This is a genomic window from Halopseudomonas sp. MFKK-1 (assembly GCF_027474385.1).
GTDB lineage: Bacteria > Pseudomonadota > Gammaproteobacteria > Pseudomonadales > Pseudomonadaceae > Halopseudomonas > Halopseudomonas aestusnigri.
On record NZ_CP114836.1, the window covers coordinates 1,319,636 to 1,374,409 of the forward strand.

A 54,774-nucleotide genomic window follows, 5' to 3' on the forward strand; every position below is an offset into this window, starting at 1 on the left:
GCGATCGCGCCGTTGTTGGCGAAGGCGCTGCTAGTCAGTTCCAGTTCATTGGAAAATGCGAATCCCATGGTGTTCTCCTCAGATTTTTAGCCGAAAACTACCGAAATACTACTATGCACCGGTCTGCCGACAAGCGCGTGTCAATTGATCAGGGCGCTCAATAGCCAGAGCCCGAGCAGGACCCAGATGATCCCCAGTACGATCTTGCGGCGGATAAAGGCCCGCACGCCGGTGTAGATCAAAAACAGGCCGAGAATCACCGCGGCGATGCTCAACAGGTTGCTGTTGACGCCCAGGGCACGGGAAAAGCCGTTGATGAAATCGGAGCTGGCATTGCTCAGCATGGTAAACAGCCAGATCAGGCTGTCGATAACGACGCGGACGACGCTGCCGATGGCGGAACCGAGCCATTCAAAGGGGCTGCTGGAGTTGAGCTGCATGCAAGGGGTCGCTGACAGGGAATGAGGGGTAGAAGCTATCAGCTTCAAGCTGCAAGCTTCAAGCAGAACGCGCCGCGTTGGGCTGGAGGCGAAAGGCTTGAGGCTGGAAGGTCGGGCGGCGGGACGGTGGCTGGGTAGTGTGACGGGCACAAAACGCTGACACACTACCTTCAGCCTTCAGCCTTCAGCCTTCAGCCTTCAGCTTGTAGCTCCGCGAGCGCGTTAAACGCGCTCGATCACCGCCGCCACACCCTGGCCCAGGCCGATACACAGGCTGACCAGTGCGTAACGCTTGCCGGTGCGCTCCAGCTGGCGCAGGGCGGTCAGGGTCAGGCGTGCGCCGGAGGCGCCGAGTGGGTGGCCGACTGCGATGGCCCCGCCGTTCGGGTTCAGGCGCGGGTCGTCGAAGGCGATACCCAGCTGCTTGGCGCAGCCGAGGACCTGGGAAGCGAAGGCCTCGTTGATCTCGATCACGTCCATGTCATCCAGTGTCAGGCCGGCGCGGCTCAGTGCCTTCTTGCAGGCTTCGACCGGACCCAGGCCCATGACGCGCGGCGCAACACCGGACACGGCGCCGGCCAGGATGCGGGCGCGCGGCTTGATGCCGTACTTCTGACCAATGGCTTCGCTGCCGATGATCAGCGCAGCGGCGCCGTCGTTGACGCCAGACGCGTTGCCTGCGGTAACCACGCCGCCCTCAAACAGCGGGCGCAGACCGGACAGGGCAGCCAGATCGCTGCTCGGGCGCGGATGTTCGTCCTGATCAATCACCTTGGCCGGCTTCTTGCGACCCTGGGAAACCTCTATCGGGTGGATCTCTTCGGCGAAGAAACCGTCGGCGCGAGCCTTCTCGTACAGCGCCTGGCTGCGAGCAGCGTAGGTGTCGGCTTCCTCACGGGTGATGCCCAGATCGGCAGCGACGTTGTCGGCGGTCTGCGGCATGGTGTCATCGCCGTACTGCTTCTCGACCTTGGGGTTCGGGAAGCGCGCGCCGATGGTGCTGTCGAAGGCGCGGAAGTCGCGGCTGTAGGCGCTTTCGCTCTTAGCGATAACGAAGGGCGCGCGGCTCATGCTTTCCACACCACCGGCTACGAACAGGTCGCCTTCACCGGTCTTGACCGCACGGGCGGCGTCGAGAATGGCCGCCAGACCGGAACCGCACAGGCGGTTGACGGTAACGCCGGCGACTTCCTGCGGCAGACCGGCCAGCAGGCCGGCATGACGGGCGACGTTGCGCGCGTCTTCACCGGCCTGGTTGGTGTTGCCCATGACCACGTCTTCGTAGTCCTGACCCTCGAAGGGGTTGCGGGTGACCACAGCGCGAATGACTTCGGCCAGCAGGTCATCGGGACGCACGCTGGCCAGGGCGCCGGCGTGGCGGCCGAAAGGTGAACGTAGGCCATCATAGATATAGGCAGTCATGCTCTTACTCCTGGAAATCGGGTGTGGTCAAAGGCAGTTCCAGCTGTACGCGACGACGCAGCCAGGGGCTGGGGCGGTAGCGCGGCTCGCCATAGTTGGTCTGCAGGTTGTTGAGGACGGCAAGAATGTTGGCTGCGCCGTAATGCTCACCGAAGGCCAGCGGGCCCTTGGGATAGCCCAGCGCCAGTTGAATGGCGCGGTCCAGCGTTTGCGGGGTGGTAATGCCCTTCTGCACGATTTCGCAGCCCAGATTGACCACGCTGGCGATCAGGCGCTGGATGACAAAGCCGGGAGAGTCGTTGATCACCTCGACGGGTACACCATCGGCGCTGAGGGCCTGGCGCGCCTGGGCGACAACATCGGCACTGGCGGCGGGCTGGCGCATCAGCGTGCGGCGTTTTTCCCAGTTGGCAAAGCTGTCGAGTGCCAGCGTGCGTTCAGCCGGCAGACCCAGTTGGGTCAGCGCGGTGCTGCAGTCATCGCCCAGCGGGGTGACCAGGCAGATGGCGTCGTCCGACGGCTTACTGCCGGTTTCGAGGGTGGCACCTGCCTTGATCAATACCTCTGCGACCTGATTGCGCAGCGCGTCATCATCAGTTTCCAGCCAGAACGGACGAGTGATCAGCACGGTCTCGGGCTGCGGCTCGTTCGGCTCGATCTTCTGGCCGTCTTCGTAACGGTAGAAGCCCTGACCGGTCTTGCGGCCCAGCAGGCCGGCGGCAACACGCTGGGCTGCAATAAAGGATGGGGTGTAGCGCGGGTCGTGATAGAACTGCTCGTAGACCGATTCCATCACCGCGTGGGAAACGTCCAGACCGGTCAGATCAAACAGCTCGAACGGCCCCATGCGAAAGCCCGGGCCGTCACGCAGGATGCGGTCAATCTGCTGCATGCTGGCAACGCCTTCGCTGAGCATGCGCAGGGCCTCGGTACCGAAGGCACGGCCGGCGTGGTTGACCAGGAAGCCGGGGGTGTCCGGGGTGATCGCCGGGAAGTGACCGGCCTGTTCGGCCAGCGCTACCAGAGACTGAATGTGACACTCGTCGGTGCGCTCGCCGCGCACGACCTCGACGATCTTCATCAGCGGCACCGGATTGAAGAAGTGGAAGCCGGCTACCCGCTCAGGATGCTTGGCCGTGCTGGCGATGCGGGTGACCGACAGCGAGGAGGTGTTGGTTGCCAGCACGCAGTCTGTGCTGACAATGGCTTCCAGGTCAGCGAACAGCTTCTGTTTGACTTCCAGCAGCTCGACAATGGCCTCGATTACCAGGTCGCAGTCGGCCAGATCGGTCAGCTTGGCGGCCGGCTGCATGCGCGCAACGGTGGCTTCCAGCTCGGCTTCGGTCATCTTGCCCTTGGCCTGGGCGCGCTGCAGCAGGTTGCGGTTGAAGGCCAGTGCATCGTCGATGGCCTCTGCACGGGTATCGAACAGCAGAACCTGCTGACCACTGCTGGCGAACAGCTGGGCGATACCACGCCCCATGGCTCCGGCGCCGATGACGCCAATCCGCTTGAACATGCTTTGCCTCCTGAAGTACGCTCTGTTTCGCATGGCGAAACGGTATTTCGTTTAAAGTGCTGCGAGATTAAATCCTGCGCTGTAGGAGTGCAAGTTTGGCGACAGTCTGGCGCCGCTTGCGCGTGGCATACTTGCGCTCTTCAAACTGGCCGTTATTGCGTGCCGGGCAGGTTCGCCCGTCGCGGTCTCCCGCTGGCCAGCCAGATCGAGTGTAGTGAATAAAAGGTGTCGCACCCGTGAATCAAGATGAACGTCAGGCCATTGCCCGTACCGTTACCGGCTTCTTTCAGGAGCTTGGTGCCCAGCTGGAAGAGTACTCGGAGGGGCGCGCTGTTGTCGGCCTGACCCTGACCGAAAAGCACATGAACAACGCCAGCTCGTTGCACGGTGGGGTGACCGCCAGCCTGCTTGATATCGCCATGGGGCTGTGCGGCACCTGGGCGGCATCGCCGCAGGAGCGTCGGGTTGCCATTACCCTGTCGCTCAATACCAACTTCACTTCAACCGCTCCGGTCGGCACCCATGTGCGTGCCGTTGCCACCTGCCGCAACGCGGGGCACAAGATTTTTATGGCCAGCTGTGACCTGCTGGACCAGAACGACAGGCTGATCGGCTTTGGCGAAGGTGTATTCAAGAAGGGCGCTTACCGCAAGGATCTGCCGTGAGTGCGGCGCTGCTGCCGCTTGGCGTTGCTCTTGAGCTGGCGGGGCTGCTCAGTCACCAGCACTGGTTGAGCTGGCTTGCGGCTGGCGCCTTTGCTGTCTATTTCCTGCGCTTTTTCACCCGCCTGAATCCCTATCCGCGCTGGCTTGGGATCGGCACGCTGGCAGTGCTGGTGGCGGCCATCGTGCTGGCAAGTCCAGGTGCCGAGCTCTGGCCAAAGCTGGCCAGTTCGGTGGCTTACTACACCAGCTTTCTGGGTGCGCTGGGGTTGATGCAGTTGCTGGCGCAGCGTCTGCCGCAGTTGCGCGAGCTGCACAAGGCGCTGCTGTCCGGCTCCAAGGTCGTGCTGTATCCGCGTTACGTGCTGGCTGCCGGCAGCATTGGCTCGATTCTCAATTTCGGCATGATGAATCTGCTCTGTGGCACCCTGAGTGAGCATCTCAAGCGCTATTCGCTGAGCGAAGAGCAGCGCCGTGCGGGTCTGCGCAGCGTCATGGTGACGACGTTGCGAGGGTTTGCTCTGGTGCCGCTGCTGGCGCCAACCAGCGTGACCATCGCCATCATCTCGCGGGAAATGCCCGAGCAGTCCTGGAGCACCATGGTGCCTTACGGGGCGGTTGCTGCGCTGATGATGATCGTGGTCGGCTGGCGCCGGGAAACCCGCGGATTGCTGGCGCTGCGCGACAATATTGGCGACAGCAGCAAGGCTGATGGCATGCCCCAGTTGTTGGTTGGCAGTCTTCTGGGGCTTGGTGCCATCGGCCTGCTGGCTTCCGTGACAACACTCAGCGCGTCGCAGGCGGCGATGGTGCTGGTGCCGGCTGGTGTCATCAGCTACCTGCTGTGGCGCGAACGCAAGCCTGCGCAGGTGCTGCAGGAAGTGACCGACAATATGGTCAGCATGCACAACGAGATGTTCATCTTTGGCTGCGCCGCGTTGCTGGGCGGAGTGCTGGGCGCGGTAGCACCGCTTGAGCAGATTGCGGCGTGGCTTGCGCAGGAGCCCAAGTACAATGTGCTGCTGGCGATCGGCAGCCTGTTCAGTACCATCATTTTGGCAGTGCTGGGGCTAGCGCCCATTGTGTCGCTGTCGCTGACGGCGGGCCTGCTGGCGCAGCTGTCACTGCTGGGCGTGCCGATCATGACGCCGGCTGTGGGGCTGATGTGTGGTTTCTCTCTGGCGATGATCTTCTCGCCCTTCGGTCCCTCGACCCTGATTCTGTCGCGCTACAGTGGCGAGTCACCCTACCGGGTCGCCTTTGGCTGGAATGGGCGCTTTGTCGCCAGTGTTCTGCCGTTGCTGTTGTTGCTGATTTTCGTTACCTACTGGTTGCAGAGCTGACATGCCTGAATTACCTGAAGTTGAAACAACCCGTCGAGGGATTGCACCTCACCTGGAAGGGCGCAGGGTGACGCGTCTTGTCGTGCGTGACCGCCGTCTGCGCTGGCCGATTCCGGAGGATCTGGCGATCCAGATCGAGGGGGAGTTGTTCGAGCGTATAGATCGTCGCGCCAAGTACCTGCTGATGCGCATTGGTGGCGGCACCCTGATCGGCCATTTGGGCATGTCCGGCAGCCTGCGAATGGTGCCGGCGGGTACGCCGGCGGGCAAGCATGATCATGTCGATATCGAGCTGGATTCGGGCATGGTGCTGCGCTACACCGATCCGCGCCGTTTCGGCGCACTGCTCTGGGCCCGAGCGGACGAGCCGCATGCACTGCTCGGCAAGCTGGGTCCCGAGCCGCTGTCCGACGCCTTTGACGGTGAGCGCCTGTATCAGTTGTCACGGGGCAAGAGCATGGCCATCAAGCCGTTTATCATGGATAACGCGGTGGTGGTCGGGGTCGGCAATATCTATGCGACTGAGGCGCTGTTTGCGGCGGGCATTGATCCGCGGCGCGAAGCCGGGCGTGTCAGCCGTCAGCGCTACCAGCGCCTGGCTGAGGAAATAAAGCGCATTCTCGCCAAAGCCATCGAGCAGGGTGGAACGACCCTGCGTGACTTCGTAGGTGGTGATGGCCAGCCGGGCTATTTCAAGCAGGAGCTGTTTGCCTATGGCCGCCGCGGCGAGCTGTGCAAGCAGTGCGGCACGACGCTGTCGGAATGTCGCCTTGGCCAGCGCAGTACGGTGTTTTGCCGACAGTGCCAGCGATAGCGCTGTCCGGCGTGGCGGCCTGGTTCGCAAATTTTGTCTGGCACGTTCCGTAATGCCGGGATTGTGCCTACAATGAGGGCGATGCCGTGAGTCCGCAGGAGTTCGGACCGGCCACCAGATCAATGCCTTTCGGGCCACAACCAGGGATTAATTATGCGCCTGTTACGTCATTCCACCGCACTTGTTGCCGGTCTGCTTATGAGCGCCAGCGTCATGGCGGCCGATTCCTACAACGATTACCAGCAGGACAAGCCTGGCTACTTCGCCATGATGGGTGACCTGATCATTGCCCGTCCGCTGCTGCTGGGCGTGACGGTCGTCGGGGCCGGCGCCTTTCTGGTCAGCTTGCCGTTCAGTGCCATGGGTGGAAATGTTTCGGAAGCCGGTCATGAACTGGTTATCCGCCCGGCGGAAGAAACCTTTGTCCGCTGCCTGGGCTGCACCCGTGCCGGCTACGGTCGCCAGCAGCAGGAAGAGATTCGCTGAAATTGATTGACGCGCCAGGAGTATCGACGTTGGCGCTGATTTCCCCCCTGTCGGGGGCTGCTGATGGCTAATGCGCTCAATGCCGGTCGGCTGCTCCGCTCGCGATTGGCGACGCTGCGCCCGCTTGGCATGGCTTTTGGGCTGGTGCTGGTTGTCCTGCTGTTTCTCAAGCAGCAGTCGATGGCCCAGCTCTTCGCCGGCGTGGCGCTGTTTCTGCTCGGCATGCGCTATCTGGAAGATGGCTTCAGGGCCTTTACCGGCGGCGCTCTGGAGCGCTGGCTGGCTGCCAGTACCGATCGTCTCTGGAAAAGCCTCGCTTTTGGTACCGTCAGTACCGCGCTGGTGCAGTCCAGTTCGCTTATAACCCTGCTTTGCATTGCCTTTCTCAGCGCCGGGCTGATCAGCCTGACGGCGGGGATTGGTATTGTTTTCGGTGCCAATCTGGGGACCACTACGGGTGCGTGGCTGATTGCCCTGGTAGGTTTGAAAGTCGATCTGGCCCAGGTTGGCATGCCGCTGCTGGTACTCGGCGTGCTGTTCGAGCGCAACAGCTCGGCGCGCTGGCGCGGTACCGGTCAGGTGTTGCTGGGTGTTGGTCTGCTGTTTCTCGGCATCGACATGATGAAGCTTGGTTTTGCCGGCATGCAGGAGATCTTTGATCTGTCTGCCTACCGGGTAGGCGGCTGGCAGGGCGTGTTGCTCTATGCCTTGCTGGGTACCCTGGCGACCGTGCTGATGCAGTCCAGTCACGCGACCCTGATGATCACTCTGGCGGCACTGGGCAGCGGCCAGCTGGATTACGGTAATGCCCTGGCGATGGCCGTTGGTGCGAATCTGGGGACTACGGTAACCGCGCTGATTGCCGCTGTTGGCGCCAATAACGCCGGACGTCAGCTGGCGGCGGCGCATATCCTGTTCAATCTGCTGACCGCCGCTGTAGCGCTGTCCATCCTGCCGCTGCTGGCCCAGCTGGTGGACACGCTGTCGGCCTGGCTGGGCATCATGGAGACGGCCTTTACCCTCAAGCTGGCGCTATTCCATACCCTGTTCAATCTGCTCGGGCTGGCGCTGATGCTGCCCTGGGTGCCGCTGCTGGTGCGCGTGCTTGCCCGGCTGCTGCCGCCGCCAACTGAACCGGTCAACGACGAGCTTGCGGAGCGTCCGCGTTCGCGCGCACTGTATCTGGACGGCGCCGCCCGGCTGCATGCGGACTCCGCAGTCAGGGTGTTGCAGCAGGAACTCGGGCACCTTGCTGCGACCAGCCGGCAGGTCATTGCGTCGGCGCTCTATCTGCCGAGCGAGTTTCGCCAGGACATGACCCGCGAACCCGCGCTGGGTGAGGTGCTTTCGGTGCCGCCACTGGCCGAGCGAGAGGACGCCGATGCGCTCTATCATCAGCACATCAAGGGTATTTACGCTGATATTGTCGACTTTATCGGGCATCTGGATTGCGAGCTGCTGCCCGAGCAGCAACAGGCGTTGATGGATGTGAATCTGGCAGCACGGGATCTGGTTGATGCGGTGAAGGCGGCCAAGCACCTGCAAACCAATCTGCGCAAGCATGTTGAGAGTCCGCGGCCGGCTCTGCGTGAGGGCTACCGGTTGCTGCGGGAGCAGGGGCGATTACTGCTTGGCAGTCAGGCACGGCAAGAGTCGGACTCGCTGTCGGGGGCTGCCGACCAGCAGCAGTCGGCGGACTACCTGGATCAGGAGCAGTTGTTCCGCAGTCAGTTTGAGCAGCGTCTCCAGCAGCAGTTGCGCTCTGGCGAGCTGGACGGCTGGCAGGCGACCAGTCTGATCAACGACCTGCATTACCTGCTGGAGATCAGCAGCAATCTGCGCGCCGCGCACGACATGATCTACACCCGTACGGCATTGACCGCCGCTGCCTGAGCTGCAGCGCCGGACGTTCGGCGGCCGTTTTCAGTGGCTACATTCCAGGCATGGCAGGCATAAAAAAACGCCTGATGCACTGCATCAGGCGTTTTTTGTTACTACCGAGTAACGCGAGCCTTAGTTCTTGGCTGCGCGCTTCTCTTTTTCCTTCGCGATCACGGCTTCGGCAACGTTGGCCGGGCACGGTGAGTAGTGCGAGAACTCCATGGAGAACTGGCCGCGACCGGAGGTCATGGTACGCAGGGTGCTGATGTAGCCGAACATTTCTGCCAGCGGTACATCAGCCTTGATGCGGACGCCAGTTACACCGGCTTCCTGGCCTGCGATCATGCCGCGACGACGGTTCAGGTCGCCGATAACGTCACCAACGTGGTCTTCAGGAGTGAACACGTCAACCTTCATGATCGGCTCCAGCAGCTGCGGGCCGGCCTTCGGCATGGACTGACGGAACGCACCCTTGGCCGCGATTTCGAACGCGATGGCCGAGGAGTCAACGGCGTGGTAGCCACCGTCGGTCAGTTCAAAGGAAACGTCCAGAACCGGGAAGCCAGCCAGCGGGCCAGTGCCCATCAGAGAGGCGAAGCCCTTCTCGATGGCCGGGAAGTATTCCTTCGGAACGTTACCGCCAACAACGCTGGACTTGAAGGTGAAGCCGGAGTTCGGCTCGCCGGGACGGATGACGTAGTCGATCTTACCGTACTGACCGGAACCACCAGACTGCTTCTTGTGGGTGTAGCTGTCGGCGATTTCGCGAGTGATGGTTTCGCGGTAGGCAACCTGCGGCTGACCAACAACCAGTTCAACGCCGTAGGTACGCTTGAGGATGTCGACCTTGATGTCCAGGTGCAGCTCGCCCATGCCCTTGAGGATGGTTTCGCCGGAATCCGGATCGGTTTCAACGCGGAAGGTCGGATCTTCTGCAACCATCTTGCCGATCGCGATACCCATTTTCTCGGTGGAGCCCTTGTCTTTCGGCTCAACGGAGATGGAAATTACCGGCTCGGGGAAGACCATCGCTTCCAGGGTGCACTCGTTGTTCGGGTCGCACAGGGTGTGACCGGTCTGAACGTTCTTCATGCCGACGATGGCGATGATGTCACCGGCCTGGGCGCTGGTCAGTTCGTTACGCTCGTTAGCCTGCATTTCTACCATGCGGCCGACGCGCTCGGTCTTGCCGGTGAAGGAGTTCAGGATGGTGTCACCCTTGGCCAGCTTACCGGAGTAGATGCGGCAGAAGGTCAGGGCGCCGAAACGGTCGTCCATGATCTTGAACGCCAGTGCGCGGAAGGGCTCGTCCGGAGACACGATGGCGAACTTGCCGGTCGGGTTGCCTTCTTCGTCGGTCAGCGGCTGAGGGTTGACCTCAGTCGGGGACGGCAGGTAATCAACAACGGCGTCGAGAACCAGCTGCATGCCCTTGTTCTTGAACGCGGAGCCGCAGTAGGTCGGGAAGAACGCCAGATCGCGGGTACCCAGGCGGATGCAGCGCTTGATGTCGTCGATGGCCGGCTCTTCGCCTTCCATGTAGGCCATCATCAGGTCGTCGTCCATTTCCACGGCAGTTTCGATCAGTTGCTCGCGGTACATTTCGACGTCGTCGACCATGTCGGCCGGGACTTCCTGGATGCTGTAGTTTTCCGGAATGCCGGTGTCGTCCCAGACGTAAGCCTGGCGGGTCAGCAGGTCAACCACGCCAGTGAAGGTGTCTTCGCGGCCGATCGGCAGGGTCATGATCAGCGGCTTGGCGCCCAGTACGTTCTTGACCTGCTCGGTTACGCGCAGGAAGTCGGCACCGATACGGTCCAGCTTGTTGACGAAGATCAGACGGGAAACTTTGGAGTCGTTCGCGTAGCGCCAGTTGGTTTCGGACTGGGGCTCAACGCCGCCGGAACCACAGAATACGCCGATACCGCCGTCGAGAACCTTCAGCGAGCGATACACTTCTACGGTGAAGTCAACGTGGCCGGGGGTGTCGATGACGTTGAAGCGGTGGCCTTTCCAGAAGCAGCTGACAGCAGCGGACTGAATGGTAATCCCGCGCTCGGCTTCCTGTTCCATGAAGTCGGTGGTGGACTCGCCCTCGTGTACTTCACCCAGCTTGTGGATACGGCCGGTGAGTTTGAGGATACGTTCGGTAGTGGTGGTCTTACCGGCATCAACGTGGGCGAAGATACCAATATTGCGGTAAAGGGATAGATCAGTCATGGCACTCTCTGATAGCCGGGTTTGAAAATAGGGCGACACTATACAGGATTCTTGGGCGATACGCTCTGCTTTTGCGATGAAAAGCACAGCGAGCCCCGGCAGCGCTCTGCAACGCACCGTGGAAGGTCTCGCCAGAGCCGGTCGGACGCGCAAGGGAGCTGCGCAGGTGTGACAGGTAACCTCTGACGGGGTGGAGCAGTGAGACCCGCGTGCAGCTTAGCAGTATCAACGCTGGCCGTAATGTCTTTTCGTCGTCCGCTAATCAGCCTCTCAGGGGGCAACAGGCTGCGCAGGGGTAGCCGGTCGGACTTCGGCGCTGCCAATACCGCGCGGATCGCTGGCGGCGCTGACGCTGTTGTCAGCCTTGTTCCATGACACCGCATGCATGTTGCCGTAGTCCCGACCAACCGGCTCGATGCGGTGGCCCATGGCTTCGAGCGCCTTGCGCTGCTGCGCATTGAAGGCGCTGTATTCGACCTGAATGTGGTCAGGCAGATATTGATGGTGGAAGCGCGGACGGCTGACCCAGCGCTCGACCGGCTCGCCGTGCATCGCTTCCAGTGCGCCGAGCAGCACCATGGTAATGATGCGGCTGCCGCCCGGGGTGCCGAGTAATGCCAGTTGGCGGTCGTTCTCCAGCATGGTCGGGGTCATGCTCGACAGCGGGCGCTTGCCCGGAGCGATGGCGTTGGCTTCGCTGCCGGCCAGCCCGTAGGCGTTGCTGCCGCTGGGGTCGGCGGCAAAATCGTCCATCTCGTTGTTAAGCAGCACGCCGGTGCCGGGCGGGGTAAAGGCCGCGCCAAACGGCAGGTTGATGCTCAGGGTGGCCGATACCGCATTGCCATCGGCGTCCATCAGCGAGAAATGGGTAGTGTTGGTGCCTTCATGGAAGTCACGCAGCGGGCCCAGGGCGCTACTCGGTGTGGCGCGCTCGGGGTCGATATCCCGGGCCATGGCCACGGCGTAGGCCTTGGAGGTCAGTTCGGCAACCGGGACCGGGACGAAGTCGTTGTCGCCGAGCAGCATGGCGCGGTCGCGGTAGGTGCGGCGCATCAACTCGACCAACTGGTGGGTCTGCTGGATCGAGCCATTGGCGCTGGCCGGCAGGGCGGGCAATGCCTGCAGAATGCCCGCCAGGGCAATGCCGCCGGCCGACGGCAGCGGCGCGCTGATGACCTGATAGCCGCCGCTGACAAAGCGGATCGGACTGCGCTCAATGACACGGTAGTTATCCAGATCCTGCTGCTGCCAGACGCCGCCGGCGGCCTGCACGCCGCTCAGCAGTCGTTCGGCAACCGGGCCGCGGTAGAAGCCGTCGCGGCCGTTGCTGGCAATCGCCCGCAGGGTCGCTGCCAGTTCCGGCTGGGTGATCAGGGTGCCGACCTCGGGCGCCTGGTTGTTGCGCAGAAACAGTCGTGCGGTCTCGGTGTCGCGCTGCATGGCTTCCAGTCGATACCCGACCAGGGTGCGGTAATGCTCGCTGCTGGTGAAACCCTGTTCGGCGGCGTCGATGGCCGGGGCAAGCGACTGGGCCAGCGGCAACCGACCATAGTGGCTGGCCAGGTGCACCAGCGCGGCCGGGATGCCCGGAATGCCGGCGGCGAGCGGGCCGTTGATGGCCGGGTCGCGCTGAACTTCGCCTTTGGCGTCGCGGTAAAGGTCGCGACCCGCCTTGCCCGGTGCGGTCTCGCGGGCGTCGATGAAGCGGTAGGGCTGGTCGGGGTTGCCGGGTTGGCGCAGCAGGAAGAAGCCGCCGCCACCGATACCGGAGCTGTAGGGCTCGACCACCGCCAGCGTGGCGGCGACGGCGACGGCCGCATCAAAGGCGTTGCCGCCGTCGGCCATGATTTGCAGGCCCGCCTCGGTGGCGATCGGGTGGGCGCTGGCAACGGCGTTGTGGCCGGGGCCGTCGGCGGCCAGCAGCGGCGCAGCGAGCGCCAGCAGGGCGGTCAGGCCGAGCAGGCGGGGGAGTTGTCGCACGCTGAGACCGAGCATGGTCAGGCCTTGCCGGTGAGGATCCGGTATTTTTCCATCAGTTCCTCCTGGCTCTCGACGTTGTCCGGGTCGAGCGGGATGCAGTCGACCGGGCAGACCTGCTGGCACTGGGGCTCGTCGAAGTGGCCGACGCACTCGGTGCACAGGTTGGGGTCAATGACGTAAATTTCTTCGCCCTGGGAGATGGCGCCGTTGGGGCATTCGGGCTCGCAGACGTCACAGTTGATGCAGTCATCGGTGATGATCAGGGACATGGGCCTACTCTCCGCAGCTTCAGGCGTGATAGCGCTGAATCAGCGCCTCATTGACAACCGGATGAACGAACTTGGTGACGTCGCCACCCAGCGCGGCGATCTCGCGCACCAGGGTAGAGGAAATATAGGAGTATTTTTCCGACGGCGTGAGGAACAGGCTTTCAACGTCCGGCGCCAGGACCCGGTTCATGTTGGCCAGCTGAAATTCGTATTCGAAGTCGGATACCGCGCGCAGGCCGCGCAGCAAGACATTGGCGTCGACCTCTTTGACGAAGTGCGCGAGCAGTGAGGAAAAGCCCACCACTTCGACGTTGGGCAAATGGCCCAGTACGGTTTGTGCCAGTTCAACCCGCTGCTCGAGCGGGAATGCCGGGTTCTTCTTCGGGCTGGCGGCGACGGCGACGACGACCCGATCAAACAGCCGTGATGCCCGCTCGACCAGATCGGTATGACCTTTGGTGATGGGATCGAAGGTGCCGGGGTAGAGTACGGTGTTCATGCGTGATCGGGTCCTGCGGCTGGGTTGATGAGAGGTTGTCGAGAGGCAGATGGTAGCTCAACAACCAGCGAAAACCCAGATGCAGAGCGGCGGCACCCATCAGGCACCGCCGCTTTGCCGGTTAGCCCAGGTCGCTTGCCAGCTGGCTGGCCAGGCGGGCTGCAAGGCCGTAGACCGACAGCTGCGGGTTGGCGCCGATACTGGTCGGGAACAGTGAACCGTCGATGATCGACAGGTTTTCCAGCTGATGATGGCGGCCCTGGCTGTTGACCACCGCCCGCGTCGGGTCCTCGCCCATGGCGCAGCCACCCATGACGTGGGCGCTGGCTAGGCGCACGTCGTGCAGGCGGTAGCTCAGGCCGGCAACTTGCTCCTGATAGTCCGCCCAACTGGTGCTCAGCCGGCCGTGGGCGTGGCTCGGCATCACCGCCCTGGCGCCCGCGGCAAACTGGATTTCGCCCATGCTGAGGAAGGCGCGGCGAACGCCATCCCAGAGGTAGTCGGTAACGGGGTAGTCGAGCAGCGGATCGCCATTGTCGCGCAGTGCCACGCTGCCGCCCTGGCTCTGCTCGTGGAAACCGTCACGCAGCAGTGCCAGCAGGATATTGCTCTGCGGCAATGAGGCCATGTGGTGCAGATGCTGCAAGCCGAAACCGCCCATCAGGGTCGAGGTCATGCTGGGCTGCATGGGAGGCACTTCGAGCTTGTAGCCGACCGGGCCGGTGGTGCCCTGATCCCACTGGAAATGATCCGAGTAGATTGACTGTGGCGCGCCGTAATAGCCGTGGATATCGCGGTCGTACTGGGCCAGCGTCAGGTTGACCGGGTGCAGGAAGGTGCGTTTGCCGACCCGCTGGTGCGGGTCCGGCGCTTTCGAGCGCAGCAGCAGCGCCGGGTTGTTGATGCCGCCACCGGACAGCACGATATGACGGCCACGCAGGCGCAGGCGTTGCCCGCTCGGTTGGCTCAGGGTGGCGTCCATCGCCCGGCACTCCACTTCGCTGACACGATCACCCTCGAAGACCAGGCGCTCGGCACGGGCGCTGTGTACCAGCACCGCGCCCTTCTCCAGCGCTGCGGGCAGGGTCGTGACCAGCATCGACTGCTTGGCATTGGTTGGGCAGCCGGTGCCACAGTAGCCAAGGTTCCAGCAACCGCGCACGTTGCGCGGAATCACTTTCCAGTGGTAGCCGAGTTTCTCGCAACCCAGGCGAATCACATCGTTGTTGGCATTCGGTGGCACTGCCCAGGGGGCAATGCCGAGGCGTTCTTCCATGCGGGCAAACCAGGGCGCCATGCTGGCGCTGTCGAGGCCCTTGACGTCGTGCGCCTCAGCCCAGTGGGCCAACGTCTGGTCCGGAGTGCGGAAGCTGCTGGTCCAGTTCACCGTGGTGGTGCCACCGACGGTGCGGCCCTGCAGGATGCCAATACCGGCATCGGCGGTCGCCCGGGCGGCACCTTCCTGATACAGCTCGGCGTAGGCCTTGCCTTCGTCATTTTTGAAGTCGCTGGAGGTTTTCAGCGAGCCTTCTTCCACCAACAGCACACGCAGGCCGGCGTTGGCCAGAATTTCCGCGCTGGTGCCGCCGCCGGCGCCGGTGCCGATGATCACGACGTCGGCTTCAAGGGTGGTTTCCTGGGCGAGGGCGCTGGCGTCGATGACCTGCCAGCCGCGCTCAATTCCCTGCAAAAACAGATCGGGTACGGGCATGGTAATTCCCTGCAGTCGAAATCAGATAATGGGCGGGCCGGGGTAGCCAACGGCAGCCCAGGACTGGGGTGTGGCGTACCAGGCCATGTGCAGCAGTTGCAGCAGGCTTTTGTGCCCCTTGCGCAGCAGCTCGAAGCGGCTGTCACGCCAGCGCAGCAGGAAGGCCTCGAGCTGGTCCGGGCTGGCCGTGGCCAGGTCGCCCCAGATGCCGGTCAGCGGGCCGCGGGTCAGCGGCATCGAGAGCATGCCCAGCAGGTTCAGCACCTCGCTCTGAACAAACGGCGAGCTGTACTGCAGGGAACGGTCCAGCTGGGCGATGGCAAGGTCGATGGCATTGCTGTTTTCGCTAAAGGCGGGGTGCGGGCCGACTGCGGCGGGAAACAGCGCTGCCAGCAGGGGCAGGTCGGATTCGCGCAGCACCGCCATTTTGCCGGCAGGGCCGGAGGAGCTGCAGCCGCTCAGGGTGGCGGTCAGGCCTGCGGTGCCAAGCATCAGGCTGGCACCGAGACCGAGCTTGAGCAGGCTGCGCCGGTCGAGATTGGGAGAGGTCGTGTCTGACATGTTCTGTCTTCTTGTTGTTGCCGGCAGGGCGGGCCTGCCGGATTTCATCGGCGCCGTGTCAGCGCAGGAACAGTTTGTACACCAGTTTCAGCAGTGCGCCACCGTAGGGAGGATAGATGGGTTTGGCGCCGTTGTAGCGCTGCTTGATGTACACGCCCTTGGCCTTGCTCATGGTGAGAAAACCCTCGTGGCCATGGTAGTGGCCCATGCCGGAAGCGCCAATGCCGCCGAACGGCATGTCATCCTGGGCAACGTGCAGCAGCGCATCGTTGATGCACATGCCGCCGGCGTGGGTCTGCTCCATCAGCCGTCGCTGCTCGGCCTTGTCGTAGCCGAAGTAGTAGAGCGCCAGCGGGCGCGGGCGCTCGGCGATATAGTCGAGCGCGGCGTCCAGGCTGTCGTACGGCAGGATCGGCAGCAGCGGCCCGAAAATCTCGTCCTGCATGACCTTCATGTCGTCGCTGACGTCGAGCAGCAGGGTGGGGGCGATGATGCGGGTGTCGCCGAGGTCTTCGTTGGCCGGGTTGACCGGCAGGATACGTGCACCTTTCTCGGCCGCATCGCTCAGGTAGCCCTGCAGGCGCTGATACTGGCGCGGGTTGATGATCTGGGTGAAGTCGGCGTTATCGCGCAGGCTCGGGTACATCTGCGCAAACTGCCTGAACAGCGCCTGGGTAAACTCCTCCACCCGGTTGCGCGGGCAAAGAACATAGTCCGGCGCGACGCAGGTCTGACCGGCATTGACGCCCTTGCCAAAGGCGATGCGCTCGGCCGCGTCGTTCAGCGGTACGTCGGCGGAGATGATCGCCGGCGATTTGCCGCCCAGTTCCAGGGTGACCGGTGTCAGGTTATCGGCGGCCGCGCGCATCACGTGGCGCCCGATGCTGGTGGCACCGGTGAACAGCAGATGATCGAACGGCAGTTTCGAGAAGGCAACGCCAACATCGGCTTCGCCCGTGACGACGGCGACCTGCTCTTCGGGGAATATCTCGCTGAGCAATTGCTCCAGCACCTCTGCAGTGCGGGGGCTGGATTCGCTCATCTTGATCATCGCCCGGTTGCCGGCCGACAGGGCAGTGACCAGCGGGCCGATGGCGAGAAACAGCGGATAGTTCCACGGCACAATGATGCCGACCACGCCAACCGGCTGGTATACCACCTCGGCCTTGGCCGGCTGAAATGCCAGGCCGACCTTGCGCCGGGAGGGCTTCATCCAGCGCTTCACATGCTTGCAGGCGTAGTGGATGCCTTCCAGCGAAGGCATGATCTCGGCCAGGCGGGTTTCGTCTGCCGAGCGGCGACCGAAGTCTTCGCTGATGGCGGTGATGAGTGTTTGCTGATGTTTCAGGATGGCCTGTTTGAGTGCTTTCAGGTGCCGGATACGGTCGTCGGCCGAGGGCATGGGCGCCTTGCGGAAGGCCGCGCGCTGTGACTCGAATAATGCCTGCATGCGGCTGATGGACTGCTGTTGCTCTTGCAGATAAGCAATATCGGCTACCATGGGGCCTCCCGTGGGCTGACCTGTGGTTTTCACCACTGTTGTTGTTTTTCGGCTGCCGGTTGAGCTGTAGTTCCCGCCAGCCAGGGGTATGGGATGTAAGTTTTAGAGTAATTGCTCTAAAGTGTCAAATATTCAGCAAGCGAAGCCGATCTATTGCCATGAAAACCCGCGACCGTATTCTTGAAGCCAGTCTGCAGCTGTTCAACGAGCAGGGCGAGCGCGCTGTCACCACCAACCACATCGCCGCTCATCTGGGGATGTCGCCGGGCAATCTCTATTACCACTTCCGCAACAAGCAGCAGATCATCGCCGAGCTGTTTGATCACTACGAGCGCGAGCTGGAAGACAGTCTGGCGCTGCCAACCGACCGCGGGCTCGATCTGGATGACAAGGCACGCTACGTCGAGAGTCTGAGTGAGTCGCTGTGGCGCTACCGTTTCCTGCAGCGCGACCTTGAGCACCTGCTGGCCAGCGATGCGCAGGTGGCCGAGCGTTACCGCCTGTTTTCGCGGCGGGCACTGCGGGCGGTTGAGGGGATCTTTCAGGGCACCATCGACGCCGGCATTCTCGATGCCCGTTACGCCAATGCCGAAGTGCTGGCGCTCAACAGCTGGTTGCTGATGAACAGCTGGACCAACTTTCTCTGCACCACCGTCCTGACGGACCCGCAGGCCCAGCTGACCCCGCAGATGCAGCGCCGTGCGGTCTATCAGGTGCTGGCGCAGGAACTTGGGTTGTTGAGTGACGCGGCGCGGCCGCGGGTTGAGGCGATGCTGCGCGAGTATTACGCCGAGCTGCCTGAGGCCTGAAGCTGCAGCGCCAGCCAGTCGGGAATGCGCCGCTCAAGGTAGTAGCGTGGGCGCCACGGCAAGCCTTCGATAAAGCCGACGTGACCGCCGCCCTGGTGCAGTTCAAATTCGGTGCGTGGCCCCAGCTCGCTCAGCTGCGGCAGGCTGCGGGGGTAGACAAAGGGATCGTTGGCGGCCTGAATCAGCAGGCAAGGCACCTGGATCGAGCCGAGAAAATAGCGGCTGCTGCAGCGCCGGTAGTAGTCCTCGGCACTGGCAAAGCCATGCAGCGGTGCGGTCACCCGGCCGTCGAAATCCCAGAAGGTATCCATCCCCTCCAGTGAGCCCAGCGCATCCAGCCGCGCGTGCTCGCTGTGCCAGCCGTGATGGCTGAACAGCCGTTTCTTGTTGCTGACGTAGGCCAGCATGTCGCGCATGAAGCGGCTCTGGTAGACGCGGGAAAAGCCGACACTGATGCGGTCGGCGCATTCATCCAGACGAAACGGCACCGACACCGCGACCGCGGCCTGCAGCGGGCATTCATGCGCGCACTCACCCAGATACTTCAGCAGCACGTTGCCCCCGAGGGAAAACCCGGCGGCAGCGAGCGTGCGGCCGGGGTAGCGCAACAACACATGATTGACGACCTCGGCCAGGTCGTCGCTGGCGCCTGAGTGGTAGGCGCGGGCGCTGTGGTTGGGCTCACCCGAGCAGCCGCGCCAGTTGACCGCGACGCTGCGCCAGCCGAGTTTGGCCAGCTGCTGTTGCTGGCCGAGGATATACAGCGAGCTGGAGCTGCCGGTCAGCCCGTGCAGCAGAATCACGCAGGGTTGCCCGGCGTGATCCGGGCCGAACCAGTCCAGATCGAGAAAATCGCCGTCGGCCAGCGTCAGCCGTTCGCGCTCACGCTCGAGCCTCGGCGGGCGTCGCAGCAACGGGCCAAACAGGGTCTGCAGATGACCGCCGGGCAGCCAGCGCGACGGTCGGAAGCTGCTCAAGCCTGCCGATGCCACAGGCTGTACCAGACCTGACCGGCGCGCTTTTCGCGGTGCAGCTGCCAGTTGCCCGGCAGCGCCAGCTGACTTGGTGGCTGTTCGCTTTCGATGTAGATCTGCGCGTCGTCGGCCAGCCACTGGTTAGCTTCCAGTGCCGCGCAGGCCGGCTCCAGCAGTCCCTGACGGAACGGCGGGTCGAGAAACACCAGATCAAAGCGCCGTGGTGGCGTGCCGGCCAGCAGTGACAGGCCGTCCTGCTGGATTACCTCGGCACGGTCGCAGTTCAGTGTTTGCAGATGGCCGCGCAGGGTGTGTACCACGTCGCGGCTGAGGTCGCCGGCCAGTGCGCTGGCGGCGCCGCGCGACAGCGCCTCCAGGGTCAGCGCGCCGCTGCCGGTGAACGGATCAAGGCAATGGGCGCCGGGTACGTCGCTGCTCAGCCAGTTGAACAGGGTTTCGCGTACCCGGTCCGGGGTCGGACGCAGGCCCGGCTGTTCGGTAAAGGTGAAGCGGCGGCTGCGCCACTCGCCAGCGATGATGCGCAGCTGGCTGACTCTGGCCTTGGCCTGGTTGGACTTCATGCACTGGGCTCCTGCTCTGCCGCCGCGCTCGGCTGGTCGGCATTGTCTTCGGGTTCTGCGGGTGGTTGCGGCGGCCCTACGGTGATCACGACGCGCTCGCTGGCGGGCAGATGCCGGGCGAAGGCCTCACGGATGTCCGTTGCGGTCAGCGCCTGAACACGGTCGAGGAACAGCTGCATGTGGTTGAGTGGCAGGTCGTAGAAGCCGATGGCTGCCAGTTGCGCGACGATCGCCGAATTGCTCGCGGTGCTGAGCGGGAACTCGCCGAGCAGCTGCTGCTTGGCGCGGTTCACTTCGGCATCGGTCGGACCTTCGCTGGTAAAGCGGTCGAGGGTCTGGTTGACCACCTCCAGCGCCTGTTCGGCCTGATCGCTGCGGGTCTGCAGCGAGATCACGAACGGGCCGGGGGCCTGCATCGCGCTGAAGTTACTGCCGACGCTGTAGGACAGCCCACGTTTTTCGCGCACTTCCTCGACCAGTCGCGAGCCAAAGCCGCTGCCACCGAGGATCTGGTTGCCGAGGTACAGCGCGGCGTAGTCCGGATCGGTTCTGCTCATGCCCTGCTGGGCCACCAGCACATGGGTCTGGCTGCTGGCAAAGTCGATGTGCTGGCTGCTGGCTGCGATTTTTTCCGCTGGTGGCGTTGGCTCGGCAGCAGGTCCTTGCGGCATGGCATCGGCCAGGTGCTGAGCCAGTTGCTCGGCCCGGGCGCGGTCGATATCGCCGACCAATGCGATCACCGCATTGCCAGCGCTGTAGTAGGTCTGCTGGAAGCGCTGCAGATCGTCCCGACTGATGGCCTTTAGGCTGTCTTCGGTTCCATCTGGCGGGATGCCGTAGGGGTGATCCGGGTACAGCGTGCTCCACAGCGCCTCGCTGGCCTGGCTGCCGGGGCGCTGGCGAGCGTAGCGCAGGCCGGCCAGCAGTTGCTCGCGGATGCGCTCCAGCGATGCCTCGGGGAAACTGGGTTTGGACAGGGTCTGCGCAAACAGGGTCAGTGCCGGATCCAGCTTGTCGGCAGCGGTCAGGGTGCGCAGGCTGATCAGGCCCATGTCGCGGTGCGAGCTGTTGCCGAACTGCGCACCGAGGCGCTCGAAGCCGGCAGCAATATCACCGGCATCCAGGCTGCCGGTACCCTCGTTGAGCATGGCGTTGGTGAACATGGCCAGCCCGGGCAGCTCACCGTCGCGGCTGGCGCCAGCGGCGTAGAGCAGTTGAATGTCGAGCATCGGCAGCTCGCCGGCGTGCATGAAGTACACCGGCGTGCCCTGACGGGTTTGCCAGTGCTGCAGGTCCAGCCCGCGGCGGGCGGGCGGGGTGTCCAGATCGAGCTCTTCCAGCGAACTCAGCGCCGGCAGTGGCGAGCCGAAGACCTCGGTGGCGGTATCGGCCGGGCCGTCGTCAGGTGCCTGGGCAACGGCGGGGGTATCAGGTGCAGGCTGGCTGTCAGGCGCACGCTCCATCAGCAGAAACAGCATGCCACCAAGGGCTGCCAGGGCGATCAGCCAGCGCAGCACGGAGAAGGGTTTGCTCTGGCTCATGGCTGCTGCTCCTCACGGGCGTTCGGCAGGTTGTAGCTGCGGGTCAGACGTTCGCGCACCAGATAACGGCGGGCGACCTCGCTGACCTGCTCGGGGGTAACCGCTTGCAACGCTTCGATATCGTTGTCGACCAGCTGCCACGGCAGGCCGACGGTGACCAGTTCGCCGATACGGTTGGCCTGCTGCATGATGTTGTCCTGGGCGTAGACCAGTCCGGCCACCACCTGGGCCTGCACACGGGCCAGCTCCTCGGCGCTCGGCGGGGCTTGCTTGATTGCGTCAATCTCTTTCCAGATGGCGGCTTCCAGCGTGGGCAGGTCGATGTCGCGCGCCTCGTTGGGAATGCCGCTGAAAACGAACAGGCTGTCGCCGCGGGTAAAGGCGTCGTAGCCGGTGCCAACCGAGGTGGCGATGGCGTCGCCGCGCTCCAGGTGGCTTGGCAGGCGGGCGCTGTAGCCGCCGTCCAGCACGGCGTCGAGCAGACGCAGAGCGTGGGCTTCCCATGGCTCGCTGACGGTATTGAGCGAGGGCACATTGAAACCGAGCAGCAGGCTCGGCAGCTGCAGATCCAGATGCTGGGTCAGGCTGCGCTCGCCAATGACCGGCAGCTCCAGCGGCTTGCGTACCACCGGCAGCGGGCCGGCCGGCACCGCGCCGAAGTAGCGCTCGACCAGCGGCTTGACGGTTTCCGGGTAGACGTCGCCAACAATCACCAATGTGGCGTTGCCCGGCACGTAGTGGCTCTTGTACCAGGCGCGCAGGTCTTCGATCTGCATGCGGTCGAGGTCGTGCATCCAGCCGATCACTGGCTGGGCATAGGGGCTGGCGGTGTAGGCCTGGGCGAGGAAGCGCTCGTAGGCGACGCCGTTCGGGTTGTCGTCTACCCGCATGCGACGTTCTTCCTTGATGACCTCGATCTCCTTCAGGAACTCGTCTTCCGGCAGGGTCAGCAGGTGCATGCGCTCGGCCTCCATCTCCAGTGCCACCGGCAGCTGATCGCGGCTGAGCATCTGGTAATAGGCGGTGTAGTCGCGGTTGGTCATGGCATTTTCGCTGGCACCAAGACTGCTCAGCAGGCGCGAGGCCTGGCCGGGTTCAAGGTGTTCGCTGCCCTTGAACATCATGTGTTCCAGCGCATGGGACAGGCCGGTCTGCCCCGGTGGCTCGTCGACCCCACCGACCTTGTACCAGACCTGCGAGACTACCACCGGCGCGCGGTGATCCTCGCGGATGATGACGTTCAGCCCATTGTCGAGGGTGTAGCTATGGGTCGGTTGCCGGCTGTCGGCCATGGCCGTCGGCGCGAGCAGTGGAAGCAGCAGCAGGAGAGTACGCAAGCGCAACATGCAGGTGTCCTGTTATACAGCGCGGTAATCGTGAGACCCTGCGCGCAGACCGGCGTACCGCCTGCCGCTGGGTCATACCGCCGTTGGCGGAAGTGGGGTAGGATAACCCAACCTTCAATATGGCGAAGCATTCGCCGTCGAACTCAGATAGTGACTCTTCATGTTTGGTTCCAAAGACAAACCGCAAAACCCCGATGCCAAGACCTCCGCCAAGCCCGAAAAGAAAGGGCTGTTCGGCTGGGCACGCCGCCGGGAAGAGCCGGCGCAGAGCGAGCCGCAGGCCGATGCACCGGCGCCGCTCACTGGCGACCTGAATACCGTTGAGGGCCGCGAAGCCGCGGCCCGTGAGGCAGCTGCCTCGCTGTTTTCCGAACTGGGCCAGAAGGCGCCGGTCGAGGAAACCCCGGAACCGGTTGCCGAGCCGGAGGCCAAGGGCTTCTTCGCGCGCATGCGTCAGGGCCTGTCCAAGACCAGCGTCAACCTCGGCGAGGGCATGGCGAACCTGTTCCTCGGCGAAAAGGAAATCGACGACGAACTGCTGGAAGACATGGAAACCCGGCTGCTGATGGCCGATGTTGGCATTGAAGCCACCACCATGATCATGGAAACCCTGCAGCAACGGGTCACCCGTCGTCAGGTGTCCAGCCGCAAGGCGCTTTACCGTGCCCTGCAGGATGAGCTGGAAGCACTGCTGGCGCATGTCGCCAAGCCGCTGGAAATCGACAGCAGCAAGAAGCCCTACGTGATTCTGGTGGTCGGTGTGAACGGCGTCGGCAAGACCACCACCATCGGCAAGCTGGCCAAGCGGCTGCAGAGCGAAGGCAAGCAGGTGATGCTGGCCGCCGGCGATACCTTCCGCGCTGCCGCGGTCGAGCAGCTGCAGGTCTGGGGTGAGCGCAACCAGATCGGCGTGATTGCCCAGCACACCGGTGCCGATTCCGCTTCGGTGATCTTTGACGGCCTGCAGGCCGCCAAGGCCCGTGGCGCCGACGTGCTGATCGCCGACACCGCCGGCCGTCTGCACAACAAGGACCACCTGATGGACGAGCTGGCCAAGGTCAAGCGCGTGATGGCCAAGCTGGACCCCGACGCGCCGCACGAAGTGATGCTGGTGCTCGACGCCGGCACCGGCCAGAACGCCATTTCCCAGACCAAACTGTTCGACCAGGCGGTTGGCCTGACCGGTCTGACCCTGACCAAGCTGGACGGCACCGCCAAGGGCGGGGTGATCTTTGCCCTGGCCAAGCAGTTTGGTTTGCCGATTCGTTTCATCGGTGTGGGCGAGCAGATCGACGACTTGCGCCCCTTCACCGCGCCGGATTTTGTTGCCGCGTTGTTTGGACAGAAGCCATAAATGATTCGCTTCGAGCAGGTCAGCAAGCGCTATCCCAACGGGCATCAGGGGCTGGATAACCTCAGCTTCCATATCCGGACCGGCGAGATGGTGTTTATTACCGGCCACTCCGGCGCGGGCAAGAGCACCCTGCTCAAGCTGATCATGTGCATGGAGCGCCCCAGCAGCGGCGCCGTGCACGTCGGTGGTCAGAACCTGCGTGATCTGGGCAGTGACGACATTCCCTACCTGCGCCGCCAGATCGGTGTGGTATTTCAGAACCACCAGTTGCTGTTCGATCGCACGGTGTTCGACAACGTCGCGCTGCCGCTGATCATCAACGGTACCCCGGCCGACGAAGTAGGGCGCCGGGTGCGCGCCGCGCTCGACAAGGTCGGCCTGCTGAGCAAGGAAAGCAGCTATCCGATCGCGCTGTCCGGCGGTGAGCAGCAGCGGGTCGGTATCGCCCGCGCGGTGGTCCACAAGCCGGCGCTGCTGCTGGCGGACGAGCCGACCGGTAACCTCGATCCGGAACTGTCGGCGGAAATCATGGCGCTGTTTGAAGACTTCAATCGGGTCGGCGTGACCGTGATCATCGCCAGCCACGACCTGCCACTGATTGCCCGCCTGCATCACCGCACCCTGACGCTGGATCAAGGCCGTCTGCTGGCCGATGGAGAGTCCTGATGAGCGCCAAGCAACCCCAGCCCGGCCGCCGCAAGACACCCAGCGGGGCGGCGCGCTCCCAGCGCGACTGGCGTCACCCGCTGCGCAGCTGGTTCGGCAGCCACCGTGACAGCGCCCGTCAGGCGCTGGTGCGGGTGCGGCATTACCCGTTCAGCAGCGCCATGACCGTGCTGGTGATGACCATCGCCCTGGCGCTGCCGATGGGGCTCTCGGTGCTGATTGGGCAGGTCAAGCAACTGGGGGTGAACTGGCAGGAAGCGGCGCAGATCTCCGTGTATCTGGCCGATGACGTCAGCGCCGAGAAACAGCAGAGCCTGACCGAGCAGATACGCCAGCTGGCCGGTGTGGCGCAGGCGCAGCTGCTCGACAAGGATCTGGCGCTGGCCGAGTTCCAGCAGCACGCGGGTATGGGCGATGCCCTGCTGCAGCTCGACTACAACCCGCTGCCGAGCGTGATTGTGGTCACGCCACTGAGTATCGACGGCGGTGCCGCGGCGCTGGAGCCACTGCGTGACCGCCTTGCCGCCATTGACGGCGTTGAACAGGTGCAGATTGATCTGCTCTGGGTCGAGCGGCTGGCGGCCATTCTGGCGATGTTTGAGCGCTTTGCCGGCGGCCTTGGCGTCTTGCTGATCATTGCTCTGTTGCTGGTTATGGCCAACACCATCCGGCTGGCTATCGAAAGCCGCCGGGACGAGATTCTGGTGATCAAGCTGGTGGGCGGCACCGATGCCTTCGTGCGTCGCCCGTTCCTCTATATTGGCGTGCTTTATGGCCTGCTCTCCGGGGTGCTGGCCTGGATACTGCTGGCGCTCGGTCTGGCTTGGCTGAATGTCACCGTCGAGCGCGTTGCCTCGCTTTATCAGAGTGAGTTCGCCCTGTTCGGCATGCCCTTTACCGATGGGCTGGCGCTGGTGTTTGGTTCCATGGTGCTCGGGCTGGCGGGCGCCTGGCTGGCGGTCGGGCAGCATGTAAGAGCGATTGAGCCGCAATAAGGCAGCCGCAAGCGGCAAGCGCAACCCGCGACGCGTCTAGTGGCGCGTTTACCCGTCGAGTGCGGCGCGGCAGTAAACGCCGGGATAAGCCGTTCACCGGCCGCCCGCCGGAAACATCCTGGTTGGGCTTGCCGCTTGCCGCCACGCTGAACTTTAGGTTACGTTCACAGTCCTATTTTGCGGTGATACACTCAGCCGTCTTTATTTGGGGAGTTCGAACATGAGCACTGCATTGCAGCCTGTTCATACCTTGGCTCCGGGAGCCAATCTCGAAGCCTACATTCAAAGCGTCAGCGCCATTCCGATTCTCAGTGCGGAAGAGGAGCGGGTGCTGGCTGATCGCCTGTACTACCACGAAGACCTGGAAGCTGCCCGTCAGCTGGTCATGTCTCACCTGCGTTTTGTCGTGCACATCGCCCGCAGCTATTCCGGTTACGGTCTGGCGCAGGCCGATCTGGTGCAGGAAGGCAACGTTGGCCTGATGAAGGCGGTCAAGCGTTTCAATCCGGAGATGGGCGTGCGCCTGGTATCCTTCGCGGTGCACTGGATTCGCGCGGAGATTCACGAGTTCATCCTGCGCAACTGGCGGATCGTCAAGGTCGCAACCACCAAGGCCCAGCGCAAGCTGTTCTTCAACCTGCGCAGCGCCAAGAAGAAGCTGGCCTGGCTGTCGCAGAATGAAGTCGAAGCAGTTGCTGCCGACCTGGGCGTTGCCGAGCGTGAAGTCCGCGAGATGGAAAGCCGTCTGTACGGTCAGGACCTTGGCTTTGATGGCGCGCAGGACGATGACGACGATGCGGCCTACGCACCGGTGCATTATCTGGAAGACAAGCGCTATGATCCGGCTGCCCAGCTGGAGTCGGCCGACTGGTCCGACAGTGCCAGCACCAGCCTGCTGACCGGTCTGGAGGCGCTGGACGAGCGCAGCCGCGACATTCTGTACCAGCGCTGGCTGGCCGAAGAGAAGGCCACGCTGCACGAGCTGGCAGCCAAGTATCAGGTCTCTGCCGAGCGTATTCGTCAGCTGGAAAAGAACGCCATGAACAAGCTGAAGAAGAACCTCGAAGCCGAGGTTGAAGTCTGACGCTTGCAGCACTGATCGCAAAGGGGCATCCGCAGGATGCCCTTTTTGTTGGTGTTGCAGGTACCCCGGTTTAGGTTTCTCGTGTTGTACCGAGCTGTAGGGCCACGGCATGCCGTGGCCGCTGACACCGCCAGCGGCGAGAAAAGCACATTTTCCCGTTTCCATAACAAGATCAAGGAGTACCGCATGACGCGCCGTCAGGGTGTGCGATTGGCCACACTGTTCACCGTGGTGATTCTCGCTTTCTATGCCTTCGGTTACTGGCAGTCGCGGCCGGCAGCGCCGGAGCCGATGGCGTGGTACGGGCAATATCAGGACACCCTGCTCAAGCCCCTGCAGGCCCAGCGCCTGACCCTGGCAGACGCCGGCGCCGCGCTGGGCCACGGCACTCTGTGGATGATCAGCGCTGAAGGCAAGCCGCTGCTGGTCAGCCGCTACACCATGGAGAGTGACGATCTGAGCTGGCGCGTGCAGGCGGTCATCGGTCTGACGCCGGAGCAGACCGAGAGTCTGGTGCAGGCACAGGCCTGGCAGCCGGAGTTGCCCGATCAGCCGATCAGTTCGGCGGTGGGTGATGCCCTGAAAGACCGTCAGGTCGTGCGCCTGAGCCTGATCCCCAACGAGCCGATGTCACTGGCGCAGGTGCAGGGCACCTTCGGCAATCCGGATCTGCGTCTACCGGTCAGCGAGGGCGAAGCCTGGGTTTATCCGAAGGAGGGGGCGGTGGTTGCCGTTGGTGAAGAGCAGGCGCATTCGATCATGTTTGGGTTGCGCGACGCGTTGCCGGCGGAGCAGTAAGCCGCCGGGCTCAGATATCCAGTCGATTGCGCCAATACCGCACTGTCAGCCAGTCCGGCAACGGCTTGCCTGCTTCCATTCGATCCAGATAGTGGCGCCCGCCCAACTGTCTGCTCTGGCGCTGAATCCAGTTGGCGCGGCGCAGGGCGTGGGGTGGCGGGCTGGCCGCGTCCCAGTTGAGCGGGCTGGGCAGCACCGCGGCCAGTTGCGCAGCCTGCTGGCTGGACAGATAGCTGGCGCCGATTCCAAAGTGGTGGCGTGACGCGGCCTCGACGCCGTAGACGCCCTTGTCCCACTCGGCGATGTTCAGGTACATCTCCAGAATCCGCTGCTTCGGCCAGAGCAGCTCGATACCGGCGGTAAACCAGACCTCCAGCCCCTTGCGCAGATAGCTGCGGCCCGACCAGAGGAACAGGTTCTTCGCTACCTGCTGGCTGATGGTGCTGGCGCCGCGCAGATTGCCGCCCTGCATGTTATGTTCGACGGCGGCGCGAATGGCCTTGAGGTCAAAGCCGTAGTGGTCGGCAAAGCGCTGGTCTTCCGCGGCGATCACCGCCATTTTCATGCTGTCGGGGATCTGCTCGTACGGCCGCCACTGGTACTGGCGGCGGTAGTCGGCGTCGTCACGCTGGCTGATCCAGCGCTCGACCATCAGCATCGAGCCTGGCGCAGGCGCCCAGCGCAGCACCAGCACGGGCAGCAGGCTGAGCAGGGCGACAATCAGGAGCCACTTGGCGGTCTTGCGCAATATGAGTTTGAACATGGGAATCCGGCCAGTGAGTTGGTCCGGAGTATAAACCGAGGGGGCAAAGCATGGCCAAATGGCTGCTGTTACTGGCGTCACTGAGTGGTTTCACCGGCGTAGCACTGGGCGCGTTTGCTGCCCACGGGCTGCGCGGCAAATTGTCCGAGAACATGCTGAATGTGTTTCAGACCGGCGTGAGCTACCAGCTGTGGCACACCATGGCGCTGATTGGCGTGGCGCTGCTGCTGCTTCGCAGCCCGGACAGCACTTTGCTCAAAGCCACCGGCGTGCTGTTTGCGCTGGGTATCGTGCTGTTTTCCGGCAGTCTCTATCTGCTGACGCTCAGCGGCATCGGCAAACTGGGCATGATCACGCCGCTCGGCGGCGTGCTCTGGCTGGTGGCCTGGCTGTGTCTGGGGCTTGCCGTCTGGCGCACGCTCTGATCCGCCGTGGTCAGCGGGTGGCAAAGGGCGTTATCATAGCGCCCTTGTCGCCGGTCAAGATTGACCGCGCCGAGCTGCCCTATCATCTCCATCCGTCGTTGCCGAGCCGCCCATGCAGATTCATTTGAACGGTGAGCCCTATCACCTCGACCAGCCGCTTACCCTGACTGAGCTGATCGCCCGCCTGGGACTGACCGGCAAGCGTCTGGCGGTTGAGCTGAACCTCGATATCGTGCCGCGCAGTCAGCACGCCGAAACCCGTCTGGCCGAAGGGGATCGGGTGGAGATCGTGCATGCCATCGGTGGCGGCTAACCCAATCTCTTCGCTGGAGAACCTGATGACTGATATGACCCAGGACGCGCTGGAAATCGCCGGCGTTCGTTACCGTTCCCGTCTGCTGGTCGGCACCGGCAAGTACAAGGACCTGGACGAGACCGGCCGCGCCATCGAAGCCTCGGGCGCCGAGATCGTGACCGTTGCCATCCGCCGCACCAACATCGGCCAAAACCCGGATGAGCCCAACCTGCTGGACGTGGTATCGCCGGATCGCTACACCATCCTGCCGAACACCGCTGGCTGCTATACCGCTGAAGAGGCGGTGCGCACCTGCCGGCTGGCCCGTGAGCTGCTTGATGGCCACAAGCTGGTCAAGCTGGAAGTGCTGGCCGACCAGAAAACCCTGTTCCCGAACGTGGTGGAAACCCTCAAGGCGGCCGAAGTGCTGATCAAGGACGGCTTCGACGTCATGGTCTACACCAGCGATGACCCGATCATCGCCCGCGAGCTTGCGGCCATGGGCTGCGTTGCGGTCATGCCGCTGGCCGGTCTGATCGGCTCCGGCATGGGCATTTGCAACCCGTGGAACCTGCGCATCATTCTGGAAGAAGCCTCCGTACCGGTGTTGGTGGATGCAGGGGTTGGTACCGCCTCCGACGCGACCATCGCGATGGAGCTGGGCTGTGCCGGTGTGCTGATGAACAGTGCCATTGCCCACGCCGATCACCCGGTGCTGATGGCCCAGGCCATGCACCACGCCGTTGTGGCCGGTCGCGCTGCCTATCTGGCTGGCCGCATGCCGCGCAAGTTGTACGCCTCGGCCTCATCGCCGCTGGACGGCACCCTGCGCTGAGCAGGCTATCCTTTTGTCAGGCGCCCTGCGGGGCGCCGTCTCATCCGAATCATTACCGAGTTGCCCATGTCTGATACTCCCGAACTGCCCGAAAGCGCAGACACCCCGAACCCCGAGAGCCCACCGCGCCGCGCCATTCGCAGTTTCGTCATGCGTGCCGGCCGCATGACCGAGGGTCAGCAGAAGGGGATTGATCAGGGCTGGCCGCGTTTCGGCCTGAGCCTGGATCAGGGCATGCTCGATCTGGACGCCCTGTTTGGTCGCAGTGCGCCGCGTACGCTGGAGATCGGCTTCGGCATGGGCCACTCGCTGCTGGAGATGGCAGCGGCTGCGCCCGAGCAGGATTTTATCGGCATTGAAGTACACCGCCCGGGTGTGGGGGCGCTGCTCAATGGTCTGCTGACCAGCGGCCTGAGCAACGTGCGGGTATTTGACTGTGATGCGATCGAAGTGCTCAACCGCTGCATTCCGGACGGCAGCCTGGATCGGCTGCTGCTGTTCTTCCCGGACCCCTGGCACAAGAAGAAGCACAACAAGCGCCGCATTGTGCAGCCGGCCTTTGCCGAGCAGGTGCGCCGCAAGCTGAAAGTTGGTGGCGTGTTCCACATGGCCACCGACTGGGAGCACTACGCCGAGCACATGCTTGAGGTGATGAGCGCCGCGCCGGGGTATCGCAACCAGGCAGGTGACGCCGGTTACGTGCCGCGCCCGCAAGAGCGCCCGGTGACCAAGTTCGAGCGCCGTGGCGAGCGCCTGGGGCACGGCGTCTGGGATCTCAAGTTCGAGCGGGTCGAGTGAGCCGCTCAGGCTGATTGCCGCAGGTACCGCTGCTCAAACTCCAGTCTATCCACCGGTTTGCCATGCAGATAACCCTGGGCGATGTCGCAGCCCTCTGCGGCAAGCCAGTTGTGCTGCTCCTCCGTCTCCACGCCTTCGGCAATGATCTCCAGGTGCAGGGCCTTGGCCAGGGCGATGATGGCCCGCAAAATGGAGTTGCCTGGCCCTTCGGCCGGCTGAATGCGGCGGACAAAACTCTGGTCGATCTTGACGATGTCGAGCGGCAGTTGTTGCAGATAACTCAGGGAAGAGTGACCGGTACCGAAGTCATCCAGTGCAATGCTGACGCCGGCTGCCCGTAATTGCAGAATTTCGGCCATCGCCTCGCTGGACCCTTCAAGGTCGACCGACTCGGTCACCTCGACTTCCATCAATTGCGCGGGTATGTCGTATTTGCCGAGCAATGCAAGAATCTCCTTTGCCAGGCCGGTGACGCGCAGGCTGAGCACGGACAGGTTGATCGAGAGTTTCAGGCTGAAGCCCGCCCGGACCCAGGCGGCCTGCTGGATCGCGGCCTGTTCCATTACAAAACGGTCGAGCAGCCCTGACAGACCGGCCTGTTCGGCCAGCGGAACAAATTCCGCCGGACTGATGTCGCCAAGCTGCGGGTGCCGCCAGCGCAGCAACACTTCTGCCCCGGTCAGGTGTCGGTCAACCAGTGAAAACTGGGGCTGAAACACCAGTCGCAGGTCGCGTTTGCTTTCCAGTGCCAGCCGCAGTGCCTGGGTCAGGCCGGTCTGGCGCTCCAGTTCGGTGCGCATGTTGTCGTCAAAGCAGGTGACCTGGTTGCGTCCGCGGTACTTGGATCGATACATGGCGATTTCGGCGTTTTGCAGCAGCAGGCGGGACTCGGCCCCGTTCTGTGGTGACCAGACCACGCCAATGCTGGCGGTCAGCAGCAACACGTAGTGTTCGATCTGTAGCGGCGCCGCTGCCGTGCTGAGCAGCTGTCTGGCGTGCTGAATAATCTCGTTTGCCGACGCCGAGGGCATCATGACGACAAATTGGTCGCCCGCCACACGCACCAGCATATCCTGCGGGGTCAGTGAGTCAGACAGACGCCGTGCGATGGCCACCAGCACTGCGTCGCCGATTTTGTGTCCCAGCGTATCGTTGATGTGGCGGAAGTTGTCGAGATCCAGTGAAATCAGGGCAAAGGAGCCGCCTTGCTGTTTAATCTTCCTGCAGCTTGCGTTCAATGGTTTCGGTCAGTTGCAGTCGATTTCCCAGGCCGGTCAGGTCGTCGGTCAGTGCCCTCCTGCGCCAGCGCTCGGCACGTACGACGCTCTGGTTGATGCCGAGCTCCATCCAGCCTGCCAGCAGCGCGCCAATCATGTTCAGTATCAGCAAGGGCAAGACGGCGTCCCTCAGCGCCAGGGCGCGCTGGGGTTCCGGGAATAGCATGATAGTCCCCAGTGACAGCTGCAGCAGGGCACCGAACACCAGAAAGCGCCAAGACGGCCCCCAGCTCAGGCGCGCCTCGAACTGCCGCCAGGCCAGACCGATCAGCGGCGCCATGAGCAGCGTCAGACAGCCGATATAGGCGCCTGCACCGCCAATCAGCAGACGTGCTGGCAGGGTGATCATCAGGGCCGCCAGCGCTCCGCGCCAGCCTGCCAGCAGGGCGGCAAAGCCCATCAGTAGCACCCGCGCATCGAGCAGCACACCGTTGCCCACATCGACCGCCGAGAGCATGACAAACAGGCTGCCCAGCCCCATCAAGGCGCCCAGCGCCCATTATTCGTCGCGCGGGCTGCGCAGGCGCTTCCACAGGTAGTGATGGTAGAACAGCACAATCGCTGCAAAGGTGAGCAGGCCAAATAAAACGACCAGGAAAAAATCCAGCATGGGGCATCCTGCATTCAGTAATCACCATCAGTATCGGACACTCTGCACGATCCTGCCTGTGCTCCTGCCCCTTTGCTGGCGAAGAGTGCCGGTTTGGCCAGAGCAGACAGGTGTAATCGGCTTGTTGGCGGGGCCTGGACGTGGGTAAAGTGTGCGCCTTCCAGCGTTGGCAAGGCTCTGCCGACGGCCGAATCAACGGAAGTTTCCAGCTGGACGAATGACTATGGGATTACTGCTTACCCTGCGCCCGCCGTTTCTGTTGCTGGCACTGGTTACCGTCGCCCTGGCCGCGGCGCTGACCCCGCCGGCGTTGCTGCGAGAGAGTGACTGGCTGCTGGTGTTGCTGGGCGCGCTGGCGGCACATGGCGCAGTCAATGTGCTGAACGAGTACGCCGACTTTCGCAGCGGCCTGGATCTGCACACCGAGCGCACGCCCTTCAGTGGCGGCAGTGGCTACCTGCCGGCGCACCCGCACGCTGCGCCGGCCGCCCTTGCGCTGGGGCTGACGCTGTTGCTGCTGACCGGGCTGATCGGCCTGTGGCTGAGTTGGCGGACCGGCCCCGGCCTGTTGCCGCTCGGCATCGCCGGCGTGCTGCTGGTGGCCGGTTATACCCCGTGGATTACCCGCAATCGCTGGCTCAGTCTGCTGGCGCCGGGTACCGGCTTCGGTCTGCTGATGCTGCTCGGCAGCCAGCGCGTACTGGCCGGTGAATACACGGCCGCCGGGCTGGCGGCCGGCGTGGTGTTGTGGGCGCTGATCAATAACCTGTTACTGCTCAACCAGCTTCCCGATTGCGACGCCGACCGCCGCGTCGGCCGCGACAATCTGGCGCTGCGCTATGGGCCGGCGCTGGCCCGCCGGGTCTACGCGGCCAATTGGTTGCTGGCTTTGCTGGTGCTGTTGCTGGCCGTGCTGGCGGGCTGGTTGCCGGTTGCCAGTCTGCTGGCCTTGCCGGCTTTCGCGCTGGGTTTGCATAGCCTGTGGCTCTGTCGTCCGGATGGCGACCTGTTGCTGGCTCTGCGCAGCAATGTGCTGCAAAGCCTGCTGGTACCGGCGCTGATGGCGCTGGGTATCTGCCTGGCGCGCTGAGTTGACGGCGGCTCTCTGCCGCTTTCTTACCGTCGCACCCACACCTCAACCCGCCCATTACGACGCGCGCCACTTTCTCCGCCGGCTGAACCGACCGGCATGTAGTGTCCGTAACCGACATACCCCTGTACCCGAGTGCCCATTTCCCGCAGCGCCTTGGCGGCAGACAGCGCGCGCAGCTCGGAGATCATCTGCGCCCGCAGTTCGTGACTCTGCTGATCGGCAAAACCGATCAGCATCAGGTCGCGACCGGACTTGCCGGTGTCCTCCAGATACTGCTGTACGCGTTGCAGGTCACGCCGGGCCTTGTTGTCCAGCTGGGTGCGTCCCTCGGCAAAGCGGAAGTTGACCGACAGGCGCTGGTAATTTTCGGTCAGGCGCCTGAAGGTATCGGGCACACTGGCATCCGGCGGCAGATCGACGGCAAAGGGGGTCTGCGAAAAGAAGCCGGATTCGGCCACAATCGCCTGTCCCGTCGGGCTCTGAACGTACTCGATAAACTGCCTTGCCAGTGGCTCGCCGGTGTTTCCTGCCGTGTACAGATACAGCCGGCGTGCCAGAGGATAATCTTCGGTAGCCACCGACAGCGCGCTCGGTTTCAGCGCCGGGGCGTTGCCGTCGGCAATCGCCAGCAGCTTGCTGTTGCCCGCCGAGGCGAAGCCGGCAAAGCCGATACCGGACGGGTCGTTGCTCACGTCGTTTGACAGCTGGTCGTTCGACTCGTAACGCTGCGCGCTCGGCGTCAGGTTGTAGCGTCCGGCCAGCACCAGCTCCTTGAAGGTATCCCAGGTGCCGGATTGCTCGTCTCGGGCATAGATCCGAATTGGTCGATCCGGGCCGCCAACCTCGGACCAGTTGCTGATTTCGCCAGCGAATATGCGCGCCAGCGTATCGATATTGAGCTGCTCGACCGGGTTGGAGGGGTGTACCAGAATCGCCAGGCCATCAATTGCAATTACATGCTCGCTGTCCGGGCTGGTCATGTCGGCCCGCGAGGTCATGGCCTCGCGCTCGCTGCCCTTGACTCGACGTGATGCGGCCCAGATATCGGCGTGATCCGCCGCCAGCGCGCCGAAGCCAGTGCTCGTGCCATGCGCCGCGACCAGCACTGTCATCGGTTTGCCGTTGTAGCTGGTGGCAAGCACCGTCTCGTTGGCTGTCCCGGTTGGCCTGGCTGTCACCGGGTTGCCGGTCAGTTGCTGCAGAAAGCCGGTCATCAGCATCGGCGCAAGCGTAGCGCCGATGGTATTGGAGCCGTGGATCTCCAGTGCATGGGCGCTGGCCAGGCCGGGTAGCAGGGTGAACGAAAGCCACAGGTGGCGCAGATAGCGGCGAATTGAAGGCATGAGGGTCCTCGTTTCAACGGGCAGCGTGTGAGTCGGCTGCCAGAGTGCGACAAGGAGATAACATCCAGGTTACAGCCGGATGACGGTTGGCTGTCGGATTGCCAGGGTGTAGAGCCGGTCACACTGCCGCGATGCCGCGTTACGGCTGAACGCTGCGCCGGCAGGCTAAAAAGTGGCAATCCGCCACTCTTTCCGTGCCCTTACCCCATCCATGGAACATAATAAGAAAGAACCCGATGACGACGTGCACTCGATGGATGTAACACCCGTATACGATCCCGGTACCCTGATCATGCTGACCAGCTTGCTGATGGCTGTGATGGGTATCGTTCTGCTATTGATGGGGCGCGCCAGCACTCCTGCTATTGCGGGGTATCGTCACTGGGCGGCCGGCTCGCTGCTGGCCATGTTCTCCGGGCTGCTGATCAGTTTGCGTGGCGAGGCCCTCGACTGGCTTACCTATACGATCCCGAATACCGCCGCCATGCTGGCCTATACCCTGTACTGGATCGGCAGCGCCCGCTACTTCGGTCAGCAGCCGAGACTCAAGGGTTGGGTGGTGCTGTTTGTTGTTGCCTGGATCGGCCAGGCCTACTTTACCCACGTCGAGGACAGCCTGCGTGGGCGTTACCTGAGCCTGACCGGCTATGTGTTTGCCGCCAGCCTGATGCATGCCATCGTGTTTGCAATGGCGATCTTCCAACGCAGCAGCGATCACCGGCAGTATCTGCTGGGTGTCACGTTCACCGGTTTCTGGGTCTGCTTCTCCACCCTGGTATTTGGTGCGCGCTGGGTACATGCGGTGTTCCAGCCGCAGGACGGCCAGGGCATGCTGGATACCTCCTGGATGCAGGCGCTGTATCTCGGTACCTTCACCTTCGGACTGGTGATCGTCAATATCGGTTTTTTGCTACTCGTGTCCGAGCGTATCCGCAGCAATTTTGAAGACCTTGCCATGGTCGATACGTTGACCGGCGTGCGCAGCCGCCGCGCAGTGGCCAATGCCGCCAGTGACCTGTTCCGGCGCAGCAGGCGGAGCGGAGAGCCTTTCTCAGTCCTTTCGCTCGATCTGGACCACTTCAAGGCGATTAACGACCAGTTCGGTCATCAGACCGGTGATCGCGTCTTACAGGTCTTCTGTCGGCATGTGGAAGATGCCCTGCGCCAGTCTGATGTGTTCGGCAGGGTAGGGGGCGAGGAGTTCATCGTTCTGCTGCCGGCAACCACCATGGCTCAGGCCGGTGAGCTGTCCGAACGGCTGCGCCTGGCTGCCCTCATCAGCGAGCCGGGCTTACCCGGTGTGACCGTCAGCATTGGCTATACCGACTGGCGCCCGACAGATGCCGGTGTTGATGACACCTTCAAGCGTGCTGATCGCGCTCTGTATGCGGCGAAGGATGCGGGGCGCAATCGGGCGATGCACTGCTAGAACCTGCGTGCAGAGCCCGGGGCTGAACTCTGAGTGCGCGTTTGTCCGGGCGTTGGCGGTATGTCTGGTCGTTGTTTGGACAATCCTCATGATCGTGAGGATAACTACTGCTTTGTTTGCCAGCCGCAAGTTATCCGCACGCGCGTGAGGTTTGCTGCTCCCTGCCATCCACACCGCCAATACCCTCACATACGCCACGGTAACTCAACTGGTTACCGTGACTGGCCGGTTCTACACTGGGCGGCATTTGACCAAACAGGAAGAGCTCCAATGACTTACGAGACCCTCGATTACCAGGTGGAGGACGGTGTCCTCACGCTGACGCTGAACCGTCCTGACCGCATGAACGCCTTTAACGGCCTGATGCGTCGTGAGCTGATTGCCGCCTTTGATGCGGCGGATGCCGATGATGCGGTGCGTGTGGTGATCATGACTGGTGCGGGCCGTGCGTTCTGTGCCGGTGCGGATCTGGAGAAGGGCGGTGACACCTTCAACCGCCACAAGCGTCAGGATCAGCCCGAGGGTGATGATCTGCGTGATGGCGGCGGTACTGTCTCACTGCGTATCTACGAGTGCATCAAGCCGGTCATCGTTGCCTTCAACGGCGCGGCTGTCGGCGTCGGTGTGACCATGAGCCTGCCGGCGGATATTCGCATGGCCTCGACCAATGCCAAGTTCGGTTTCGTGTTCGCCCGTCGCGGCATCACCATGGAAGCCTGCTCCAGCTGGTTCCTGCCGCGCCTCGTTGGCCCGATGCAGGCCGCCGAGTGGGTCTATACCGGCCGCGTCTTCAGCGCCGAAGAAGCGCTCAAGGGCGGTCTGCTGCGCAGCGTCCACGAGCCGGACGAGCTGCTGCCGGCGGCGCGCGAGCTGGCCCGTGAGATTGCCGACAACACCTCGGCCATGTCTGCCGCGCTGAACCGTCAGCTGCTGTGGCGCATGATGGCGGCGGATCATCCGATGGAAGCGCATATCATCGACTCGCGCGCGATTGCCTTTATGGGTGAGTCCGAAGATGCGAAGGAGGGCGTCAGCTCGTTCCTGGAGAAGCGCGCGCCGGAGTTCAAGCTGCGTCCGAGCTCGGACAAGCCTGAGTTTTTCCCGTGGTGGGAAGAGCGCAAATTCCGATAAAAGCTACCTGCGTTGGCATTGCTGCGTTGAAGCAAAGGCCAAAAATGCTCACTTACTCTTTGTAAGGTCGGGCGCGACTCCGATCGCTTTTTGGTCTTCACTTCGCCTTGCACTGCCTGCCTCGGTGACGCTTTTATTGTTTGCCGGCAGCACGGCGTAATGCTGACCGGATACGACGCCCGCGCAGGTTCTGTGTGCGGGCGTTTCAGTGTTAGGCTTTGGCTTTTTCTACCCAATGGGAGCTGTTGCCATGAGTCGTCACTTTGAATCCGCCCCGGGCCTGTGCGAGAACCGCGATCCGGCTACCGAGGGGTTTGTCTTCAACCAGACCATGCTGCGCATCAAGGACCCGAAGGCGACGCTGGATTTCTATACCCGCGTGATGGGCATGACGCTGGTGAAGAAGCTGGATTTTACGGCCGGCAAGTTTAGTCTGTATTTTCTGGCCGCTGTCGACAGTAACGCGCTGGACAGCTGGTCTGACGATCCTGTTGAGCGCACCCACCAGACCTTCGGCCGTCCGGCCATGCTGGAGCTGACCCACAACTGGGGCACCGAAGACGATCCGGAGTTCAGCTATCACAACGGTAACGAAGAGCCGCGCGGCTTCGGCCACATCGGCTTTGCCGTGCCGGATCTGGAGGCGGCCTGCGCGCGCTTTGAGGAGCTGGGTGTGTCCTTCGTCAAGCGTCCGCAGGACGGCAAGATGCACAACATCGCCTTTATCCGTGATCCGGATGGGTATTGGATTGAGATCTTTGCGCCGGGCGGGATGGCCTGACGGGAGCGTTAAAAGCTACCTGCGTTGCCATCGCGGCGTTAAAAACCAGCTCGGCATGCTCATTTACAGCTCGTAAACTCCGCTGCCTCGCTGGTTTTTGCCTTGCGCTGCCTGCCTCGGCAACGCTTTTACCTGCCCCCGCTCTTGCTGTGGTCCTGCGGGTGTCAGGGGAAGTGCGCGCCTTCCAGCGTCCCCTGCTGGGTGCGCTTGTCGTATTCGCGGTCGTCGACGGCGAGCTGTTCCAGCAGGCGGCGGCCGGCGGCGTTGGCGGCTTGTTGCAGTTGCTCGCAGGAGGCTGCTGGCGGCAGATTGAGAATCGCCTGCTCGATCTGTCTGGCGGCATTCATCGCCAAATCCACATGACCATCCTGATGCAGCTGCAGGGCGAGCAGGTAGCTGTCCCATTGCTGCTGCACGCTGGCGGCGCGCTGCGGGTCGGGTTGCAGCCGCGGTAGGTAGGCCGTCACTGTGACGTCCGTGGTCGCTTCGGTGATGCGGCACTGACCGGGCGTGGACTCCCAGCGGAAGTTCCAGTTGACCCGGTTGGCGCTGTGCTGACGATTGCGGTTCAGGCTGGCGCGGATGGTGTCGACGGTCGCACCGCTGACATCAAAACTCTCCACCCGGCTTTGCAGTCGGGGCTCGGCACTGCTCGGGCCTGCTGATATCAGCAATGGGCCGAGCAGCAGCGGTAACAGCAATCGTTTGTGCATCAGATCGGGTCCATCAGGCGCTCAAGGGCGGCGCGGCAGCGGTTGGGGATCGGGAAGGCGGTATTGCTGGCGCGGTCCACGAATACATGGACGAAACGGCCCGCCGCGCAGGCCTCGTCACGGCCCTGCTTGAATACGGCCAGTTCGTAATGTACCGAGCTGCTGCCTAGGCGCGCGACCTTGACGCCAATCTCGATGGCGTCAGGAAAGGCGATGGGCGCGAAGTAGTCGCAGTTGGAGCTGACCACAAAGGCGACCTGATCGCCGGTATGGATGTCCAGCCCGCCTTCGGCGATCAGCCAGCTGTTCACCGCGCTGTCGAAGTAGCTGTAGTAGGTCACATTGTTGACGTGACCGTAGATGTCGTTGTCGTGCCAGCGGGTGGTGATGGCGTGCAGGTAGGGGTAATCGCTGCGCGTGGGCTTGCTCGTACTCATGAATGCTCCGCTTGGCTCAGTAAGCCTGGTTGTAGATGGCCAGCGCGTCCGCTTCGGTGACCTCGCGTGGGTTGTTGACCAGCAGACGCTGCTGCAGCATGGCGTCCCTGGCCAGCATTTCCAGTGCGTCCTTTGGCACACCGGCGTCGCGCAGACGGCTCGGCAGGCCACAGCGCGGGCTCAGCTCGGCCAGTGCGCTGATCATCTGCGCGGTCAGGCTGTCGGTGTCACCGGCAACCAGGCCGGGGCCGACGATCAGCGGTGCCAGTTCGGCATACAGCGGCGCGGCGGCCGGAGCGTTGAATTCAACCACCGTTGGCAGCACCAGCGCGTTCGACAGGCCGTGCGGAATGTGGAAGTGACCGCCAAGCGGGTAGGCCAGTGCGTGGACCGCAGCGACCGGCGCGTTGGCGAAGGCCTGGCCGGCGAGCAGGGCGCCGAGCAGCATGGCCTGGCGGGCTTCGCGGTTGCCGCCGTCCTCCACCACCGCATCCAGGTTGCCGGCCAGCAGGCGCAGGGCCTCGCGGGCGAGCATGTCGGACAGCGGGTTCTTCTTCAGTTTGCTGGTGTAGGCCTCGATGGCGTGCACCATGGCGTCGATGCCGGTGGCGGCGGTGACGTGGGCGGGCAGCCCGAGGGTCAGGTCGGCATCCAGCAGCGCCAGATCCGGCAGCAGAATTGGTGACACCACGCCCATCTTGGTGGTGGCGCCGGTGGTGATGATCGCTATCTGGGTGACTTCCGAGCCGGTGCCGGCGGTGGTCGGCACCTGAATCAGCGGCAGGCGCTGGCCGCGGGCATTGCCGACGCCGTAGATGTCCTGCAGGGTTTGGCTGCAGCTCGGGTGTGCGAGCAGGGCAACCAGTTTGGCCACATCCATCGAGCTGCCGCCACCGAAGCCGATGATCAGCTCGGCCTGCATGGCCTTGGCCTGTTCAACGGCCGCTAATACCACGGATTCCGGCGGATCGGCCTCAACCTGATCGAATACCTCAACAGCAATGCCGGCGCTGCTCAAGGTTGGCAGTACGCCGCTGAGCAGGCCAATCTTGGTAATGCCGGGGTCGGTGACAATCAGCACGCGGTGGGCGTCGCGGACCTTGCACAGCTCGCCGAGCTGGCTGGCGGAACCGGATTCGCAGAGGATCTGCGCGGTGGTGGCAAAGCTGAAGGGATTCATCGGGCCTCCGGGTTAGGTGCGGGTTCGATCTGCTGCGTGCCCGTGGGCCGCGGTTGTTGTGTGGTCGTCGCCGGATGATGACCGGCTGGCGAGATCGAAATCAGTTTCCAGACTGAGTCAATTCTGCTGACTGTGCGTTCATGCGGCAAGGGCTATTGATGTTGGCGATGGTCACTCACAGCCCGGTGATAGTGGAGCGCTCTTGTTGGCCGAGCCGGAACGCGGCCTTCCCAAGCGGTCTAGAGGAACATCTCCAGCAGGTCGTTGAGGAACAGCCGGCCGCGTTCGGTCGGACGCAGCTGCTGGCGCCAGGGCTCGAGCAGGCCCTTGGCTTCGGCCTGGTTCAGGGTATCGGCGATCTGCTCCAGTGACTGGCCGGTGCGTTCGGCGTACCAGGCACTGGGCACGCCATCGACCAGCCGCAGGGCGTTCATCAGAAAGTCGAACGGCAGCTCGTCGGTGTCCAGCGTCTTGCTGCCTGCCAGATAGGCCTTGTCCGGGTTGAGGTAGTCCTTGGGCAGGCGAGTCTTCCAGTAGCGCTGTACCTTGCCATTGGCGTCGGTCAGCTTGCCGTGGGCGCCGGCGCCCAGGCCGAGAAAGTCGCCGTACTGCCAGTAGTTGAGGTTATGGCGGGCGCGGCGACCACCCTTGGCATAGGCCGAAATCTCGTACTGGGCGTAGCCGCCGGCGGCCAGACGCTGTAGCCCGGCTTCCTGAATCGACCAGAGAATGTCTTCCTCAGGCAGCGTGGGCGGGCGCGAGTAAAACACGGTGTTCGGCTCCAGCGTCAGCTGATACCAGGACAGGTGCTCCGGGGCGAGCGCCATCGCCTGATCCAGATCGGCCATCGCCTGGGCGTGCTCCTGATTCGGCAGGCCATGCATCAGGTCGAGGTTCAGGTTGTCGAAGCCGGCGCGGCGCGCCATCTCGACAGCGCCGAGGGCTTCACGGTCGTCATGGATGCGGCCCAGCGCCTTGAGGTGCTCGGCGTTGAAACTCTGGATGCCGATCGACAGGCGATTGATGCCCGCCAGCCGGTAGTCGCGAAACTTGGCCTGCTCGAAGGTGCCGGGGTTGGCTTCGAGGGTGATTTCGATGTCGCTGGCGAACGGTACCCGCTGATCCAGCGCCTGCAGGAAGCGATCCAGCGCCGCCGCCGAAAACAGACTCGGCGTGCCGCCACCGAAGAAAATCGACGTCAGCGGTCGGGCGGGCAGGCCGTCGAGCAAGCGCAGATCCTGCTCCAGATCCTCGATCAGGGCGTCGACGTACTCGGTCTCGGGCAGGGCATCCTGACTGGTGTGCGAATTGAAGTCGCAGTAGGGGCATTTCTTTACGCACCAGGGGATATGGACATACGCCGCCAGGGGCGGCGGCTGCAAGCCACAAGACGGGGGCGTTGCCCCCTCAAGCTGCAAGCGGTCCGTGCTGGCGTTTGGGTTTGCTTGCCGCTTGCCGCTTGCCGCTTGTGGCTTCACAGGCCCAGCCTGGTTTTCAACAGCGCCATGGCGCGTGCCCGGTGGCTCAACTGATTCTTCTCTTGCGGACTGAGTTCGGCGCTGGAGCAGTCGCGCTCCGGCACCCAGAACAGCGGATCGTAGCCAAAACCGTGCTCGCCGCTGGGCGCATGCAGGATGCGGCCTTGCCAGGCGCCTTCGCAGATGACGGGAATGGGATCTTCGGCGTGGCGCAGCAGGGCCAGTGCGCAGATGAACTGGGCGCCGCGCTCGGCGTCCGGTACGTCCTTCAATGCTTCAAGCAGCTTGGCGTTGTTGGCGGCATCACCGCCACCGCCGGCGTAGCGGGCAGAGTAGATGCCGGGTGCGCCGCCCAGGGCGTCGACCGCGAGTCCGGAGTCGTCGGCCAGCGCCGGCAGGCCCGAGATGCGGGCGGCGTGACGCGCCTTGATCAGGGCGTTTTCGACGAAGGTCAGGCCGGTTTCCTCGGCTTCGATATCGGTAAAGTCGCTTTGCGGGCGGACGGTGATGCTGTCACCCAGCATGGCCTGGAGTTCAGCGAGCTTGCCCTTGTTGTTGCTGGCGAGCACCAACTCACTGAAGGGCAGGGCAGTTTTATTGGTCATCGGGGAAGAATTCCTGCTGGAAGCTCAGGCTGTGCACCATGGCGCCTTCTTCGGCCTGGATATCGACCTTGAACAGCAAAATGCCGCGCTGGGTAGAGGTGTAGTTGGCGACAAAGTAGATGGCGTCGCCTTCCTGAATGCGGTTGAAGTCGAGCGCGACCGGCTGGCCGATCAGGCTGCGCACTTCGCCCTTGAGGATAGCGTCGACCGCGCTGCCGTCCGGCCGCTGCACGGCGACGTTGATCACGCCGTGGGTCGGGCCGCGCTTGAGGCCGGCGTTGGCGGCGATGTCGGGCTGCAGCAGGGTGCTGTTGAATACGTTGTGGTAGACCACCAGATCACCGAAGCGAGTGGGCTCGGGGCCGGCGAACACGTTGAGGCTGAGCAGCATCAGGCTCAGCAGGCAGAGACGACGAAACATGGCAGTTCTCCTCGAAAGTGGACTAGCGACTGACCCGGTAGATCGCGACTTCACCCAGCATGTTGGGCCACAGGCCGCTCAACCAGCTGCTCTGGTGGGTCTGGTCGACCACCAGGCGGTTCAGCACCTTGATGTTGCGCTCCCGGCACAGCTGCTCGAAGTCCTTGAAGGTGCAGAAGTGGATGTTCGGGGTGTTGTACCAAGTGTAGGGCATGAACTCGGACACCGGCATGCGGCCCTTGGTGCCCAGATACCAGCGGCATCGCCAGTGGGCAAAGTTGGGGAAGGTCAGAATGCCTTCGTGGCCGATGCGCAGCATGTCTTCCAGTACCCGGTCGGGGTAGTGCATGGCCTGCAGTGACTGGGTCATGACCACGGTGTCGAAGCTGTTGTCCTCGAAGTTGTCGAGGCTTTCGTCGAGGTTCTGCTCCATCACGTTGACGCCGTGTCGGATACAGCTGCTGATCTTGTCCGGGTCGATTTCCAGGCCGTAGCCCTGCACCTGCTTGTGATCGCGCAGGTGGCGCAGCAACTGGCCCTCGCCGCAGCCCAGGTCGAGTACCCGGCTGCCCGGGCGAATCCACTGCTGGATGATCTCCAGATCGGCGCGCAGGCTCATTGGTTCACCTCGATGCGGTTCATGTAGCCACTCAGGGCCTCGATATAGCGGGGAATCGGCAGCAGGAAGGCGTCGTGGCCCTGGGCGGCTTCGATCTCCAGATAGCTGACGTCCTTGCGGGCGGCGAGCAGGCCGTCGACCAGTTCGCGCGAGCGCGCCGGCGAGAAGCGCCAGTCGGTAGTGAACGACATCACCAGACAGCGAGCCTGGACCACCGCCAGTGTGCGCGCCAGATCACCACCGTTGGCCGCGGCCGGGTCAAAGTAGTCCAGCGCCTTGGTCATCAGCAGGTAGGTATTGGCATCGAAGCGACCGGAGAACTCCTGACCCTGATAGCGCAGGTAGCTTTCCACCTCGAACTCGACGCTGGTCAGGTCGTAGTTGAGCTGATCGGAGCGCAGATCGCGGCCGAACTTGGCGCCCATCGAGTCGTCCGACAGGTAGGTAATGTGGCCGACCATGCGCGCCAGCATCAGGCCGCGCTTGGGGATCACGCCAAAGGCGGCGTAGTCGCCGTTGTGGAAGTCCGGATCGGTAATGATTGCCTGCCGGGCCACCTCGTTGAAGGCGATGTTCTGTGCCGACAGCTTGGGCGCGGTGGCAATGGCCACGCAGTGACGCACGCGCTCCGGGTAGCTGATCGCCCACTGCAGCGCCTGCATGCCGCCAAGACTGCCGCCCACCACCGCAGCCCACTGCTGAATGCCCAGCACGTCGGCCAGCCGGGCCTGACTGTGTACCCAGTCTTCGACGGTAACGACCGGAAAACTGGCGCCGTAGCTCTTGCCGGTTTCCGGGTTGATGCTGGACGGGCCGGTGGAGCCGTGGCAGCCGCCGAGGTTGTTCAGGCTGACGACGAAGAAGCGATTGGTGTCGATGGCCTTACCGGGGCCGATGCAGTTGTCCCACCAGCCCGGTTTGCGATCGTCGGCGCTGTGGTAGCCGGCGGCGTGGTGATGGCCGGACAGGGCGTGGCAGATCAGCACCGCGTTGCTGGCGCTGGCGTTGAGCTCACCGTAAGTCTCGTAGACCAGCTCGTAGCTGTTCAGCGGCGTGCCGCAGGCCAGGGGCAGAGGGTCGGTAAACGTCTGGCGCTGGGGGGTGACCAGGCCGACGGAGTCAGCAGGTAGTCGGGACATCGGTAACCTGTTCCTGTGTCGCTTGGCCGGACTTCGTAGGGAGGATCACTCCCGGGATACAGCAGGCAGGCGAAGGGCCAATTATGGATGCGCCAGTCTAAAGAGGGCGTTGGTCTGGCGCAACATTCAGCCGCGGCTGATACCCAGATCCTCGGGCAGTTGCTGCGGCTGCTTTATCAGCAGGCGTTTCTGCCGGCTGGTCTGGCCGCTGAGCAGGCTGACCTGCTGGCGGCTGACCGCAAAGGCGTCGGCCAGAAAGCGCATCAGCGCGTCGTTGGCCTTGCCGTCGACGGGCGGTGCGCTGATGCGGATCTTCAGCCGTTCGCCATGCTGGCCGGCAAACTCGGCGCGCTTGGCGCCGGGCTGCAGATGGCAGTCGAGGATCAGGTCCTCGCCTTGCCAGTGGTAGAACGGCACTGGCGTCAGAGTGCCAGCGTCAGGCCACGGGGCATGCTGGCCGCGGCTGCCAGGTTGGCGATGACCAGCATGTCGAACAGCCGAATGGCGATAAAGGCAAAGATCGGTGACAGGTCCAGCCCGCCCAGTGCCGGCAGGATCTTGCGGATCGGTGCCAGCAGCGGCTCGCACAACTGGTTGATCAGCGTTACCGCCGGGTTGTAGCTGCCCTGGGCGACCCACGACAGGATTACACTGATGATCAGCGCGAAGAAGAAGATCTTGGCGAACAGCGCGAGGATGCCAATGGCCGACCAGGCGACCAGCAGGATAATGTTCGGCAGCGCGTAGCCCATCAACTTGATGATCAGCACCATCAGCACCAGCTGGATTGCCAGCGCCAGGACCAGCGAGGCGAAGTCCAGCCCGCCGTAACCGGGAATAATCCGGCGCAGCGGCATCAGCAGCGGCTTGGTGGCACGGACGATGAACTGCGAGATCGGGTTATAGAAGTCGGCGCGGACCAGCTGCAGCAGAAAGCGCAGCAGTACTACCAGCAGGTAGAGATTGCCGAGGGTTTGCAGCAGGTAGATGGCGGCCGTGTTCAGGCTGTTCATGGGCAATCAATCCTCAGGCAAGCTCGCGGGACATTTCGGCTGCGCGGTCGGCACAGGCCTGCATGGCGTCGTCGACCAGCTTCGGCAACCCCTGGCTGCGGAAGGTTTCGATGGCGCGTTCGGTGGTGCCGTTGGGTGAGCAGACGCGACGGCGCAGCTCGGCAACGTCGACGTCGCTGTGTACCGCCATGTCGGCGGCGCCCAGGCCGGTGAACAGGGCCAGACGTTCGGCGGTGTCGCGCGGCAGGCCAAGTTTTTCGCCGGCGTCGATCATCGCTTCCATCAGGTAGAAGAAGTAGGCCGGGCCACTGCCGGAGACCGCGGTGACGGCGTCGATCAGCTTTTCCTCATCCAGCCAGACACTGATGCCGACCGCGTTGAGGATGCCTTCGGCCTGCTCACGCTGCTCGTCGCTGACCGCGGCGTTGGCATACAGGCCGCTGACGCCCTGGCCGCGCAGCGACGGCGTATTGGGCATGCAGCGGACGATGGCGGTACCGGCGCCGAGCCAGTTTTCCAGGCTGCTGCAGGTGATGCCGGCGGCAATCGAAATGATCAGCTGGCCGGGCTTGCGGCTGCGTGGCAGGGCGCGGCAGACGTCCTGCATGACCTGCGGCTTGACTGCCAGCAGCAGGATGTCGCACTCGGCGGCCAGAATGGCGTTGTCGGTCGCGGTGCGAATATGAAACTGGCGCTCCAGAGCAGCGCACTGCTCGGCCTTGGTGTCGCTGGCGATCAGGTTTGCCGGCTTGACGTTTTTCTGCAGCATGCCGCCGATCAGGCTGGTGGCCATGTTGCCGGCGCCGATGAATCCGATTACGGGTGCGGTCATTTGGGAAACCTCGTTCTGCATGCGTTAGGTGTTGGGGTACTGGCGCTGCCCGAACAGGGCGGTGCCGATACGCACTATGGTGGCGCCTTCCTGCACCGCTTCGGTCAGGTCGTCGCTCATGCCCATCGACAGGGTGTCCAGGTCCAGCGGCAGGCTTTGGGCAGCCTGGCGCAGCGCAGCCAGCGGCGCGCGGCGTGCCTCGCTGGTCTCGGCCGGGGCCGGAATGGCCATCAGCCCGCGCAGCCGGAGGCGCGGCAGCGCCGCGACCGCGGCAGCCAGCTCGGGCAGTTCGGCCAGCGATACGCCGGATTTGCTGTCTTCGGCGCTGATATTTACCTGCAGGCAGACATTCAGCGGCGGCAGATGTTCCGGGCGCTGGTCAGAGAGGCGCTGGGCGATTTTCAGGCGATCGACGCTGTGCACCCAGTCGAAGTGCTCGGCGATGGGACGCGTCTTGTTCGATTGAATGGGGCCGATGAAGTGCCAGTGCAAGGGCAGATCACTCAGCTCGGCCATCTTGTCGAGGGCTTCCTGCAGGTAGTTTTCGCCGATATCCTTCAGCCCGGCGGCCCAGGCGTCGCGAATGGCGCTGGCGGGCCGGGTCTTGCTGACGGCCAGCAGGGTGATCGCTTCCGGAGGCCGTCCGGCCGCCTCTGCAGCCCGCCGGATGCGCTCACGAACGTTTGCAATATTCTCTGCTATCGTGGACATTACGGACGTTAATACCTTGCCAATGGAATAGACACTGCGGGCATTCTACATGCATGCAGGTTGTTATGGGGAACCCTATGGATATTACCGAGCTGTTAGCCTTCAGCGCTAAACAGGGCGCGTCGGACTTGCACCTGTCGGCAGGATTGCCGCCCATGATCCGTGTTGATGGCGACGTGCGCCGGATCAACGTACCGGCGATGGAGCACAAGCAGGTTCATGCGCTGATCTACGACATCATGAACGACAAGCAGCGCAAGGACTACGAGGAGTTCCTGGAGACCGACTTCTCGTTCGAGGTCCCCGGCGTAGCCCGGTTCCGGGTTAACGCGTTCAACCAGAATCGTGGCGCAGGCGCGGTGTTCCGGACCATTCCTTCCAAGGTGCTGACCATGGAAGATCTGGGCATGGGCGATGTGTTCAAGAAGATTTCCGATGTGCCGCGCGGGCTGGTGCTGGTGACCGGGCCGACCGGCTCGGGCAAGTCCACCAGTCTGGCGGCCATGCTCGACTACATCAATTGCAACAAATACCAGCACATCCTGACCATCGAGGACCCGATCGAGTTCGTTCACGAGTCGAAGAAGTGTCTGGTCAACCAGCGTGAAGTGCACCGTGACACACTTGGCTTTGCCGAAGCATTGCGCTCGGCACTGCGGGAAGACCCGGATATCATTCTGGTCGGCGAGATGCGCGACCTGGAAACCATTCGCCTGGCGCTGACTGCGGCAGAAACCGGTCACCTGGTGTTCGGCACCCTGCATACCACCTCGGCGGCCAAGACCATCGACCGTATCGTCGACGTGTTCCCCGGTGAGGAAAAGGCCATGGTGCGCTCGATGCTGTCCGAGTCACTGCAGGCGGTAATTTCCCAGACGCTGCTGAAGAAGATCGGCGGCGGCCGGGTCGCCGCGCACGAAATCATGATCGGCACACCGGCGATCCGGAACCTGATCCGTGAAGACAAGATTGCGCAGATGTACTCGGCGATCCAGACCGGCGGCAACCTCGGCATGCAGACCCTCGACATGTGTTTGAAGTCGCTGGTCGCCAAGGGCCTGGTCAGCAAGGAAAGCGCCCGTGAGAAAGCCAAGGTCGCCGACGGATTCTGAGTTCAACAAATAGTGCCGGCGGCGGTGTGCCTGCCGCCATGAAGGAAAGTAGAGGCAACCCATGGAGTTCGAGAAGCTGTTGCGGTTGATGGTCGAGAAGGGTGCGTCCGACCTGTTCATTACCGCCGGTGTGCCACCGAGCATGAAGGTGAATGGCAAGATCCTGCCGGTTACCAAAACCCCGCTGTCGCCGGAGCAGACCCGCGAAACCGTGCTGGGCGTGATGACCGAAGCGCAGCGTCGCGAGTTCGCCGAGAAGCGCGAATGCAACTTCGCCATCAGTGCGCGCGGCATTGGCCGGTTCCGGGTCAGCTCGTTCTATCAGCGCAATCTGGTGGGCATGGTGTTGCGCCGTATCGAGGTCAACATTCCGACCATGGAAGAACTGCGGCTGCCGGAGGTGCTGAAGCAGCTGGCCATGACCAAGCGCGGTCTGGTGATCTTCGTCGGCGCTACCGGTACCGGCAAGTCGACCTCGCTGGCCTCAATGATCGGCTACCGCAACAAGCACTCCAGCGGGCACATCATCTCCATCGAAGATCCGATCGAATTCATTCACCAGCATCAGAACTGCATTGTTACCCAGCGCGAGGTCGGTATTGATACCGACTCGTTCGAGGTGGCGCTGAAGAACACCTTGCGTCAGGCGCCGGACGTGATTCTGATCGGTGAGGTGCGGACCAAGGAAACCATGGATCACGCGGTGGCCTTTGCCGAAACCGGCCACCTGTGTCTGGCTACCCTGCACGCCAACAACGCCAACCAGGCGCTGGACCGCATCATTCACTTCTTCCCGACCGAGATGCATCAGCAGGTCTGGATGGACCTGTCACTGAATCTCAAGGCGATTGTTGCCCAGCAGCTGATTCCCACGCCCGATGGCAAGGGCCGTCGGGCTGCCATCGAAGTGCTGCTTAATACGCCGCTGGCCGCCGACATGATTCGCAAGGGTGAGGTGCATGAGCTCAAGCCGTTAATGGCCCGCTCCAATGAATTGGGCATGCAGACCTTCGATCAGGCGCTCTACAAGCTCTACAGTGCCGGCGAGATCACCTATGAAGATGCGCTGTTGCACGCCGACTCGGCGAACGACCTGCGTCTGATGATCAAGCTGGGCTCGGAAACCGACGGTCAGCACCTGATGCAGGACCAGCTGAGCCACGGCCTGTCGCTGGAAGAAGAGGAAGAAGTCGCCTCGCGCACGCGGCGGTTCTGAGTCGCTGACGGTCGGCTGACTAGCCGGCCGTCGCGGTATGCAGCTGGTTGCGCCCGCCGCGCTTGGCCTCCAGCAGGGCGTGATCGGCCTGGCTGATGGTGTCGGAATAGCTGTTATTCGGGCTGTGCTGTGCGATGCCGATACTGACGGTCATGCCGACCGACTCGTCCTGCACCCGGATGGTCAGTCGCTCGACAGCGGACCGTACCCGCTCCATCACCAGGGTCGCCTCGGCGGTACCGGTTTCCGGCAGCAGAATCAGGAACTCTTCTCCCCCCCAGCGACCGCACAGGTCGCTGTCCCGAATTTCGGCATCCAGCACTCGCGCCAGCTCAATCAGTGCGCCGTCGCCAACTTCGTGGCCATAACGATCATTGATGCTCTTGAAGTGGTCGACATCCAGCATGGCGATGCTGAACGGGCGCTGATAGCGGATGAAGCGCTCGGCTTCCTTCTTCAGGCGGTCTACCAGCAGGCGGCGATTACCCAGGCCGGTCAGTGCGTCGTGGGTGGAGGCTTCGCGCAGCGCCTCGTTCAGGTCGCGCATCATGTTCTGATAGCGGTCCGAGATGCGGGCCACCTTCTCCAGTTGACGCAATTGCTTGTTCAGTCGCTCGGTCAGCGACTGCTCGCGCTGCCGGGCCATGCTCTGGAATCCGTCGGAGATGTGACTGATGCGGTCGATTCGACGGGCCAGATCCTGATGGGCTGACCACAGCTCGTTCAGCGGCGCATACAGAGGACTCTGCTGGAGCTCGGTTTGCTCCAGTAGCCGTGGAATCTGCGCTTCGAGGTCCTCTTTGTTTCCTTTCATGGCGTGCTCAGGGGTGACTGATGATGTTGAAATTGAAGGTACAGTCTTCCTTGAATTCTTCTGCCAGCTCGGCGACACGCTCGTTCTGCGGGTCGTAGTACCAGTTGACCGCAACTTGCTTGCCGTCCTGATGGGCGGCTTCCAGCAGGTCGAAAACGTCCATCATGGCCTTCACGCTGCTGGTGTTCAGGTACAGCAGACGCAGCTCAAGGCTCAGTGGAGCGCCTGCCTGATCGAGATAGGACTCGATCCAGTCGAACACCTGCTGAAACAGGTCAAAGGAATTTTCCGGATAGGAGTCGCCGGCCATATGCAGATGGCCGGCGTTCCAGTCGCTGCGTACTTCCGGTGTAGATTGCGAGCTGGGGATGCTGAAATCGTTCATAGGTGCTTGGCTCTTGGTTCGGTCAGATCACGGCGCGCAGGCTGAAAAAGCTGCGACCGTTGGCGACGGGCTGCAGCGAGGCCTGCAGCGGGGCGCTGGATTTGCGGGCAATGTCAATCAGGCCCAGGCCCGCGCCGGAGGGGCGCTCGGCGTCGCGCGGGCGACGCAGTTGCTCCTTGTAGGCTGCCTTCAGGCCGGCTTTGTCCAGTTCTGCCAGCCGGGCAATCGAACTGACCAGATTTTCCCCGTCGGCGCTTTCGATCAGGTTGCCTGCCGACACGATATACCGTCCGTCCTCATCCCGTGATACGACCACGGTGGCGCCAGCCTCCTGCTCGTTCCAACCCTTGGCCCGGGTGTAATGGCTGATATTCTGGGTCATTTCGATGTAGACGGCAAAAACATCCATGGCAGCGGAAGTCGGTGCGCTATCGGCGGCCAGATAGTTACGCAATGCGTTGCCGATCTCTTCGATCAGGCTGCGCGAGATGGGGCCGTTGAAGCACAGCAGGATCTGCTGGCTGTTGAATTGTTCGCGCATCGCGAACAGGTCGATATGGTCCATTACAACTCCTGTGCGGTCGGGCGTTTGCTCAGTCAAATCGGAAGCACAGCATGGTGATGTCATCGCGCTGCGGATAGTCGCCCTGATAGGCGGCCAGTGTATCGCTGAAGGCGGCACTTTGCTCGTTCAGTGGCAGACTGGCATGGCGGCGCAGCATATCGGCGAATCGGCTGTTGCCGAAACCGAACCCGCGCTCGCCGCCGGCCTGGTCAAGGAAGCCATCGGTGCACAGATAAAAGGTGCGCCCGGGCTGCAATGCGATCTGCTGGTTATGGTAGTCGCCCTGTCGCTTGTCGCCGAGCGCACGGCGCGCTCCCGGCAAGTGGGAAACCGTACCACCGTCACAGTGATATAGCGCTATCTTCGCACCGGCGAAGGTGACCTGGCGTTGCTCCAGATCAACATAGGCAAGGCCGACGTCCATATTGGTGGCAACCGACTTGGTCTCCGGCGAGTCGCTGAGCATGTGCCGGACGATCTGATCGGTACGGCGCAGGATCGCTGCCGGGTCGTGCATGCCGCAATCGTTGATGGCCTGGTCCAGCGCTGCGTGCGCCAGCATGGTCATCAGTGCGCCGGGTACACCGTGACCGGCGCAGTCGACGACACCGAACAGGCAGTGACTTTGCTCATTGCGGAAGATGTAGAAGTCGCCGCCGACCACGTCCCGCGGGCGCCAGAGCACGGCGTGATGTTCACCGAGCGCATTGACCAGTTCGCGGTTGGGCAGGATCGAGCGCTGGATCAGGCTGGCGTAATCGATCGAGTCCTCGATCTTCTTGCGTGCCGCATGCATCTGCTGGTTGACCTGCTCCAGATCACAGGTGCGCTCCTGAACCCGCTGTTCCAGTTCCTGGGTGTGACTGCGGACCTTGGCCGCCATGATGCCGAAAGCGTCGCTCAATTCGCCGATCTCGTCGTCGCGGCCGGCCGGCATGGCAACGTCGTAGTTGCCTGCAGCCATCGCCTGCGCGCCGCGCTTGAGCTGGCGCAGCGGGCCGAGCAGCAGGCGCTCGATAGCGACCGCAAAAATCAGCACCAGCAGGATCAGCAGGGCGGCCAGCCCGATCAGCAGCGGTGTCAGCCAGGTGCTGTCGATGACTTCGGCGGTAGTCAGGTCGATGGCGTTGACCACGTACCAGTTCAGCTCCGGGATAAAGGTCAGGGCCAGCAACTCGGTGGTGCCCTGCAGCTCTACCGGCAGGGTGCGGACTCCGCCCGGGTCGGTGGCGACCTCGGCAATGGCTGCGGCAACCGCTGCACGGTCACGTTCGCTGACCAGACTGAGCAGATTGGCGCCGCTGCCCTTGTTGGCGTCGGCACCCGAGTTGAGGGCGATCAGGCTGCGATCGCTGTGCGCCTGGATGGCACCGTCGGCATCGATGATCATCGGGGTGACGCCCGGATCATCGCTGGTGATGAAGTCGCGAATGAAGGTGGACAGATCCAGCCCGGATCCCGCCAGCGCCAGCACGCTGCCGTCGTCATCCTTGACCACCATGTTGAGCCAGACCTTGGTGGTGTCCAGCTCGGGGTTGGTGTCGACGTTGATGTTGTAGTTATCTGTGTTGCGCAGGGTGCTGAAGAACCAGCTGTCGGCGTCGGATTCGGGATTGAGGATATAGCGTGGCTCGGTACTGGGGGGCTGGTCGCCACCGTTGAAGTAGTAACCGAGGCTATCCAGGCGGCCGATAAAGTAGGCATGGTCGCGGAAGTCGGCTCGGTACAGCTCCGCTTCACGGAAGAACAGATCAGCCTTGGTCGGATCATCCGGATCAAGCAGCCACTGACGGGTCACCGCAGAATTGGCGAAGCGCAACGACAGCGCCAGCTCGCGGCTGATCGGCGCGCTGATCTTTTCCCGGCTCAGCAGCGTCGCATTGCGTGCGTAGGCCTCGCCAAAGTGTTCGTGAATGCCGTTGAGTACCGACCAGCCGATCAGGCCGGCAGGTACCAGTGCCAGCAGGCAGGCCAGCACCAGGGCCAGCAGTGATTTGCCACGCAAGCCGAATGCGGCCATGCCAGGGCTCCTTCCAATCGCTTAGTGTTGTGTCATGCGCGGCGTTCGACCGGCGTTCGGGTCAATGGGTCTGATATACCAGCTTTCCGCCGTACAGGGTGTGGGTGACGGCCACCGGCGCACCTTTGCCGATGAACGGGCAGTTGGCCCCGCGGGACAGCCAGTTGCGGCCGATTTCGCAGGCCTGAGCCGGGTCGAACAGGGTGATGTCGGCAGCGCCGCCCAGCGACAGCTGGCCGGCTGACAGTCCGAGCGCAGCGGCCGGTCCGGTGGTGACCCGGGACAGCGCTGCAGGCATTTCCAGCAGGCCGTCGGCCACCAGCGTCATGGTCAGCGGCAGAAGGATCTCGACGCTGCTGATGCCCGGTGCCGAGGCGGCAAAGGGCACCCGCTTGGCTTCGGCTTCGTGCGGCTGATGATGCGATGCGATGGCCTGCACCACGCCGCTCTGCACGGCCTGGCGCAGAGCACGCCGGTCGTCGGCGGAGCGCAGCGGAGGCATGACGTGCAGCTGGCTGGAGAAGCCGGTCAGGTCCTCGTCGCAGAGCAGCAGTTGGTAAGCGGCAACATCGGCGGTCACCGGCAGGCCGCGGGCCTGGGCGTCGGCCAGCATATCCATCGCGCGGGCGCTGGTCAGGCCGCTGAAGTGGGCGCGTACACCAGTTTGTTCGATCAGCAGCAGGTCACGGGCCAGGGCAACGGTTTCGGCGCTTTCCGGAATGCCCACCAAACCCAGCCGCGAGGCCGTCGGACCCTCATGGGCCATGCCGCCTTCGGCCAGGTCGGCATCCTGCGGGGTGAAAATGATGGTCAGGCCGAAGGTCGCCGCATATTCGAGCGCGCGGCGCAGAATACGGTTGCTCCCCATCGGGCGCAGCCCCTGGGTAAAGGCGACACAGCCGGCGTCGCGCAGGGCGACCAGTTCACTCAGTTGCTCGCCCTCCAGTCCCTTGGTCAGGGCGCCGATGGGCAGGACGCGGGCGTTGCCGGCAGCCTGGCTGCGATCCAGAATCAGCTCGGCCACGGCCGGGGTGTCCAGCACCGGGCGGCTGTCCGGCGGGCAGCACAGGGTGGTCACGCCACCGGCGGCGGCGGCACGGGTCTCGCTGGCGATACTGCCCTTGCGACTGTAGCCGGGCTCGCGCAGGGAAACGTTGAGGTCCACCAGGCCCGGGCAGGCAATCAGGCCGCGGGCGTCAATGCGCTGGTTGGGGCTGAAGCCCTCGGGGGCAGCGCCGAGGGCCAGAATGTGGCCGGCGGCGATATGCAGATCGGTAA

The 54,774-nt window shown here is 63.2% G+C and carries 57 protein-coding genes (2 of these 57 only partly in view); 21 read left to right on the forward strand and 36 right to left on the reverse strand.

All coding sequences use genetic code 11. The features are described from left to right. The 4 genes from O5O48_RS06020 to O5O48_RS06035 form a co-directional block, all read right to left on the reverse strand. Nucleotides 1–68 carry the beginning of a YbhB/YbcL family Raf kinase inhibitor-like protein gene (locus O5O48_RS06020; protein WP_228247138.1) on the reverse strand. The gene continues 415 nt to the left of window position 1, outside the view, so 68 of the gene's 483 nt are visible here — the first part of the coding sequence; the start codon lies at nt 66–68; its stop codon lies off the left edge, out of view. Nucleotides 69–140: 72 nt separating this feature from the next. Next, nucleotides 141–440 (reverse strand): hypothetical protein, encoded by a 300-nt coding sequence (locus tag O5O48_RS06025; protein WP_088275973.1) that lies wholly within the window; start codon nt 438–440, stop codon nt 141–143. 222 nt (nt 441–662) lie between these two features. Beyond that, the gene (locus O5O48_RS06030) at nt 663–1,862 is read right to left on the reverse strand and encodes a 3-oxoadipyl-CoA thiolase (protein ID WP_269688435.1); all 1,200 of its coding nucleotides are present in this window, start codon (nt 1,860–1,862) and stop codon (nt 663–665) included. A gap of 4 nt (nt 1,863–1,866) precedes the next feature. Continuing rightward, entirely contained in the window at nt 1,867–3,381 is a 1,515-nt protein-coding gene (locus O5O48_RS06035; protein ID WP_269688436.1) for a 3-hydroxyacyl-CoA dehydrogenase, read from the reverse strand. A gap of 236 nt (nt 3,382–3,617) precedes the next feature. Here O5O48_RS06035 and O5O48_RS06040 point away from each other — a divergent pair, with 236 nt between their 5' ends. The 5 genes from O5O48_RS06040 to O5O48_RS06060 all read left to right on the forward strand — a co-directional run bounded on the left by O5O48_RS06040 (nt 3,618) and on the right by O5O48_RS06060 (nt 8,579). Then, nucleotides 3,618–4,046, forward strand: coding sequence for a PaaI family thioesterase (locus O5O48_RS06040; RefSeq protein ID WP_088275979.1), 429 nt, complete (start codon nt 3,618–3,620; stop codon nt 4,044–4,046). After that, nucleotides 4,043–5,386 (forward strand): hypothetical protein, encoded by a 1,344-nt coding sequence (locus tag O5O48_RS06045; RefSeq protein WP_269688437.1) that lies wholly within the window; start codon nt 4,043–4,045, stop codon nt 5,384–5,386. Before O5O48_RS06040 ends, O5O48_RS06045 begins: the two co-directional genes overlap by 4 nt. Nucleotide 5,387: 1 nt before the next feature. Beyond that, complete coding sequence (mutM, locus tag O5O48_RS06050; protein WP_269688438.1) at nt 5,388–6,200, forward strand: bifunctional DNA-formamidopyrimidine glycosylase/DNA-(apurinic or apyrimidinic site) lyase; 813 nt, start codon at nt 5,388–5,390, stop codon at nt 6,198–6,200. Between the two features lie 153 nt (nt 6,201–6,353). Beyond that, complete coding sequence (locus O5O48_RS06055) at nt 6,354–6,686, forward strand: multidrug transporter (protein ID WP_088275985.1); 333 nt, start codon at nt 6,354–6,356, stop codon at nt 6,684–6,686. 63 nt (nt 6,687–6,749) lie between these two features. Further along, nucleotides 6,750–8,579 carry a Na/Pi cotransporter family protein gene (locus O5O48_RS06060; RefSeq protein WP_269688439.1) on the forward strand — a complete coding sequence of 610 codons (1,830 nt, stop codon included), beginning with the start codon at nt 6,750–6,752 and terminating at the stop codon, nt 8,577–8,579. 120 nt (nt 8,580–8,699) lie between these two features. Here O5O48_RS06060 and fusA read toward each other — a convergent pair whose 3' ends face one another. From fusA to O5O48_RS06095, 7 genes are all read right to left on the reverse strand, one after another. After that, on the reverse strand, nt 8,700–10,787 hold the full coding sequence (gene fusA, locus O5O48_RS06065) for an elongation factor G (RefSeq protein WP_228247131.1): 2,088 nt from the start codon (nt 10,785–10,787) through the stop codon (nt 8,700–8,702). Nucleotides 10,788–11,057: 270 nt separating this feature from the next. Next, on the reverse strand, nt 11,058–12,782 hold the full coding sequence (gene ggt / locus O5O48_RS06070) for a gamma-glutamyltransferase (RefSeq protein WP_269688440.1): 1,725 nt from the start codon (nt 12,780–12,782) through the stop codon (nt 11,058–11,060). 2 nt (nt 12,783–12,784) lie between these two features. Continuing rightward, nucleotides 12,785–13,036 carry a YfhL family 4Fe-4S dicluster ferredoxin gene (locus O5O48_RS06075; protein ID WP_088275993.1) on the reverse strand — a complete coding sequence of 84 codons (252 nt, stop codon included), beginning with the start codon at nt 13,034–13,036 and terminating at the stop codon, nt 12,785–12,787. A 19-nt stretch (nt 13,037–13,055) separates the two neighbouring features. Continuing rightward, the gene (coaD, locus tag O5O48_RS06080; RefSeq protein ID WP_088275995.1) at nt 13,056–13,535 is read right to left on the reverse strand and encodes a pantetheine-phosphate adenylyltransferase; all 480 of its coding nucleotides are present in this window, start codon (nt 13,533–13,535) and stop codon (nt 13,056–13,058) included. Between the two features lie 121 nt (nt 13,536–13,656). Further along, on the reverse strand, nt 13,657–15,246 hold the full coding sequence (locus O5O48_RS06085; RefSeq protein ID WP_269688441.1) for a GMC family oxidoreductase: 1,590 nt from the start codon (nt 15,244–15,246) through the stop codon (nt 13,657–13,659). A gap of 21 nt (nt 15,247–15,267) precedes the next feature. Beyond that, nucleotides 15,268–15,807, reverse strand: coding sequence for a twin-arginine translocation pathway signal protein (locus tag O5O48_RS06090; RefSeq protein ID WP_269688442.1), 540 nt, complete (start codon nt 15,805–15,807; stop codon nt 15,268–15,270). A 58-nt stretch (nt 15,808–15,865) separates the two neighbouring features. Next, complete coding sequence (locus O5O48_RS06095; RefSeq protein WP_088276001.1) at nt 15,866–17,308, reverse strand: coniferyl aldehyde dehydrogenase; 1,443 nt, start codon at nt 17,306–17,308, stop codon at nt 15,866–15,868. A 158-nt stretch (nt 17,309–17,466) separates the two neighbouring features. Between O5O48_RS06095 and O5O48_RS06100 the strand changes: the two genes are divergently transcribed. Continuing rightward, nucleotides 17,467–18,117 (forward strand): TetR/AcrR family transcriptional regulator, encoded by a 651-nt coding sequence (locus O5O48_RS06100; protein WP_228247126.1) that lies wholly within the window; start codon nt 17,467–17,469, stop codon nt 18,115–18,117. Here the strand turns inward: O5O48_RS06100 and O5O48_RS06105 are convergent. The 4 genes from O5O48_RS06105 to O5O48_RS06120 are packed head-to-tail and all read right to left on the reverse strand — an operon-like array spanning nt 18,093 to nt 22,559. Beyond that, nucleotides 18,093–19,094 carry a hydrolase gene (locus O5O48_RS06105; protein ID WP_269688443.1) on the reverse strand — a complete coding sequence of 334 codons (1,002 nt, stop codon included), beginning with the start codon at nt 19,092–19,094 and terminating at the stop codon, nt 18,093–18,095. The genes O5O48_RS06100 and O5O48_RS06105 overlap by 25 nt on opposite strands. Next, nucleotides 19,091–19,672 (reverse strand): 16S rRNA (guanine(966)-N(2))-methyltransferase RsmD, encoded by a 582-nt coding sequence (rsmD, locus tag O5O48_RS06110; protein ID WP_228247124.1) that lies wholly within the window; start codon nt 19,670–19,672, stop codon nt 19,091–19,093. The genes O5O48_RS06105 and rsmD overlap by 4 nt, the downstream gene beginning before the upstream one ends. Further along, nucleotides 19,669–21,213 carry a M16 family metallopeptidase gene (locus tag O5O48_RS06115; RefSeq protein ID WP_269688444.1) on the reverse strand — a complete coding sequence of 515 codons (1,545 nt, stop codon included), beginning with the start codon at nt 21,211–21,213 and terminating at the stop codon, nt 19,669–19,671. Before O5O48_RS06115 ends, rsmD begins: the two co-directional genes overlap by 4 nt. Then, on the reverse strand, nt 21,210–22,559 hold the full coding sequence (locus O5O48_RS06120) for a M16 family metallopeptidase (protein WP_434006953.1): 1,350 nt from the start codon (nt 22,557–22,559) through the stop codon (nt 21,210–21,212). Before O5O48_RS06120 ends, O5O48_RS06115 begins: the two co-directional genes overlap by 4 nt. 160 nt (nt 22,560–22,719) lie before the next feature. Here O5O48_RS06120 and ftsY point away from each other — a divergent pair, with 160 nt between their 5' ends. From ftsY to O5O48_RS06145, 5 genes are all read left to right on the forward strand, one after another. Beyond that, nucleotides 22,720–23,913: a signal recognition particle-docking protein FtsY gene (gene ftsY / locus O5O48_RS06125; protein WP_269688445.1), complete on the forward strand. Its 1,194-nt coding sequence runs from the start codon at nt 22,720–22,722 to the stop codon at nt 23,911–23,913. After that, nucleotides 23,914–24,579 (forward strand): cell division ATP-binding protein FtsE, encoded by a 666-nt coding sequence (gene ftsE, locus O5O48_RS06130; RefSeq protein ID WP_269688446.1) that lies wholly within the window; start codon nt 23,914–23,916, stop codon nt 24,577–24,579. After that, nucleotides 24,579–25,574 carry a permease-like cell division protein FtsX gene (gene ftsX / locus O5O48_RS06135; RefSeq protein ID WP_269688447.1) on the forward strand — a complete coding sequence of 332 codons (996 nt, stop codon included), beginning with the start codon at nt 24,579–24,581 and terminating at the stop codon, nt 25,572–25,574. Before ftsE ends, ftsX begins: the two co-directional genes overlap by 1 nt. A gap of 220 nt (nt 25,575–25,794) precedes the next feature. After that, nucleotides 25,795–26,658 carry an RNA polymerase sigma factor RpoH gene (rpoH, locus tag O5O48_RS06140; RefSeq protein WP_269688448.1) on the forward strand — a complete coding sequence of 288 codons (864 nt, stop codon included), beginning with the start codon at nt 25,795–25,797 and terminating at the stop codon, nt 26,656–26,658. Between the two features lie 186 nt (nt 26,659–26,844). Continuing rightward, the gene (locus O5O48_RS06145; protein WP_269688449.1) at nt 26,845–27,456 is read left to right on the forward strand and encodes a hypothetical protein; all 612 of its coding nucleotides are present in this window, start codon (nt 26,845–26,847) and stop codon (nt 27,454–27,456) included. A 10-nt stretch (nt 27,457–27,466) separates the two neighbouring features. Here O5O48_RS06145 and mtgA read toward each other — a convergent pair whose 3' ends face one another. Next, a complete protein-coding gene (gene mtgA / locus O5O48_RS06150) occupies nt 27,467–28,219 on the reverse strand; it encodes a monofunctional biosynthetic peptidoglycan transglycosylase (protein ID WP_269688450.1) in 753 nt (250 codons plus the stop codon). A 50-nt stretch (nt 28,220–28,269) separates the two neighbouring features. Between mtgA and O5O48_RS06155 the strand changes: the two genes are divergently transcribed. From O5O48_RS06155 to trmB, 4 genes are all read left to right on the forward strand, one after another. After that, complete coding sequence (locus O5O48_RS06155; protein WP_088276021.1) at nt 28,270–28,644, forward strand: DUF423 domain-containing protein; 375 nt, start codon at nt 28,270–28,272, stop codon at nt 28,642–28,644. A gap of 112 nt (nt 28,645–28,756) precedes the next feature. Next, nucleotides 28,757–28,957: a sulfur carrier protein ThiS gene (gene thiS, locus O5O48_RS06160; RefSeq protein WP_088276023.1), complete on the forward strand. Its 201-nt coding sequence runs from the start codon at nt 28,757–28,759 to the stop codon at nt 28,955–28,957. A 25-nt stretch (nt 28,958–28,982) separates the two neighbouring features. After that, nucleotides 28,983–29,774: a thiazole synthase gene (locus tag O5O48_RS06165; RefSeq protein ID WP_228247115.1), complete on the forward strand. Its 792-nt coding sequence runs from the start codon at nt 28,983–28,985 to the stop codon at nt 29,772–29,774. Nucleotides 29,775–29,840: 66 nt separating this feature from the next. Beyond that, entirely contained in the window at nt 29,841–30,572 is a 732-nt protein-coding gene (trmB, locus tag O5O48_RS06170) for a tRNA (guanosine(46)-N7)-methyltransferase TrmB (RefSeq protein ID WP_266101870.1), read from the forward strand. 5 nt (nt 30,573–30,577) lie between these two features. On the opposite strand, the gene O5O48_RS06175 is transcribed toward trmB, so the two are convergent. Together O5O48_RS06175 and O5O48_RS06180 are read right to left on the reverse strand one after the other, a co-directional pair. Beyond that, complete coding sequence (locus tag O5O48_RS06175; protein WP_228247114.1) at nt 30,578–31,810, reverse strand: putative bifunctional diguanylate cyclase/phosphodiesterase; 1,233 nt, start codon at nt 31,808–31,810, stop codon at nt 30,578–30,580. Continuing rightward, entirely contained in the window at nt 31,785–32,330 is a 546-nt protein-coding gene (locus O5O48_RS06180; RefSeq protein WP_269688451.1) for a LytS/YhcK type 5TM receptor domain-containing protein, read from the reverse strand. The genes O5O48_RS06175 and O5O48_RS06180 overlap by 26 nt, the downstream gene beginning before the upstream one ends. A gap of 352 nt (nt 32,331–32,682) precedes the next feature. Between O5O48_RS06180 and O5O48_RS06185 the strand changes: the two genes are divergently transcribed. Beyond that, nucleotides 32,683–33,549 (forward strand): prenyltransferase, encoded by an 867-nt coding sequence (locus tag O5O48_RS06185; protein WP_269688452.1) that lies wholly within the window; start codon nt 32,683–32,685, stop codon nt 33,547–33,549. 26 nt (nt 33,550–33,575) lie between these two features. On the opposite strand, the gene O5O48_RS06190 is transcribed toward O5O48_RS06185, so the two are convergent. Next, complete coding sequence (locus O5O48_RS06190) at nt 33,576–34,895, reverse strand: substrate-binding domain-containing protein (protein ID WP_269688453.1); 1,320 nt, start codon at nt 34,893–34,895, stop codon at nt 33,576–33,578. A gap of 253 nt (nt 34,896–35,148) precedes the next feature. On the opposite strand from O5O48_RS06190, the gene O5O48_RS06195 reads away from it, so the two are divergent. The 3 genes from O5O48_RS06195 to gloA all read left to right on the forward strand — a co-directional run bounded on the left by O5O48_RS06195 (nt 35,149) and on the right by gloA (nt 38,236). Further along, nucleotides 35,149–36,324, forward strand: a complete 1,176-nt coding sequence (locus tag O5O48_RS06195; RefSeq protein ID WP_269688454.1) for a GGDEF domain-containing protein — start codon at nt 35,149–35,151, stop codon at nt 36,322–36,324. Nucleotides 36,325–36,594: 270 nt separating this feature from the next. Next, nucleotides 36,595–37,455 (forward strand): crotonase/enoyl-CoA hydratase family protein, encoded by an 861-nt coding sequence (locus tag O5O48_RS06200; RefSeq protein WP_228247109.1) that lies wholly within the window; start codon nt 36,595–36,597, stop codon nt 37,453–37,455. Between the two features lie 250 nt (nt 37,456–37,705). Next, the gene (gloA, locus tag O5O48_RS06205) at nt 37,706–38,236 is read left to right on the forward strand and encodes a lactoylglutathione lyase (RefSeq protein ID WP_269688455.1); all 531 of its coding nucleotides are present in this window, start codon (nt 37,706–37,708) and stop codon (nt 38,234–38,236) included. Between the two features lie 164 nt (nt 38,237–38,400). Here gloA and O5O48_RS06210 read toward each other — a convergent pair whose 3' ends face one another. From O5O48_RS06210 to O5O48_RS06265, 12 genes are all read right to left on the reverse strand, one after another. After that, the gene (locus O5O48_RS06210; RefSeq protein WP_269688456.1) at nt 38,401–38,949 is read right to left on the reverse strand and encodes a DUF922 domain-containing protein; all 549 of its coding nucleotides are present in this window, start codon (nt 38,947–38,949) and stop codon (nt 38,401–38,403) included. Continuing rightward, a complete protein-coding gene (locus tag O5O48_RS06215) occupies nt 38,949–39,386 on the reverse strand; it encodes an acyl-CoA thioesterase (RefSeq protein WP_228247106.1) in 438 nt (145 codons plus the stop codon). The genes O5O48_RS06210 and O5O48_RS06215 overlap by 1 nt, the downstream gene beginning before the upstream one ends. 16 nt (nt 39,387–39,402) lie before the next feature. Then, nucleotides 39,403–40,566, reverse strand: coding sequence for an iron-containing alcohol dehydrogenase (locus O5O48_RS06220; protein WP_269688457.1), 1,164 nt, complete (start codon nt 40,564–40,566; stop codon nt 39,403–39,405). 239 nt (nt 40,567–40,805) lie between these two features. Further along, nucleotides 40,806–41,984: a radical SAM family heme chaperone HemW gene (gene hemW / locus O5O48_RS06225; RefSeq protein ID WP_269688674.1), complete on the reverse strand. Its 1,179-nt coding sequence runs from the start codon at nt 41,982–41,984 to the stop codon at nt 40,806–40,808. Between the two features lie 56 nt (nt 41,985–42,040). Further along, nucleotides 42,041–42,649 carry an RdgB/HAM1 family non-canonical purine NTP pyrophosphatase gene (gene rdgB, locus O5O48_RS06230; protein WP_228247104.1) on the reverse strand — a complete coding sequence of 203 codons (609 nt, stop codon included), beginning with the start codon at nt 42,647–42,649 and terminating at the stop codon, nt 42,041–42,043. Continuing rightward, entirely contained in the window at nt 42,639–43,070 is a 432-nt protein-coding gene (locus O5O48_RS06235; protein ID WP_228247103.1) for a DUF4426 domain-containing protein, read from the reverse strand. Before O5O48_RS06235 ends, rdgB begins: the two co-directional genes overlap by 11 nt. A gap of 22 nt (nt 43,071–43,092) precedes the next feature. Next, nucleotides 43,093–43,683 (reverse strand): methionine biosynthesis protein MetW, encoded by a 591-nt coding sequence (gene metW / locus O5O48_RS06240; protein WP_088276147.1) that lies wholly within the window; start codon nt 43,681–43,683, stop codon nt 43,093–43,095. Nucleotides 43,684–43,685: 2 nt separating this feature from the next. Continuing rightward, nucleotides 43,686–44,828 (reverse strand): homoserine O-succinyltransferase MetX, encoded by a 1,143-nt coding sequence (metX, locus tag O5O48_RS06245; protein WP_228247102.1) that lies wholly within the window; start codon nt 44,826–44,828, stop codon nt 43,686–43,688. Between the two features lie 126 nt (nt 44,829–44,954). After that, nucleotides 44,955–45,245 (reverse strand): DUF167 family protein, encoded by a 291-nt coding sequence (locus tag O5O48_RS06250; protein ID WP_269688458.1) that lies wholly within the window; start codon nt 45,243–45,245, stop codon nt 44,955–44,957. A gap of 5 nt (nt 45,246–45,250) precedes the next feature. Then, entirely contained in the window at nt 45,251–45,841 is a 591-nt protein-coding gene (locus O5O48_RS06255) for a YggT family protein (RefSeq protein ID WP_269688459.1), read from the reverse strand. Between the two features lie 13 nt (nt 45,842–45,854). After that, a complete protein-coding gene (gene proC, locus O5O48_RS06260) occupies nt 45,855–46,673 on the reverse strand; it encodes a pyrroline-5-carboxylate reductase (RefSeq protein ID WP_269688460.1) in 819 nt (272 codons plus the stop codon). 24 nt (nt 46,674–46,697) lie between these two features. Next, nucleotides 46,698–47,384, reverse strand: coding sequence for a YggS family pyridoxal phosphate-dependent enzyme (locus O5O48_RS06265; RefSeq protein WP_269688461.1), 687 nt, complete (start codon nt 47,382–47,384; stop codon nt 46,698–46,700). 77 nt (nt 47,385–47,461) lie between these two features. Here O5O48_RS06265 and O5O48_RS06270 point away from each other — a divergent pair, with 77 nt between their 5' ends. Both O5O48_RS06270 and O5O48_RS06275 read left to right on the forward strand, forming a co-directional pair. After that, nucleotides 47,462–48,496 carry a type IV pilus twitching motility protein PilT gene (locus O5O48_RS06270; RefSeq protein WP_088276051.1) on the forward strand — a complete coding sequence of 345 codons (1,035 nt, stop codon included), beginning with the start codon at nt 47,462–47,464 and terminating at the stop codon, nt 48,494–48,496. Nucleotides 48,497–48,557: 61 nt separating this feature from the next. After that, nucleotides 48,558–49,712, forward strand: coding sequence for a PilT/PilU family type 4a pilus ATPase (locus O5O48_RS06275; protein ID WP_228247097.1), 1,155 nt, complete (start codon nt 48,558–48,560; stop codon nt 49,710–49,712). Between the two features lie 19 nt (nt 49,713–49,731). On the opposite strand, the gene siaD is transcribed toward O5O48_RS06275, so the two are convergent. From siaD to O5O48_RS06300, 5 genes are all read right to left on the reverse strand, one after another. Then, nucleotides 49,732–50,526 (reverse strand): biofilm regulation diguanylate cyclase SiaD, encoded by a 795-nt coding sequence (gene siaD, locus O5O48_RS06280; protein WP_228247096.1) that lies wholly within the window; start codon nt 50,524–50,526, stop codon nt 49,732–49,734. A gap of 7 nt (nt 50,527–50,533) precedes the next feature. After that, nucleotides 50,534–50,911 carry a biofilm regulation phosphoprotein SiaC gene (gene siaC, locus O5O48_RS06285; protein ID WP_228247095.1) on the reverse strand — a complete coding sequence of 126 codons (378 nt, stop codon included), beginning with the start codon at nt 50,909–50,911 and terminating at the stop codon, nt 50,534–50,536. Nucleotides 50,912–50,933: 22 nt separating this feature from the next. Then, nucleotides 50,934–51,476, reverse strand: a complete 543-nt coding sequence (gene siaB / locus O5O48_RS06290; protein ID WP_228247094.1) for a biofilm regulation protein kinase SiaB — start codon at nt 51,474–51,476, stop codon at nt 50,934–50,936. Nucleotides 51,477–51,504: 28 nt separating this feature from the next. Further along, the gene (gene siaA, locus O5O48_RS06295) at nt 51,505–53,496 is read right to left on the reverse strand and encodes a biofilm regulation protein phosphatase SiaA (protein ID WP_228247093.1); all 1,992 of its coding nucleotides are present in this window, start codon (nt 53,494–53,496) and stop codon (nt 51,505–51,507) included. Between the two features lie 61 nt (nt 53,497–53,557). Beyond that, nucleotides 53,558–54,774 carry the 3' portion of a dihydroorotase gene (locus tag O5O48_RS06300; protein WP_088276057.1) on the reverse strand. It continues 58 nt past the right edge of the window, so the window shows 1,217 of its 1,275 coding nt (coding positions 59–1,275); its start codon lies beyond the right edge, outside the window; its stop codon occupies nt 53,558–53,560.

What these genes read in the sequence shown, in the direction of transcription:
- O5O48_RS06025 (WP_088275973.1), bottom strand. Translation starts at nt 440, where the DNA reads ATGCAGCTCAACTCCAGCAGCCCCTTTGAATGGCTCGGTTCCGCCATC.
- O5O48_RS06030 (WP_269688435.1), bottom strand. Translation starts at nt 1,862, where the DNA reads ATGACTGCCTATATCTATGATGGCCTACGTTCACCTTTCGGCCGCCAC.
- O5O48_RS06035 (WP_269688436.1), bottom strand. Translation starts at nt 3,381, where the DNA reads ATGTTCAAGCGGATTGGCGTCATCGGCGCCGGAGCCATGGGGCGTGGT.
- mutM (WP_269688438.1), top strand. Translation starts at nt 5,388, where the DNA reads ATGCCTGAATTACCTGAAGTTGAAACAACCCGTCGAGGGATTGCACCT.
- O5O48_RS06055 (WP_088275985.1), top strand. Translation starts at nt 6,354, where the DNA reads ATGCGCCTGTTACGTCATTCCACCGCACTTGTTGCCGGTCTGCTTATG.
- O5O48_RS06060 (WP_269688439.1), top strand. Translation starts at nt 6,750, where the DNA reads ATGGCTAATGCGCTCAATGCCGGTCGGCTGCTCCGCTCGCGATTGGCG.
- fusA (WP_228247131.1), bottom strand. Translation starts at nt 10,787, where the DNA reads ATGACTGATCTATCCCTTTACCGCAATATTGGTATCTTCGCCCACGTT.
- ggt (WP_269688440.1), bottom strand. Translation starts at nt 12,782, where the DNA reads ATGCTCGGTCTCAGCGTGCGACAACTCCCCCGCCTGCTCGGCCTGACC.
- O5O48_RS06075 (WP_088275993.1), bottom strand. Translation starts at nt 13,036, where the DNA reads ATGTCCCTGATCATCACCGATGACTGCATCAACTGTGACGTCTGCGAG.
- coaD (WP_088275995.1), bottom strand. Translation starts at nt 13,535, where the DNA reads ATGAACACCGTACTCTACCCCGGCACCTTCGATCCCATCACCAAAGGT.
- O5O48_RS06085 (WP_269688441.1), bottom strand. Translation starts at nt 15,246, where the DNA reads ATGCCCGTACCCGATCTGTTTTTGCAGGGAATTGAGCGCGGCTGGCAG.
- O5O48_RS06090 (WP_269688442.1), bottom strand. Translation starts at nt 15,807, where the DNA reads ATGTCAGACACGACCTCTCCCAATCTCGACCGGCGCAGCCTGCTCAAG.
- O5O48_RS06095 (WP_088276001.1), bottom strand. Translation starts at nt 17,308, where the DNA reads ATGGTAGCCGATATTGCTTATCTGCAAGAGCAACAGCAGTCCATCAGC.
- O5O48_RS06100 (WP_228247126.1), top strand. Translation starts at nt 17,467, where the DNA reads ATGAAAACCCGCGACCGTATTCTTGAAGCCAGTCTGCAGCTGTTCAAC.
- rsmD (WP_228247124.1), bottom strand. Translation starts at nt 19,672, where the DNA reads ATGAAGTCCAACCAGGCCAAGGCCAGAGTCAGCCAGCTGCGCATCATC.
- O5O48_RS06115 (WP_269688444.1), bottom strand. Translation starts at nt 21,213, where the DNA reads ATGAGCCAGAGCAAACCCTTCTCCGTGCTGCGCTGGCTGATCGCCCTG.
- O5O48_RS06120 (WP_434006953.1), bottom strand. Translation starts at nt 22,559, where the DNA reads ATGTTGCGCTTGCGTACTCTCCTGCTGCTGCTTCCACTGCTCGCGCCG.
- ftsY (WP_269688445.1), top strand. Translation starts at nt 22,720, where the DNA reads ATGTTTGGTTCCAAAGACAAACCGCAAAACCCCGATGCCAAGACCTCC.
- ftsE (WP_269688446.1), top strand. Translation starts at nt 23,914, where the DNA reads ATGATTCGCTTCGAGCAGGTCAGCAAGCGCTATCCCAACGGGCATCAG.
- ftsX (WP_269688447.1), top strand. Translation starts at nt 24,579, where the DNA reads ATGAGCGCCAAGCAACCCCAGCCCGGCCGCCGCAAGACACCCAGCGGG.
- rpoH (WP_269688448.1), top strand. Translation starts at nt 25,795, where the DNA reads ATGAGCACTGCATTGCAGCCTGTTCATACCTTGGCTCCGGGAGCCAAT.
- O5O48_RS06145 (WP_269688449.1), top strand. Translation starts at nt 26,845, where the DNA reads ATGACGCGCCGTCAGGGTGTGCGATTGGCCACACTGTTCACCGTGGTG.
- mtgA (WP_269688450.1), bottom strand. Translation starts at nt 28,219, where the DNA reads ATGTTCAAACTCATATTGCGCAAGACCGCCAAGTGGCTCCTGATTGTC.
- O5O48_RS06155 (WP_088276021.1), top strand. Translation starts at nt 28,270, where the DNA reads ATGGCCAAATGGCTGCTGTTACTGGCGTCACTGAGTGGTTTCACCGGC.
- thiS (WP_088276023.1), top strand. Translation starts at nt 28,757, where the DNA reads ATGCAGATTCATTTGAACGGTGAGCCCTATCACCTCGACCAGCCGCTT.
- O5O48_RS06165 (WP_228247115.1), top strand. Translation starts at nt 28,983, where the DNA reads ATGACTGATATGACCCAGGACGCGCTGGAAATCGCCGGCGTTCGTTAC.
- trmB (WP_266101870.1), top strand. Translation starts at nt 29,841, where the DNA reads ATGTCTGATACTCCCGAACTGCCCGAAAGCGCAGACACCCCGAACCCC.
- O5O48_RS06180 (WP_269688451.1), bottom strand. Translation starts at nt 32,330, where the DNA reads ATGGGGCTGGGCAGCCTGTTTGTCATGCTCTCGGCGGTCGATGTGGGC.
- O5O48_RS06185 (WP_269688452.1), top strand. Translation starts at nt 32,683, where the DNA reads ATGGGATTACTGCTTACCCTGCGCCCGCCGTTTCTGTTGCTGGCACTG.
- O5O48_RS06190 (WP_269688453.1), bottom strand. Translation starts at nt 34,895, where the DNA reads ATGCCTTCAATTCGCCGCTATCTGCGCCACCTGTGGCTTTCGTTCACC.
- O5O48_RS06195 (WP_269688454.1), top strand. Translation starts at nt 35,149, where the DNA reads ATGGATGTAACACCCGTATACGATCCCGGTACCCTGATCATGCTGACC.
- O5O48_RS06200 (WP_228247109.1), top strand. Translation starts at nt 36,595, where the DNA reads ATGACTTACGAGACCCTCGATTACCAGGTGGAGGACGGTGTCCTCACG.
- gloA (WP_269688455.1), top strand. Translation starts at nt 37,706, where the DNA reads ATGAGTCGTCACTTTGAATCCGCCCCGGGCCTGTGCGAGAACCGCGAT.
- O5O48_RS06210 (WP_269688456.1), bottom strand. Translation starts at nt 38,949, where the DNA reads ATGCACAAACGATTGCTGTTACCGCTGCTGCTCGGCCCATTGCTGATA.
- O5O48_RS06215 (WP_228247106.1), bottom strand. Translation starts at nt 39,386, where the DNA reads ATGAGTACGAGCAAGCCCACGCGCAGCGATTACCCCTACCTGCACGCC.
- O5O48_RS06220 (WP_269688457.1), bottom strand. Translation starts at nt 40,566, where the DNA reads ATGAATCCCTTCAGCTTTGCCACCACCGCGCAGATCCTCTGCGAATCC.
- rdgB (WP_228247104.1), bottom strand. Translation starts at nt 42,649, where the DNA reads ATGACCAATAAAACTGCCCTGCCCTTCAGTGAGTTGGTGCTCGCCAGC.
- O5O48_RS06235 (WP_228247103.1), bottom strand. Translation starts at nt 43,070, where the DNA reads ATGTTTCGTCGTCTCTGCCTGCTGAGCCTGATGCTGCTCAGCCTCAAC.
- metX (WP_228247102.1), bottom strand. Translation starts at nt 44,828, where the DNA reads ATGTCCCGACTACCTGCTGACTCCGTCGGCCTGGTCACCCCCCAGCGC.
- O5O48_RS06255 (WP_269688459.1), bottom strand. Translation starts at nt 45,841, where the DNA reads ATGAACAGCCTGAACACGGCCGCCATCTACCTGCTGCAAACCCTCGGC.
- proC (WP_269688460.1), bottom strand. Translation starts at nt 46,673, where the DNA reads ATGACCGCACCCGTAATCGGATTCATCGGCGCCGGCAACATGGCCACC.
- O5O48_RS06265 (WP_269688461.1), bottom strand. Translation starts at nt 47,384, where the DNA reads ATGTCCACGATAGCAGAGAATATTGCAAACGTTCGTGAGCGCATCCGG.
- O5O48_RS06270 (WP_088276051.1), top strand. Translation starts at nt 47,462, where the DNA reads ATGGATATTACCGAGCTGTTAGCCTTCAGCGCTAAACAGGGCGCGTCG.
- O5O48_RS06275 (WP_228247097.1), top strand. Translation starts at nt 48,558, where the DNA reads ATGGAGTTCGAGAAGCTGTTGCGGTTGATGGTCGAGAAGGGTGCGTCC.
- siaD (WP_228247096.1), bottom strand. Translation starts at nt 50,526, where the DNA reads ATGAAAGGAAACAAAGAGGACCTCGAAGCGCAGATTCCACGGCTACTG.
- siaC (WP_228247095.1), bottom strand. Translation starts at nt 50,911, where the DNA reads ATGAACGATTTCAGCATCCCCAGCTCGCAATCTACACCGGAAGTACGC.
- siaB (WP_228247094.1), bottom strand. Translation starts at nt 51,476, where the DNA reads ATGGACCATATCGACCTGTTCGCGATGCGCGAACAATTCAACAGCCAG.
- siaA (WP_228247093.1), bottom strand. Translation starts at nt 53,496, where the DNA reads ATGGCCGCATTCGGCTTGCGTGGCAAATCACTGCTGGCCCTGGTGCTG.